Below are 57671 nucleotides of genomic sequence, written 5' to 3' on the forward strand. Positions count from 1 at the left end.
GCACACTTCCCTCAGATAGATGTGGTGTATGCCCAGAACGACCGGATGGCGGCAGGTGCCTACGCTGTTGCCCGGCAGAAAGGCAGGGCGGGGGAGATGCGTTTCATTGGTACGGATGCCCTGTCCGGCGAAGGATATGGTGTGGAACAGGTGTTGAAGGGCGAACTGGATGCCACATTTATTTATCCCACCGGTGGCGACCGGGTGATACAGATAGCAATGGACATTCTGAATAAACGTGACTTCCCGCGCGAAACGATATTAAATACCTCTGCTGTGGACAGTACCAATGCCCAGATTATGCAGATGCAGACCACACATATCGCCACCCTTGACGGAAAAATAGAGACGCTGAACGGAAAGATGAATCATTATCTTGACCGCTATGCTACGCAGCAGGTGGTGCTGTTCGGTAGTCTGTTAGTGCTCCTGTTGGTTGTCGGTCTGTTGGTTGCCGTTTACCTTTCGCTGCGCACCAAGAACCGCCTGAATCGGGAACTCTCCCGGCAGAAGGAGAAACTCGAAGAACAGAAGCAACAGTTGACGCAACAGAAGGAGCAACTTATCCAGCAAAAGGAGCAGTTGGAACAACTTTCCCATGAATTGGAAGCGGCCACTCACGCCAAGCTGGTGTTCTTTACCAATGTTTCTCATGATTTCCGTACTCCGCTGACGCTGATTGCCGACCCCATTAACCAGCTTCTTGCTGATAAATCCCTCGGGGAACATTCCCGTCAGTTATTGGAACTGATGAAGAAGAACGTTAATATCCTTCTTCGTCTCGTCAATCAAATCCTCGATTTCCGTAAAGTAGAGAACGGGCGTATGGAACTCCATCTGGAGCCTTTCGACCTGTTGAGCAATTTTCGTAGCTGGAACGATTCCTTCCGCATGGCCCTGCTGAAAAAACATATCTCTTTCTCCTTCGAAGCCATGCCCGATGCGGATTTCCGCATCATGGCGGACTGCGAGAAGATAGAGCGCATCTACTTCAACCTGTTGTCCAATGCCGTGAAGTATACCCCTGAGAATGGAAAGATAGTCGTGAGCCTGCAAGCCGATGTCGCGAGTCTTCGCTTCTCCGTCTTCAACTCCGGCAGCTACGTTTCTTCCCAGGAAGTGGATGCCATCTTTGAGCGTTTCTATCAGATAGATGGTCATCAGGCGGGTACAGGCATCGGACTGGCTCTTGTACGCGCCTTTGTGGAGATGCATGGCGGGCAAATCACAGCTCAGAGTGATGAAAAGGGAACGACATTTACCGTCCTTCTTCCGGCTCAGAGCATTTCCCAATATCATCCTACCGTGGTGACGCTGCCTGCCGGAGAGACGGAAGTTTCTGCTACGTTAGTGGAAAGCGAGTTATCGGCTGATGAAGAGGAGGCAGGAGCAACGGGACGTCCCACAGTATTGGTTATTGATGATAATGCCGATATCCGTCATTATGTAAAGACGCTGCTTGCCGAAGAATATCAGGTACTGGACGCACCGGAAGCAGCTACAGGCATACGCCTTGCCATGAAGTACGTCCCCGATGTGATTGTTTCCGATGTAATGATGCCCGGTATGGATGGCGTGGAGTGTTGCCGCCGCCTGAAAACGGAATTGCAGACTTGCCATATCCCTGTCATTCTTCTCACTGCCTGTTCGCTCGACGAGCAACGCATCCAGGGATACAATGGAGGTGCAGACTCTTATATCTCCAAGCCTTTCAATTCGCAGTTGCTCTTGTCCCGCATCCGTAATCTGATAGATTCCCGTCGTCAGCTTCGACAGTTTTTTGGTGATAACCAGACGTTGGCGAAAGAGAATATCAGCGATATGGATAAGGATTTCGTTTCCCGTTTCAAGGCTCTTGTGGAAGAGAAGATGGGAGACGCGGAACTGAATGTGGAAGACTTAGGCAAAGATATGGGGCTGAGCCGCGTGCAACTTTACCGTAAGTTGAAGTCACTCACCAACTATGCGCCCAATGAACTGCTGCGTCAGGCACGCCTCAAAAAGGCGGCTTCTCTGCTTGCTTCTTCGGAGATGACGATTGCGGAGATTGCATACGAGGTTGGTTTCTCTTCTCCCTCTTATTTCACGAAGTGTTACAAGGAGCAATTCGGTGAAAGTCCTACGGATTTCTTAAAGAGAAAGAAATTATAGCTTTACAAGGGTAGGAAATAATAATAATTACCTACTTTTGTAGTCTGAAACAGGAATAGACGTTTTATGAAATACAATCTTTGTTGCATTGGATATATTACTTTGGATAAAGTAGTTACTCCGAAAAAGACAGTGCACATGCCAGGGGGAACATCTTTCTATTTTGCACATGCCATCAAACATCTGAGTACGGAAGGATTCCAACTTGTCACTGCCCTGGCGGATAGTGAGATGTCGGTGGTGGATGATTTGAGGAAGCAAAACATCGAAGTGAAAGTGCTTTCCAGTGCCCGTTCTATCTGCTTTGAGAATATCTATGGTGAGGATACCAACGAACGGAAACAACGGGTGACAGCAAAAGCAGATCCTTTTACAGTTGAAAGTTTGCAGGATGTGAATGCCCGCATTTACCACTTGGGTAGTCTGTTGGCGGATGATTTCTCGTTGGAGGTCATTAAATCTCTTGCGGGCAAAGGTTTGCTCTCTCTTGATGTGCAAGGCTATTTACGTGAAGTGCAGGGGGAAGAAGTGCTGGCGGTGGATTGGACTGAAAAGGAGGAAGCTTTGAAGTATATTCATATCCTGAAGGCCAATGAACATGAGATGGAAATGCTTACGCAGTGCGCAGACCCTTATGATGCCGCACTCAAACTGGCTGCTTGGGGTGTGAAGGAAGTTTTATTGACTTTAGGAGATAAAGGCTCGCTTATTTACGTGGACAATCGTTTTTATGAAATACCTGCCTATCCGGTAGAGAACGTGGCGGATGCCACCGGTTGTGGGGATACGTATATGGCTGGTTATTTGTATATGCGTAATAAAGGCGCTTCTTATCAGGAGGCCGGTTGCTTTGCTGCCGCTATGTGTTCGGTAAAGTTGCAAAGCTATGGTCCGTTCAGTGGAACGGAAGAGGAAGTTCTGGAACTGATAGGAACAGTTATCAGTCAATAATATCAATCAAATAGTATCTCAAATTCTTCTCCCGGGGAGGAGAGAAATTTGAGATACTACAGTTTACAACAATATTTGCTTATTTCAACATCTGTGGTAGATTGTCTCTTCCCCAGAAGTAATAGACAGCCAGACCTATCCAGCTAGTCAGTAATACAAGGATGGCAACTAATAGTTTTTTCACTCCATCCACGTTCCATTTCATAATTTCCAATACGGCTTTGATTGCAAGTATCAAGCCAATAATCCAAATAATAAATCCGATCATAATGTTTGTTGTTTATTGATTTTAAAACAAATAAAGGCTACATCCAGTTCATGGTGCAGCCTTCATTTTTCAGAGTCAATTATTTCTATTTCAATAATTATCGAAATTATTCGGCGTCAGCACCCCAATTTCCCTTAGACAAACGCTTGTAGCTGTTGTAACGCCATTTAGCATTGTCTTCGGCAGCTTGGAACAGTTCGGCTGCTTCTGCAGGATATTGTTTCATTACAGAAGCGTAACGAACCTCACCCTTCAGGAAGTCTTGGAATCCGCTCCAATCCGGTTCTTTGCTATCCAGCGTGAAAGGATTCTTGCCTTCAGCTTCCAAAGCCGGGTTGTAACGCCACAAGTGCCAGTAACCGCACTTAACAGCTTTTTCTTCTTCTGCCTGGCTCTTACCCATACCTGCTTTCAGGCCGTGGTTGATACACGGAGCGTAGGCAATGATAAGTGACGGACCGGGATATGCTTCAGCTTCGCGGAGAGCTTTCAGAGTTTGAGCCTGATCAGCACCCATGGAAATCTGAGCAACATATACATAACCGTAAGTAGTAGCCATCAGACCCAGGTCTTTCTTGCGTACACGCTTACCGGAAGCAGCAAACTTAGCGATAGCGCCTACCGGAGTAGCCTTAGAAGACTGACCACCTGTGTTAGAGTAAACCTCAGTATCCAATACCAAGATGTTAACGTCCTTGCCGCTTGCGATTACATGGTCGAGACCGCCGTAACCTATGTCATAAGAAGCACCGTCACCACCGATGATCCACTGGCTGCGTTTTACCAGATATTGTGACAATTCTGCGATTTGTTTGCAGTGGTTACACTTGTCTTTACCGGCTTCAACGATAGGAATGATCTTTTCAGCCAGTTCCTTCGTCTTGTCTGCATCGTACATGTTTTCAATCCATTCGCCGAACAGGGCTTTGGCATCTGTCGGAGTGCAGTCGGCTGCAATGGCTTCCTGCATTACTTTCACGATGCGGGCACGCATCTTCTCGTTAGCGAGTTCCATACCCAGACCGAATTCGCAGAAGTCCTCGAACAGTGAGTTAGCCCATGCAGGACCGTGACCCTTTTCGTTCTTGGTATAAGGAGTAGAAGGAACAGAACCTGAGTAGATAGAAGAACATCCTGTAGCGTTAGCCACCATTTCGCGGTCGCCGAACAATTGGGAAATCAGTTTTACGTACGGAGTTTCACCACAACCTGAGCAAGCGCCTGAGAACTCGAACAGCGGAGTTGCGAACTGGGAATTCTTCACGTTGGCCTTGATGTCAACCAGATGTTGTTTGCTCTTCACGTTTTCGGTGCAGTAAGTCCAGTTGGCAGCTTCCGGCAATTGGCCTTCCAGATGCTTCATGGTCAGAGCCTTGCCACCCTTCTTCGGGTTGCCCGGACAGATGTCGGCACAGTTACCGCAACCCAGACAGTCGAGAACGTCGACCTGCATACGGAATGTCATGCCTTCGAATGCTTTACCTACTGCTTTCAGTTGAGTGAAGTTCGCACCTTTCTGCTCTTCGGCATCGAGTACGAACGGACGGATGGCAGCGTGAGGACAAACATAAGCACACTTGTTACACTGGATACAGTTTTCAGCATTCCATTCAGGTACGAAAGCAGCTACACCACGTTTTTCGTATTTAGCTGTACCTTGATACCAAGTACCGTCTTCGATACCTTTGAATGCAGATACTGGCAGCAAGTCACCGTCCTGTGCATTGATCGGACGAACTACTTCGTTGATGAATGCGGGATCGTTGTTTTCAGCCTTAGCGTCGTCACCAAGGTTAGCCCAAGCCGGATCAACAGCCAGTTGCTTGTATTCACCGCCACGGTCAACGGCAGCATAGTTCTTGTTTACGATGTCTTCACCCTTCTTGCCGTAAGACTTAACGATGAACTTCTTCATCTGCTCTACAGCTAGGTCGACAGGAATTACGCCTGTGATGCGGAAGAATGCTGATTGCAGGATAGTGTTGGTGCGGTTGCCCAGACCGATTTCCTGTGCAATCTGAGTAGCGTTGATATAGTAAACAGTGATATTGTTTTGTGCAAAATACTTCTTCACCTTGTTCGGCAGGTTCTTAGCCAGTTCTTCGCCTTCCCAGATTGTGTTCAGCAAGAAAGAACCGTTCTTACGCAAACCGCGGGTTACATCATACATGTGCAGGTAAGCCTGAACGTGGCAAGCCACAAAGTTCGGAGTATTTACCAAGTATGTAGAACGGATCGGGGTATCACCGAAACGCAAGTGAGAACAAGTGAAACCACCTGACTTCTTAGAGTCGTATGAGAAGTAAGCCTGGCAGTGTTTGTCGGTGTTGTCACCGATGATTTTTACAGAGTTCTTGTTAGCACCTACTGTACCGTCAGCGCCCAGTCCGTAGAATTTAGCTTCGAACATGCCTTCGCCGCCCAATGCGATTTCTTCTTCCTGAGGAAGTGAAGTGAAGGTTACGTCGTCCACGATACCGATAGTGAAGTGGTTCTTCGGCATCGGCATAGCCAGATTCTTGAATACGGCAATGATTTGAGCAGGAGTAGTGTCCTTAGAACCCAAACCGTAACGGCCGCCTACGATTACCGGAGCATCAGCTGCACCATAATAGCAGTCTTTTACATCGAGGTACAACGGTTCGCCGTTAGCACCCGGTTCCTTCGTACGGTCAAGAACTGCAATAGTCTTAGCAGTCTTAGGCACAGCAGCCAGGAAGTGCTTAGCAGAGAACGGACGATACAAGTGTACGGCAACCATACCTACCTTTTCGCCATTAGCCATCAAGTGGTCGATAGCTTCACGGGCAGCCTCGGTTACAGAACCCATAGCGATGATGACGCGTTCTGCGTCTTCAGCACCGTAGTAATCGAACAAGCCGTATTTACGTCCTGTGATTTTAGACAGTTCGTTCATGTATTCTTCTACAATAGCAGGAACTGTTTCATAGTAGTTGTTGCATGATTCACGGTGTTGGAAGAAGTGGTCGGGGTTTTCAGCCATACCACGTGCAACCGGATTCATCGGATTCAGTGCGCGGGCACGGAACTCAGCCAAAGCTTCCTGATCGATAAGCGGAGCAAGGTCTTCGTTTTCCAGCATTTCGATCTTCTGGATTTCGTGAGAAGTGCGGAAACCGTCGAAGAAGTTTACGAACGGTACGCGGCTCTTGATGGTAGCCAGATGAGCAACACCGGCCAGGTCCATAACTTCCTGTACAGAACCTTCTGCCAACATAGCAAAACCAGTCATACGGGTGGACATAACGTCTTGGTGGTCACCAAAGATACACAGAGCATGAGAAGCCAGTGTACGAGCTGATACGTGGAATACGCAAGGCAGGAATTCACCGGCAATCTTGTACATATTCGGGATCATCAACAACAGACCTTGAGATGCAGTGTAAGTAGTTGTCAGTGCACCAGCTTGCAATGAACCGTGAACGGCTCCGGCAGCACCGGCTTCTGATTGCATTTCCTGTACCAATACTGTTTCGCCGAAGATGTTTTTGCGTCCTGCGGCAGCCCATTCGTCTACGTACTCAGCCATCGTAGAAGAGGGAGTGATGGGATAGATAGCAGCTACTTCTGAGAACATATACGAGATATGCGCAGCAGCCTGGTTACCATCACAAGTAATGAATTTCTTCTGTTTAGTCATAACTAAATTGAATTATTATTAAGTGAATAAATCTCAATATAAAAAGCCGAACATCCAGAGTGGAATCTGATTTCCTCTTCCTATTTCCGCTTTGTGCAGGGCGTAGGTGACGCCGGGATTGTTCTTAATCTTCATTCCTTCCGGACAAATCTTGAAAGGCATCACATCGTCCACCAGGAACGACATATTCTTGTCACCTTTGTTCACTTTGTGATCCTTCCACAAGGTGTTTGCGAGGAAAGTGTCCAGTACATCCAGTTCTTCCACTTTCACGGGGTAGATGGAGTACATCAGGTTGGAGTTATGCATCATAATCTTCGATGGCTTCTTAGGGAATTCTTCTCCCTTCGGATATACCATATTGATGAGGCGTGCATCTGCCAGATATTTAATGTAGTTCATCACCGTGGCACGGGATGTCTGTATATCGTTTGCCAACTGGCTTACATTCGGTGCTTTCGGACCGTCTACTGCCAGCATATAAAGCAGTTTCTTTATTTTCGGAAGATATTTCAGTTCGATTTGCTTGACAAGCAGTATGTCTACTTCTACCATCATATTCATGGTCTTCAGCAGATTCTCCGAAAAATTGCGTTTTTCCAGAAAGAAAGGATAGAAACCGTGGTGCAGGTAATCCTGCAAGTAGTCTAACGGGCGCACTTTAGAAAGGATACCTTTGGCAATCTGTTCGTGGTTGCTCAGAATCTCTTCCAGGGTATAAGCACGAAACTTCATACCTGTTTGCAGGTTCAGATATTCACGAAAAGAGAAACCACGCAGGTTATAACTCTTCACTATATCACGTAGTTCCAGGTTTTCCTCTTTCAGTCGCATCACGGACGAACCGGTGAATACGATTTTGAGATTTGGGAAACGGTCGTAGCACATACGCAACTCCCGACTCCAGTCAGGGTGTTTAAACACTTGATCTATCAATAATACTTTTCCACCACGGCGTTGAAATTCGTAAGCGAAATCAACGATACTGAAGTTGGAAAAGTAGAAATTGTTCATATTGATAAAGAGGCAGGAACGGTCAGTGCCGAATTTCTCTTTAGCGTATTGCAACAGAAACGTGGTTTTTCCTACACCACGCGTTCCTTTAATACCGATGAGGCGGTCGTTCCAGTTGATCTCATCCATGAGGTCACGACGAACAGGGGCATTGGTATGCTCAACAAGATAGGCGTGTGTGCGGTAGAATGCTTCCATGCTGTTAAATTCGGTTTATCGGGCGACAAATATACGTCTTTTTTATAGAATTGCAAAGTAGAGATGGCAAAATATCTTTTTTGTTAGTGAAGTTTATAAATTTGTTTTGCCTTGTTTTTCTCTGTAATTTTGTGACCTTAAATAATAAAGAAACCCGTTGGCGGAATTAATGGCTTCTTCCCCGTGCCTGAATAGAGACCAGGACCGGGGTTGGGTAGCATCTGGTCCGTACCAACTCCGTAGCAAATTCGGTTAGAGGTACCTTTATCCGGGGATGGTATGGAGCAAATAGGGGGTTGAACCCTCTTTGATACGGCTCTGACAGGATGCTGACAGCCTCTAATTCCGTCTGGGTAAAAAACAGTAATTGTATGAAAATCTACGTATTTAACCCGGACACAGACATGGCGCTTGCTAATAATGAGGAAAATTATATAGCTCCCGCTTCTGTTCGCCGGATGGCTCAGGATCTTGCTTTATTACCTATATGGTATGCTCAACCTGGCAGTGCAGTACTTGCTCCATCGGCTTATAATGCAGATTATCTGCAAATGATGAAGCGTATGTTTACCCTTCCCGTGCAGTTGGTAACCGAACCTGAACTTCCTGATTATGCGGAATCTCAGATTATGCCATGGGGCTGGAATCTTGCTTTTCGCAGACGCATGTTAAAAGGGGGGATTGCAGAACATAAACTTTTTACGACCGAAGAACTGGGGATACTTCGTGTGTTTTCCTCTCGCGCGTGGGCTATGACGATGCTCGACTTCTTCTATGGCATTGAGGATTGTTGTGGTTCTGCCCGCTATCTGAACGATCTCTCTGCTTGCCGGGAATTTGTAGAGGAGTATAAACGTACAGTCTTGAAAGCACCCTGGTCAAGTAGCGGTAAAGGGTTGAACTGGTGTAGAGGTACATTTACCGACTCTATTGCAGGTTGGTGCCAGCATGTTTTGGATGAACAGGGGGGCGTTATCGGGCAGCCGGAATATAATAAGGTGGAAGATTTTGCTCTTGAATTCTATTCTGATGGATGCGGTAAAGTGCTCTTTACCGGCTATTCGCTTTTCCGGACTAATGAAAAAGGAGCCTATCTTGGCAATCGGCTGGTAACTGCTGAGTGGGTAGAAAAGTGGATAACTGATTATCTGCCTTTGGTTACTCTGATACAGGTGCGCGAAAGATTGCAGGAAGTATTAACCGTTATATTCGGAGAAGTTTATACGGGTTATTTGGGGGTAGACATGATGATTTGTCGTGATGAGGAAACACAAAGTTTCCGTATTCATCCTTGTGTGGAGATTAATATGCGTATGAATATGGGAGTGGTGGCACATCTGTTTCGCGAGAATTTTGTAGCTCCGGGTACAGACGGTAATTTTAATATTGATTACTATCCGACGAATGATGCCCTGCAGGAAGAGCATAAGCTGGCTATGGAACGATATCCTGCTGTTATAGAGAACGGACGCTTGGTTTCCGGCTACCTTCCATTAGTTCCGGTTACACCGAAGAGCCAGTATCGTGCCTATGTTCTATGTTATAAAAGTGGGGTGGACGATACAAATGATTAGTGTAAGGCTTGTTTGCATGCTTCACTCTCATTTCCACAACGATCCACAGCTGTGACGGCAAAGTATTTCTTTGCCGTCCACAGACGGATGGGGGCATATGTATATTCAGTTCCCTGTACACGCTGGGCTATGATATTTTCCGGGTTAGAGGTATCTACGGGATAAGTATCCGAACCATAGATGACATAAGTCGGCACATTGTGTTTATCATTGTCCGTGGCGGGAAGCCAGCTCAAATGTATGTAGCCATCGGCCTGCCGGGTAACGGTTAAATTGCCGGGAGTTGTAGGTGGCACGTTGTCTATCCATGGCATGGCAGGCTGCAAGGCTGGAGCGGTATAGAAATCTTCTTCCAATGCATCATACAATCCCTGAGTGTTATCCATCAGATATTTTACACGATAATGAGCCTGGCCTGCCAGTTTATGTTTGCGGATAAAGTACATTTGGCGTTCCACTGCGTCCAAGGTCCAGTTGCCTTCGCTGGGGTCAAGGAAATAAATGCCCAGTCCTGGAATAATCTGTCGTCCGTTACTTTGTTCCTGCCAGTCGAGGGCAAAAGGGTAGAAGTGATTACCACGGAAATAAATCATGGGATATATCTGATCTTGTATCCCTTCGCCCAGCCAACCTTGTGCATCCTGATAGACGGTATGGAAAGCATTCCAGCCGCGAGAAGGATAGCGGGAAGTGTCACGGTATTTACCTACGGGGCAGGTACTGACCTTTACCCAGGGTTTCAGGGCTTTTACACCTTTATAGAGATGACGGACGATTTCTGTGATATTATCCCTGCGCCATTGGGAAAGGTCGCGTCCTTTACCGTACTTCCGGAAATCGTAGGTGTCGGGAAAACGGGGAGCATTCTCCGGATAACGCAGATAATCGAAATGGACACCATCTACGTCATATTTTCCCACAACCTCACGTACAAGACTCATCAGGTATTCTTTGGTTTGCGGGTTTCCGGGATTGAGGAAATATTCCCGCTTATAAGGTACACAAATGGCGGATTTTTGTTTGGTGACAGAGGTCTTACCCAGATTGGCAACATGTTTGCGGTTGCCCAATGGAATGGCTACCATCCAGGCATGGCATTCCATACCGCGTTTATGACATTCCTCTACGGCAAAAGCCAGCGGGTCATATCCCGGGTCGCCACCTGTCTTCCCGGTTAGTATAGAATTGAAAGGCTCTATTTTTGAGCGATAGAGTACATCACCGCGTGTCCGTGTCTGGAAGAGTACGGTGTTGAAGTTGGCATCTTTCAGTCGGTCCAGTATTTCGACGAGTTCTGCTTTTTGTTTCCGGATACCTTCGGGCGTGGTGGCACGGGTACGCGGCCAGTCCAGACCATAGACAGCGGTAACCCAGGCGGCACGCACTTCGTATTTGGGAGGACGATTTGTCGTCTCACCGATGGATTGCGCAGCGAGGGGCAAAATCAATATGCTAAATAGTATGGTAAGCAGTAACTGTTTCATGATAGGGCTGGATTCTCTTTTACTTCTTTATTTCTGTCATTTTTCGCGGCGAAGATAAGTAAAACACTCGAGAAAGTTGTGCAGTTTCCAAAGAAACTGTTACATTTGCGTGCATTAAAAGTAATGAATAACAACGCACCATGATTACATTTACACTTTGCTTACTGGCATTGATAGCGGGCTATTTTCTTTACGGGCGTTTCATTGAACGCATTTTTGGCCCTGACGATCGTAAAACACCTGCCCTGACCAAGACCGACGGGGTGGACTATATTCCTTTGCCCACCTGGAAAATATTCATGATACAGTTTCTTAATATTGCCGGTTTAGGACCCATCTTCGGCGCTATTATGGGGGCTAAATTCGGGGTGTCATCTTATTTGTGGATTGTGTTTGGCAGTATCTTTGCCGGTGCTGTACACGATTATTTGGCGGGTATGCTTTCTTTGCGTAATGGCGGTGAAAGTTTGCCGGAAATCATCGGTCGATATCTGGGTACGACTACCAAGCAAGTGATGCGTGGTTTTACCGTACTTCTGATGATATTGGTGGGGGCTGTGTTTGTAGCCGGTCCTGCCGGACTGTTGGCAAAGCTTACGCCGGAGTCGCTGGATGTAACGTTCTGGATAGTGGTTGTATTTATCTATTATATTTTTGCGACTCTGTTGCCGGTCGATAAGATAATCGGTAAGATTTATCCACTGTTTGCTGTTGCACTGCTCTTTATGGCTGTGGGTATATTGGTGATGCTCTACGTGAAACACCCTGTTTTGCCGGAGTTCTGGGACGGATTGCAAAATACGAATCCGAATGCTACCGAATTACCTATTTTCCCAATTATGTTTGTAAGTATAGCCTGTGGCGCTATCAGTGGTTTCCATGCAACACAAAGCCCGTTGATGGCACGTTGTATGACGAGTGAACGTCATGGCCGGCCTGTGTTCTATGGTGCTATGATTACCGAAGGCATCGTTGCTTTGATATGGGCTGCTGCTGCCACTTACTTCTTCCATGAAAATGGAATGGGAGAAAATAATGCGGCTGTAGTAGTGGATGCCATTACTAAAGACTGGCTTGGCGTGGTGGGAGGTTTCCTTGCCATATTGGGGGTGATTGCTGCACCTATCACCAGTGGTGACACTGCTTTCCGTTCTGCCCGTCTCATTGTGGCTGACTTTCTTGGAATGGAACAAAAGACCATGCGACGCCGTTTATATATATGCATTCCGATGTTCCTCGTTGCTATTGGTTTGTTGCTTTACAGTCTGCGTGACAAAGAAGGTTTTGATATGATTTGGCGTTACTTCGCATGGACCAACCAGACGCTTTCTGTTTTCACTCTTTGGGCGATTACCGTTTATTTGGTGCGTGAGAAGAAGGGGCATTACTTTTATGTAACTTATTTCCCGGCTATATTCATGACGGCTGTTTGCACGACCTATATCTGCATAGCCCCCGAAGGTTTTGGATTAGGACCTCAGATGGCGCTTACTATTGCTATTCTTTCTGTTGTGGTAGCCGCATTCTGGTTCAATATCTGGTATTTCAAAACGACTAAAAAACTTTGGTAATGAAGAAATTCAAAAAATCTACAAGTATTACAATTGCCCTGCTTATTTATGTGAGTGCTACGGCAGCCTATTTCCTGCCACGTAACACTGTCATCAGTGATACGGAGAAATACGTCACGGTTGCAGCGTCCTATGTCATTGTGTTTATCCTTTGGCTGGTTCTGCGCAAAAAGGAAGAATTGCAGCGGAAACGTAAAGAAGAAGATGAAAAGTATAATAACACCAAAAACTATAAGTAACAATGAAAAAATTAGTATTATTCGTTTGTCTGCTTGTGGCCACAGTGGCTGCCCAGGCACAGTTTGAAAAAGGAAAGTGGATTGTAAATCCGTCAATTTCCGGGTTAGGTTTGTCGCATAATACGGATACGGATAAGACCTCTTTTGCTATTGAAGCCAAGGGTGGTGCATTCTTGCTGGATAATGTGGCGTTGCTGGTGCATGCAGGGGCTGCTTGGAACAATGGTGGTTCGGATACAGATGTCTATACCCTTGGTGTAGGTGGCCGTTATTATTTCAGTAATATTGGTATATATCTGGGCGCTGATGTCAATGTGGATCGTTGGGATTGGGGTACAAGCGATGATACTAAGTTTTCTTTTGGAGCGGAGGCTGGTTATGCTTTCTTTTTGACAAGGACGGTGACACTTGAGCCGGCTGTGTATTGGAATGTAAATAGTGACCGTTCGGTATTTGGCCTGAAAGTAGGTTTCGGTTTCTATTTCTAAGAGTTTTCTTCCGCTTTGCGGATTTTATAAATCGTCCCATGAGATAATGTTAATAATCTTACGGGACGATTTCTTTTATCTCATGGGACGAATATTTTCATCTTACGAGACAAAACAAATCGTCTCATGAGATAAATTCATTTCAATTATTTCATGTGTAATTTCTCTTGCAGGAATTGTCCTGTATAGCTTGTTGCACATTTTGCCACTTCCTCCGGTGTACCTGCAGCTACCAGATTTCCACCTTTATCACCGCCTTCCGGTCCAAGGTCTATTACGTAGTCGGCACATTTTATAACATCCATGTTGTGCTCAATGATTACAATGGAGTGTCCACGTAATATTAAAGCATCGAATGCTTCCAGCAATTTACGGATGTCATGGAAGTGCAATCCTGTGGTCGGTTCATCAAAGATAAACAGGGTGGGATCTGCTTTCTCCTGACTGAGGTAGTAAGCCAGTTTCACACGTTGATTTTCACCACCTGAAAGGGTGGAGGAAGATTGTCCCAGTTTGATGTATCCCAATCCCACATCTTGCAGTGGAGCAAGTTTCTTCACAATCTTCTTTTGTCCGTGTTTGTTGAAAAACTCCACGGCCTGGTTTACGGTCATTTCCAGTACATCATATATATTGGCATCATGGAACTTTACTTCCAATGTATCTGCTTTGAAGCGTTTGCCGTGGCAGGTTTCACATTCCAGAACCAAGTCGGCCATGAATTGCATTTCTACTGTGATGGTTCCGTCACCTTTACACTCTTCGCAACGTCCGCCTTCACTGTTGAATGAGAAGTAACCAGCGGTGTATCCCATTTGCTTGGCAAGCGGTTGTTCTGCCCATAATTTACGAATTTCATCGTAAGCTTTGATATATGTCACGGGATTCGAACGACTGGATTTACCAATGGGGTTCTGGTCTACAAATTCTACGTTCCGTAGATTTTGCAGGTCACCACCGATAGAAGCGAATTCACCCGGACGTTCACTGCATTCATCCAGTTCGCGCTTCAGAGCACGGAAGAAAATATCACGTACCAGAGTACTCTTACCGGAACCACTGACTCCAGTTACTACGGTCATCACGTTTAGCGGAAAACGTACATCTACTCCTTTCAGGTTATTCTCGCGGGCTCCGGTCAGTTCTATGTAATTATTCCATGGACGACGGTGTTCCGGAACAGGAATTTCTTCTTCTCCCAGCAGATAACGTACTGTGTAACTATCACTATTCGGTTGTAAATCTTTCATATCTCCCTGGTAGACAATTTGCCCGCCCAGACGTCCGGCTTTCGGTCCGATATCTATAATGTAATCTGCTGCACGGATGATTTCCTCGTCATGCTCCACGATGACAACCGTATTACCCAATTGTTGTAATTGACGTAATACATGGATCAGCTTATCTGTGTCGCGGCTATGTAATCCGATACTTGGTTCATCAAGAATGTAGAGTGAGCCAACCAGGCTACTGCCTAATGAAGTGGCGAGGTTGATACGCTGACTCTCACCACCGGAAAGCGAATTGCTGAGACGGTTTAGTGTCAGATATCCCAATCCTACATCGAGAAGGAAACGAATGCGATTGTTGATTTCTGTTAGGATACGGGTGGCAACATCTGTATCATGCTTATCCAGTTGAAGATTATCGAAGAAAGTTTTCAGTTCCGTAATCGGCAAGTCCACAAGTTCGGAGATATTTCGGCCGCCTACCCGTACATAGCTGGCTTCGGGCTTCAGACGGGTACCGTGGCACTTTGGACAAAGCGTTTTTCCACGATAGCGTGCCAACATCACACGGTATTGTATTTTGTACTGATTTTCCTGTACCATCTTGAAGAAAGCATTGATTCCTTGGAAGTAAGGGGTGCCTTCCCATAACATGCGGCGTTGTTCGTTTGTAAGTTCAAAGTAGGGGGTGAAGATCGGGAAACCGGCTTTTTCAGCACCGCGTATTACCATGTCTTTCCATTCGCCCATCACTTCGCCGCGCCAACATACCACGGCACCGTCGTATACGGATAATGAGCGGTTGGGTATTACCAAGTGTTCATCAATGCCGATTACTTTGCCGAAGCCCTCACACTCAGGACATGCACCAATAGGGGAATTGAAAGAAAACATCTGGTCGCTGGGCTCCTCAAAAGTAATGCCGTCTGCCTCGAATTTAGTGCTGAAGCGGTATAGGCTGGTTGTTCCGTCAGGTTGATAGAATCGCAGCAGGCAAGCACCGTCACCTTCGTACATGGCTGTCTCGGCAGAATCTGTTAATCGGCTGATTGCATCTTTCTCTTTAGATGCTACCATACGGTCTATCAATAAGAAAACAGTATCTTCTTTTTTAGGTTCGTATTCGTCGATACGAACCATTTCTCCGTTTACTTCCAGACGGTTGAAACCTTGTTTCATATCGATATCTAATTGTTGCTTCATCGTTCGGTCTTCGCGGAGTAATATCGGAGCCAGTACGGTGTATCTTGTTCCTTCCGGATATCCTAACATACAGTTTACGATATCTTCTGTGGAATGTTTTTTTACTTCCTCTCCGCTGATGGGACTGAATGTTCGTCCGATGCGTGCATACAGTAAACGTAGGTATTCGTAAATTTCGGTAGAGGTACCGACGGTAGAACGTGGGTTGCGACTACTCACCTTCTGTTCTATGGCAATAGCTGGCGGAATTCCCTTAATAAAGTCACATTCCGGCTTGCTCATACGTCCCAGGAACTGGCGGGCATAGCTGCTCAGACTTTCTACATAACGACGTTGTCCTTCTGCATATAGCGTGTCGAATGCCAGGGATGATTTACCGGAACCGGATAGCCCGGTGATGACGACAAGTTTGTTTCTGGGTATTTCTACGTCTATATTTTTCAGGTTGTTGACGCGTGCGCCTTTGATAAGTATGGAGTTGTTTTTTATCATAATCAGAGTCACTATAGTGAATATCAGTTTGCAAAGATAATCACTGCGGTTCAAATATGTATAATGATTGGCAGGTTAAGATTTGTTATACTTTTAAATAGTTGCTGATATACCAGGAGGAAAAGAGCTATTTTTATGCGCATTTTTAAACGAATCATCCCTATGCGATACCCTCGGATATGCTTGTGTGCCATTTTTGTATGCTTGTTGTCTTGTGTCGAGACAATTACAGGACAAGAGACTGTTGATCTGAAATCACTTGCCGATAGTGTGCGGAAAGCTAATGGCAAGCCGAATTTTCTACCTTTGGGCATGCACTTTCTGGAGCTGGCAAAAGAACGGAAAGATACGGCAAATATCAGTGATGCTTATGCCATCATTACAAATCATTATTATGAGTTGGGTGATACGGATAGCCTGCGTCTGATGACTTATGAATATATGGATTGGGCGGACCGTTGTCATCGCAATACGGATCGCTACCAGGCATGGAGGCAATATATTCAGCGGATGACTGAAAAGGGTATGCAGGAAGAGGCGATGAAAGAGACAGAATTGCTATGTAAAGATGCCGAACAGAGGAAAGATAAATATGGCATGGCATCCGGGGAGATGTGTATAGGCTATAACCACCGTGTGTTCGGGCAGAATATAAAGCTCTGTATTGAATATTATGATAATGCCTTAAAACATTTTGAGGAAGGAAAATACTACCGTGACGCCTACGTCGTTTCTCTTAATATCATTCAAACTTATTTGGCACGTCAGTCGTATAATGAGGCTTTGCCCTATTTGGATCGTTTGGAACAGTTTGGGAAAACAATAGAAGAGAAAAAAATATCTATAGGAGAAGCGCTATATATGCGTTTTTATCAGTTTCGTGTCATTGCTGTCTTAGGGGTGAAAGGAGCGAAGGCGGCGGAACCTTACGTTCGTGAGACGAATGCTTATTATGTCAAACATAAAGGAGACATTTCACAAGAAGGATGGTTCGGTTACAAAATAATGTGCAACCAGATCCTAGGAGATATAAGTAATGCTGTGGTTTATATGGATTCTTTAATTGATTACCAACGTTCGATCGGTAATTATTACCCTGGAAATTATAGGCAGAAAGCCATTATGCTGGAACAAGTAGGTCACTATAAGGAGGCATGCTGTGCTTTTGCAGAATACTCTCAATTGAATGATTCTGTACGTACGGCAGAAATGGATGAACAACTGAACAAATACACTGCCCAGTTTGAAGTTGACCGCCTGAAGATGGAAAAATTGGAATTGAGTGAAAGAATGAGTCGTGAACGGCTTATTACGGTATCTATTGCCGGTTGCCTGATATTTATATTACTTCTGCTGGTTACTTACCTCTACGTTCGCACTTTATCTATGAACCGGAAATTGGATGTTGCCCGCAAGGAATTGCAGAAGATGAGCCGCATCAAGAGTTCATTCATCCAACATGTTACGCATGAGTTGCGTACACCGCTTAATTCTGTAGTGGGCTTTTCTGCTTTGCTTGCCGAGGAAGGGCTGGATGTGGAAGATGCTCGTGAGTACTCCGGTCAGGTAGAGAAGAACAGTACTTATTTGCTGGGATTGATTGATAATATTATTGATATAGCTGACATGGACTCTCAGACGGCAGATATGCCTAAAGAAGTTGTAGATGTCAACGCTTGCTGTCTTGAATGTATAGATGAATTTGGAGGCAAACAAAATGACGGTGTGGAATTGCAGTGGATTCCATCTCCTGATGATCCTGTAATCCTGACTGTGCGTGCCTGGATGAAGCGTGTCCTGTCTTTGTTGCTGGACAATGCTGAGAAGTTTACCGAACAAGGAGTCATTCGTTTACTGTGTGAGGAAGATAAAGCGAATAGTATCATTCGTTTTATTATAGAGGATACAGGTATAGGTATCGATCCGCAATATCAGGATACTATTTTCGAGCGTTTTTTTAAAATAGATAGCTTTAGGCCTGGTACGGGATTGGGACTTTCCATAGCCCGCCAGGTAATGGACATTGTTGATGGCAAAATTTATCTGGATACATCTTACACAGGCGGTACCCGTATGGTGGTAGAATGGCCTGCATAATTAATAAACAACCCTTAATCAGATTTATAAAGAATGAAAGTAAAAACTCTTTTGTGCGTATGCGCTCTGCTCTTTTCTTTAGCTGCGGTGGCACAATCTCCGCAACCCGAAAGATATCCTAAACGTGAATTTCGCGCAGCTTGGATCCAGGCTGTTAACGGACAGTTTCGTGGAATTCCTACCGAGAAGTTAAAACAAACCTTGATTGACCAGTTGAATTCTTTACAAGAGGCAGGTATCAATGCAATCATTTTCCAAGTACGTCCTGAGGCTGATGCTCTTTATGCCTCCAAACTGGAACCGTGGAGCCGTTTTCTGACAGGTGTACAGGGAAAAGCTCCCAATCCTTACTGGGATCCTATGGAGTTTATGATTGAAGAATGCCATAAGCGAGGCATGGAATTTCATGCGTGGATCAATCCCTATCGCGTGAAGACCTCGCTAAAGAATGAATTGGCCCCGAATCATGTTTATAATATCCATCCCGAGTGGTTTGTGACCTATGGTGACCAATTGTATTTTGATCCGGCATTACCGGAAAGCCGTCGTCATATCTGTATGGTGGTAATGGATATTGTTTCCCGCTATGATGTGGATGCCATTCATATGGATGATTATTTCTATCCTTATCCTAAACCAGGAGTGGAATTTCCGGATGATGCTAACTTTGCCCGTTACGGTGGTGGTTTTTCTAATAAAGCAGACTGGCGGCGCAGCAATGTCAATGTGTTGATAAAGAAAATACATGAGACGGTACGCGAGGTGAAACCCTGGGTTAAATTTGGTGTATCTCCTTTCGGTATCTATCGTAATGAGAAGAGTGATCCGCTGGGTAGCAAGACCAATGGATTACAGAACTATGATGACCTTTATGCCGATGTGCTTCTTTGGGCTCGTGAAGGCTGGGTGGACTATAACATTCCGCAAATATATTGGCATATTGGCCATCCGGCAGCTGATTATGAAACATTGGTGAAATGGTGGGCAAAGCATACGGAGAACCGTCCTTTGTTTATCGGGCAGTCAGTGATGAATACAGTACAGAATGCTGATCCGCAAAATCCCTCTATGAACCAACTTCCCCGCAAGATGGCATTGCAGCGTGCTTATCAGACAATTGGCGGAAGCTGTCAGTGGCCTGCCAGCGCAGTGGTGGAAAATGCCGGGAAATATCGCGATGCTTTGATTGCTGAATATCATAAATATCCTGCTTTACCGCCGGTATTCGATTTCATGGATAATGAAGCACCTGATAAGGTGCGTAAGGTAAAACCTGTGTGGACAGCAGATGGGTATCTTTTGTTCTGGACAGCCCCGAAGTACAAAGATGAAATGAATCGTGCTGTTCAATATGTAATTTACCGCTTCGGTGCAAAAGAGAAAGTGGATATCAGTGATCCTTCCCATATCGTAGCTATTACGCGCGATAATTTTTATAAATTGCCGTATGAGAATGGGAAAACAAAATATCGTTATGTGGTGACGGCACTCGACCGACTGCATAATGAATCGAAAACAGTTGCAAAAAAGGTGAAGCTATAAGCTTCATCTTTTTTATTGATATAATATAAGCCCTGCTATTCCGCAAACTACAATCATTAGTATCGGATTGATTTTATATTTCCTGGTTCCTATAAAAGCTATCAGGAAAATGAGGCAGCTAATAATAAATGAGTACATATCTTCTTTGGGTGAACTGAAGTTTTCTGCGTTCATCAATACCAATGCTGCTGATGCCAGCAATCCGACCACTGCCGGACGCAATCCACTGAATACGGCTTCTACAACCGGATGCTTCTGATATTTCAGGAAGAATTTGCTGATGGCTAACATCAATATGAATGAGGGAAACACCACTGCAAGAGTAGCGATGATAGAGCCCCATACACTTCCAGTAGCAGTGAAACCTACATATGTTGCCGAATTGATTCCGATAGGTCCGGGTGTCATTTGACTGATAGCCACAATATCCGTAAATTCTTGTGATGTCAACCAGCCATAGCGGGTGACCACTTCACCCTGTATCATAGAAAGCATGGCATATCCGCCACCAAAGCCAAACAAACCGATCTTGAAGAATGTATAGAATAACTGTAAATAAAGCATGGAAGAATTATGATTTATAATTTATGATTTATGATGCGCAGCCAACTTTCAACTCTTAACTTTCGGACGGTGCAATCGTCCGTACAAGTATCCTCCCACACCGGCAATGATAATTACCCAAATAGGGGAGAAGTCCAGTAACCAGATGACCAATGCTGATACGACGGGTATCCAGATATTGTATCGGTTTACCTTGGCTGATTTTGCCATACTGAATGTAGGAGCGGCGATCAATGCAACCACTGCCGGACGAATACCTTTAAAGATACGTTCAACAATGACATTGTCTTTGAAGTTATGGAAGAATAACGCAATGGCAAGAATTATGAAGAATGACGGTAATATAGTACCTAAAGTGGTAACTATACTTCCGCGAATTCCCCTTAACTTATATCCGATGAAAATAGAAATGTTGACTGCAAGAATGCCGGGGGTTGATTGGGAAATAGCAAGTAAGTCAATGAAATCGTCTTTGGCAATCCATTTCCGTTTATCTACAATCTCTTCTTCTATCAATGGCACCATAGCATAGCCGCCTCCTATAGTAAAGAGTCCTATCTTAGAAAAGAGGCCGAATGCCTCGAAGTAAATATTCATGTTATTATATCATCTTACCATTATTATCTTCTTCTTTCTGTTTCGCATATTGGCTTGGGCTGACGTTGAAATGCTTTTTAAATACTTCACGGAAGTACTTCGCATCACTAAATCCCGTCATTTCGGCAACCTCAGTTATACTGTGCTGTTGCTCTTTCAGTAGCTGGGCGGCACGTTTCAGGCGTATCAGTCGGATATAATCTGCCGGGGCTTGGTCAGTCAGAGCCTTTATTTTATTATAAAAACTGGTGCGACTCATATTCAGTAAGTTACATAGCACATCAACTGTAAAGGAACTATTATCCATATTGTCTTCCACACTCTTCTTGACAGTAGAAATGAATTTCCAGTCAATGTCGGTGGAACAGTTGATGCAAGCTGTATCACTCTCTTCATCGTTCAGTTCCAGATTGGCATATTTATGGCGCAATAAAGAACGGTTAGTAAGGATATTAGCTATCGTAGCACGAAGAATACCAATATTAAATGGTTTCACAATGTATTCGTCTGCTCCTGTTTTCAATCCTTCAATGATATTTCTATCATTATTCAGTGCAGTTAGTAATATGATGGGAATATGTGATGTTTCAATATCATTCTTTAATTTGTGACACAATTCATCCCCACGCATTTCGGGCATCATGATATCCGAAATGATCATGTTAGGCATGTATTCTTTAACGATGTCGAGTGCCTGCTTACCATCGCTGCATACTTGTATGGTATAATCATCCGACAGTGTATTGCGCAGATACTCTCTCAGTTCGTCATTATCCTCTACAATTAAGATTTTCGGAAGATCGCCATTCTGCTGTTGTTTCTGTCTGGCTGTATCATAAACAGTACTTAAAGAAATATTCTTAGGCACCCCCGATTCTGTATAGACTACTTTTTCACTTCCCGGTTTCGGACTATGAACGGCTTTACGATAATATTTTTCTTTTTTCGGGAATATAACCTTAATGCAGGAACCTTTACCTTCCGTGCTGTTGAAGTTAATTTTACCTTTATGCAAACGGACGAGTTTCCATACCAGTAGCAGACCAATGCCACTACCTGTAACCTTTGAGTTTATAGCATTACTACCCCGGAAATGCATTCTGAAAAGTTTTTTTTGTTCGGAAGCCGGAATACCGATACCCGTATCCTTTACTTCAACGCTCCAGTTATCTTCAGTTTCAGCAGCAAAGATATGTACGCTACCACCTTCCGGTGTATATTTCAAAGCATTGGAAATCAAATTCTTCAGAATAGAGTCCATTTTATCTTTGTCGAGCCAGACATTCATATAACGGAAGTTGCTTTCGTATGTCAGGCTGACACGTTTGACATCTGCATAAGCTCGGAAAGCATTGATCATTTCTTCCATGTATGTACTCAATTCGTATTCTGATACATACAAAGCACTGGAATAAGTATCTGCGCGTTCAAAGTTGATTAGGTTAGTAGTAAGACGCAGCAGGGCATTCACATTTCGTATGGCAGTATTCATATTGCTACGCCCGCCTGGTGTCAGGTCTTCTTTTTCACTGAGTTCTTCCAAAGGAGCTTTGATCAATGTCAACGGAGTACGGATATCGTGCGCTGTATTGATAAAGAAGCGTATCTTTTCATCCGAAGTTTTTCGTTGTTTTCGTAAGATAATGACACGTAAGGTTATAGTAATAATTGCTGCAATAACAAGAGCATAAAGTAATAAAGCCCAGATGCTGAGCCATATTGGTTGTTCTATCATAATATCCATGTCACGTTCTTCAAGAACGATTCGCCTGTCTTCACTGGAAATGGCACGTACCCGTAGTGTGTACTTTCCGGGACTTAGGTTAGTGAATCGGATCAAACAGTCTTTTTCAGGACGGCTCCATCCGTCATAAAAGCCTTCCAATTTCCAGGAATACAAAATCAGAGACGGGTAATCATAGTTAATGGAAGATATTCGCAAAGAGAATATATTCTGATTATATTTTAGTTTCAATACTTTGGTTTCATCTATGTCAACCTCTAGCGGTGAGCCTTCGTCACCAGGGTAAACGGTCTGATAGAATACACGTAAATCGCTGAATATCATTTGAAATTTGTAATTTCGTGGAATCATCATGTCTTTATGAAATTCTATAGCTCCGTCCGTACTTCCGAGAATGAAGTTTCCATTCTTCCGCAATACACCTGATGCAGAATTGAAATGGTCACTTTTCAATCCTTGCTCCTTAGTCCAGTTATGGAATACTTTTTCACTTGGATAGTAACTTGTCAGACTGTTTTCAGTACTCAACAGAATACTTTGGTCTTCATCTGAAAGAATCGTATATATATTGTTGGAAATCAAAGGGCAATTATCTTTATGAAAGTGCTCGAACGATTTGTTCTCATAATCATAAATGAGTAGTCCGGAATTACTGGTTCCTATATATAGCAAACCGTTGTCCGATTGGTAAAGTGCATTGATATAAAAAGATTCTATCGGCATTGATATATATTGAAATTCACCGCTCTCTTTATCTAATAAATACAGACCTGTGGCAGTACCTATCCACATATGTTTCTCGTCCTTTTCTATAATGTCCGTAATGCCGTTCAGTCCCGGATATGTACGTATGTTTTTACGTGAAAAATCAATTTGTTTTAGATTGTAATAGCCGCCGGACCAGATGTTGCCGGCAGAATCTTTCATAATAGAACGTATATATTTGTCTGGGCGGATATCACTGTCACTAAATGTAGAGGGAGTGAAGAATTCCGCTTTCATTTGTTTTTTGTTGATTTGATAAATGCCTGAACTGTACCCGCCCGCCCAAATGATACCCGGTGATACCTCACATAAAGAAATGAAAACATGATTCTTTGTAACATTTCCGCTGTCGAATACACTGAGGAATGAGTGCCATTGCTTAGTTTGAGTGGAGTACAGGCTGATACCGTTGTTGGTGGCGAACCATAAGTCACCCTCGTGATCTTCGATGATCGCATTTACCTGGTCATTAACAAGTGATTGCTTGTTGCCAATGGAATGTTTAATCCATTGATAACTGGCGTATTGATTATTGCGTACCGTGATGCCGATAGGGTAATTGGCCATCCAGATACGGTCACCATCAACGTAGAAGTCGTAGATACTATTGCCGTTCATGGCATTATAGCTGTTATAATCTGCTACGATGTAAGGATCGCACTTGTAGGTATCCACATTCATTTTATATACGCCTGCACCATCAGTGGCTATTAAGATTTCCTTATCGTTGAAAGCTTTTATACGGGTAATACTGACATCTTCCAAACCAGCATTGAGCTTGATAGTTTGATGGATATTCATGTCGTACAAATAAAGACCTTTTTGGAAGGTACCGATAAATAGTTTACGACTTTCTTTATGAAAATATAGTTCGTTAACTTGCATTTTCAGGTTATCCAGCCAGTGACAAGGCGAAAGATTGAGGACGTTGTCTTTTAACTCGGCGTGATGTACACCAACATCTGTACCGATAAAATAATGTTCTGGATCGATTTGCTCAATATCTGTAATGCTTTCTCCTATATGGTTTTCAATGACAGTGTTTTTTTCACTGTTGGTATCATAGAGGTATAGCGCTTCTTCATTGCAGAGCCATACAATGTTATTACTGTCAATAAAACCATAGCTTACAGGAGTCGGATTTCCTTTTACCACTTCATCCGGTAGTTTGTATACTAACTGGAAGCGGTCATGTTTGGCGTCATAGCGGAATACTCTTCCTTTTTTGCCTATTTCCCAAAGTGTTCCATCCGTGCCGACATAGAGCCAACTCAGATTTAACATAGAATTGACCTCTATCTCGCTGTCTATAAGCCGATATTGCTTGAAGTTTTTTCCGTCATAACGGTCGATGCCATTATGCGTAAGAAACCACATATAACCTTTCGGCCCTTTCTGAATGGCATATACCCTACGGTTACTTAAGCCATCTTCTACGCCGAGATATTTATATGTTTGGGCGATGCATAGGGCAGAAAAATATGTGAATATAAAGAAAAGGACGAGTTTTCTCATAATAGTTACAGGCGTTTGTTGTTGGGGCCTTTTGTGAAATTAACGCAAAAATATGCATTTTGTTTGATAAAAGCAAAACGAATGTAGAAGAATAGTGTTCGATACCTCGTATTGTTTAGACGAAACAGGCGCAAGTTGTATATTATAACCTGCGCCTGTACATCACTTCTAAATTGTAGTCAGAACTACTTTGTCTTTTCTTCTACCCATTTACGTGCATTGACGAAGGCTTCCATCCATGGAGTAATCTGGTCACTGTGCAGACGATCAGCAGGATAACAACCGTTCTGCCATGGGAAGATGGAACGCTCCAAGTGAGGCATGATAGCGAGATGACGTCCGTCGGAACTTGCTATTGCGGCAACTGAGTAGTCCGAATTGTTCGGATTGGCAGGATATTCATCATAACTGTACTTAGCCACCACATTGTATTTATCTTCATCGTAAGGCAAAGAGAATTTTCCTTCTCCATGAGCTACCCAGATGCCGAGTTTGCTTCCGCTTAACGAACCGAACATTACACTACGGTTTGTAGGAATGGTAAGTCCCAGGAATCTGGATTCGAATTTATGCGATTCATTGTGAAGCATCTTGCCATTCTTCTTGTGTTCCGGGTTAATGAGGTTCAGTTCCATCATCAACTGGCAGCCATTACAAACACCCAGTGAAAGTGTATCTTCACGAGCGTAATATTTGTCGAGAGCTTCTTTGGCTTTCGGGTTGAAGAGGAAAGCACCTGCCCAACCTTTGGCAGAACCCAGTACGTCGGAATTAGAGAAACCACCGCAGTAAACAATCATGTTCACATCTTCCAATGTCTCGCGTCCGCTGATAAGGTCGGTCATTGTAACGTCTTTCACATCGAATCCTGCCAAGTACAGTGAGTAGGCCATTTCGCGTTCACCATTCGTACCTTTCTCGCGGATAATTGCTGCACGGATACCTGTCGGGGTACGACGATCCGGATCAATGCCGTATTGAGAGAATTTACCTTTGAAACCTGGCATGAAAGCGAATTCCAAGGGCTGCATCTTATAGTTTTCGAAGCGCTTTTTAGCACAGCCGTTCATAGATTGTTTGCGGTCGAGCAGGTAAGAGGTAGAATACCATACATCACGCATGTAATCGATACCGAATTGGTAAGTAGCATCGTCTTTGGATACGAGGATGTGACGTTCATCAGTCGGCTTACCGATTTTCACATAACCCACACCGGCATCTTCCAATATTTGTTTAACCTCTTCTTTGTGCTTGTCGCTTACCTGGATCACGATACCCGGGTTCTCGGCAAACAAAATTTTCACAAGGTCGTGTTCCTTCATTTTGTCGAGGTTGATCTCCATACCACCTTCTACATTAGCGAAACACATTTCAAGCAGAGTTGTAATCAAACCACCGGCAGAAATATCATGTCCGGCAAGAATCAATCCTTTGTTTACCAACTCCTGAACAGCAAGGAAAGCATCGCGGAAATATTCGGCATCTTGTACGGTAGGTACTTCGTCACCTACTTTGCCCAATGACTGTGCAAAAGCCGAACCGCCCAGCTTTAATGTATCAAAGCTGAAATCAATATGATAAATGGTTGTCTTTTCGTTGTTTACTAGTACGGGAGAAACTACTTTCTTCACGTCGGATACTTCACCGCCTGCCGACACAATAACGGTTCCCGGAGCAATCACCTTGCTACCGTCGGGATATTTCTGAGTCATGGAGAGAGAGTCTTTTCCGGTAGGCACGTTGATTTGCAGTGCACAGCAGAAATCACTTAATGCCTTTACGGCGGTGTAGAGGCGTGCATCTTCACCCTCTTGTGAGCGGCAAGGCCACATCCAGTTGGCAGAGAGGGAAATGCTGTCCATTCCTTCAGCCATAGGAGCCCATACAAGGTTGGTCAACGCTTCGCTTACAGAAAGTACCGAACCGGCTGCCGGATCTGCCAATGCAGCTTGTGGCGCATGTCCTAATGAGGTAGCGATACCTTTTTCGCCACGATAGTCGAGGGCTACCACACCGCAGTCACTCAGCGGTAACTGCAATTCGCCCTGGCATTGCTGGCGGGCGATCTTACCTGTTACGGAACGGTCTACTTTGTTAGTCAACCAGTCTTTGCAGGCAACAGCTTCCAATTGCAATACATTCGTCAGGTATTCGTGCAACTTGGATTGTTCGTATTTCGGCATTTCGTAGTGACGCTCTACGGTTTTGTCTATCATGTAAGTCTTGGGAGACGAACCGAACATCTGTTCCACGGCAAGGTCGAACGGACGTACACCGTCAGCTTGTTGGAAGGCAAAACGATGGTCGCCGGTAGTTTCACCTACCACATACATCGGAGCACGTTCGCGTTCAGCTACTTTACGTACATGCTCGATGGCTTCTTCTTCAATCAGCAATCCCATGCGCTCCTGGCTTTCGTTGGCGATGATTTCTTTAGCTGACAAAGTTTGGTCACCTACGGGTAACTTGCTCATATCGATCAAACCACCGCATTCTTCCACCAATTCGGAGAGACAGTTCACGTGTCCTGCTGAACCGTGGTCGTGGATGGACACCACTGGGTTAGTCTCTTCTTCGCAGAGGGCACGTACTACGTTGTAGGCACGTTTCTGCATTTCGGCATTGGCACGCTGTACAGCATTCAACTCAATACCGCTGCTGTAACGTCCGGTGTCTACTGAAGATACGGAGCCGCCACCTAAACCGATACGATAATTGTCACCACCGATCACAACGACTTTGTTTCCGGCTTCGGGAGCACCCTTCAAGCAGTCACGCTTTGTACCGTAACCTACACCACCGGCAAGCATGATTACTTTATCGTAACCATAAACTTCGTCGTTCTCTTTATGTTCAAAAGTAAGTACCGAACCGCAAATCAGTGGTTGGCCAAACTTATTACCGAAGTCGCTGGCACCATTGGATGCCTTGATCAGAATCTGTTCCGGAGTCTGGTACAGCCATTGGCGTACCGGCAATATTTCTTCCCAAGGACGTCCTTCGTCCGTGCGTGGATAAGAAGTCATATAGACAGCAGTTCCGGCAATCGGCCAGGAACCTTTACCACCGCCCATACGGTCACGGATTTCACCACCTGTACCGGTAGAAGCACCGTTGAACGGTTCCACTGTGGTAGGGAAGTTATGTGTTTCAGCTTTCAGTGAGATAACACTCTGTATATCTTTCACCTGGAAGAAATCAGGCTTGGAATGATCTGCCGGAGCAAACTGCTCAACTACAGGACCTTCTGCAAAAGCTACGTTGTCTTTATAGGCTGAAATAATCTTATTCGGATTTTCCTGAGTGGTCTTTTTAATCATCTGGAAGAGGGAAGACTCTTGTTCCACACCATCGATGATGAACGTTCCACCGAAGATTTTATGGCGGCAGTGCTCAGAATTGATTTGAGCGAAGCCAAACACTTCGGAGTCTGTCAACTTTCGTCCGAGGTCCTGTTCTACTTTTTTGAGATAGTCCATCTCTTCTTTTGAGAGTGCCAGACCTTCTTTCTCATTGTAAGCTTCCAGGTCTTCAATATGGACGATCGGTTCCGGCTTACGGTTAGTGGTGAATACATCCTGGTCCAAACCTTTGTACATGCGTTGCAGCATTGGGTCATGGTCAGCGTTTTCGTCTTTTACAGGGAAATACTCTTCAATACGGGTAATGCCATTCAGTCCCATGTTTTGGGTGATTTCTACGGCATTCGTACTCCAAGGAGTAATCATTTCGCGGCGTGGACCAACGAAATGTCCTTTCAGGTTGTCTTCACTTTCGGGGGTGGCTTCTCCAAAAAGCCAGCAGAGTTTGTCGATGTCTGCTTGGGAAAGTACGTGGTCGCATTCTACGGCTATCACGCTCTTGGATGGGGTCTTGAAAAAAAGAATCATACTGAATATTTATGATTTATGATTTATGATTTATGCTTGGGATACTCCGGGAAAGGCTGGGAAGCGCTTACGGAAGTACCGGCTTTTTTCCTTTGGCGCAAAGATACATAAAATCGTTGGGGGAGAGAAAGAAATGGAAATAAAAAACGCATGCAGATTTGCTTGCATGCGTTTTTATCGGGAATCCTTATTGTTTTACTTTGTCAGGGAAAGGGTGGTTGTACCAATCGTAATCCGGATTGGTAATCCATAGCTCGAAATTCTCAAAAGATTGGCGGAGATTGTTGCCCTCTAGTGGGAAGCTGAATTCACCGGGGATTATCATGACCCAGCAGAAATTGCCCTTTGCCCTGAATGGGGTATTGGGGGATGCAACCACTCCGCCAATGGCGGATGTGTCGAACAAGTCGGTTGCTTTTCCATTGATCTGGTGGATTTCCATACGTTTGCCTTGTGCTGCATTGCAAGTGATGAAGAAGTTCAATTTGTTTAAAGCCAATTTGGATTCTTCCACACTGTTCTCTTTGAAATGAATGGTTACGGTGAATTCTTTAGGATTAAATTCAGCGTCCTTATAGGTACCTACGATGGGAGTGCCGTTATAACCTGCAAAAGCATGCGCATGGTCGAACAGGGGTACAACTGCTAAAGTTTGTCCTTGTTCAGTGCCGTTGGCATTGGTTTTGAACATATTTTCTGTGAAGTTATTACTTGTATCATATTGAATACTGCTAATATCGCCGGCAGTGAGTTCGTCCAACTGTACTCCTGCGGAAATGCGTTTACTTGCTCCGATGGCGGCAAGTTTACACTTCAGTGTGGCTTGGGTTACGTAGTTACCTGTAACTTTTAGTGTAACTTTGGTAACCAGTACAATATCATTCATATCGTAATCGCCAAAGTTGGGCCACAGATCTTCAAAGGCGTAGGTATACTGCCCTAAAGTATATTCTTTATCATTACCGGGTTCTTCCGGGGTACCCCCTTCCTCCGGTTTGTAGGCGGGAGCACAATCGGAGCCTGTTGTTTTCACCCCTGCGTTGGCGGCAGCTTTCGTATTCCCCCATTGGGCACCGTCTTCCAAATAAATGTTTTTTGGCTTTTCCCCATTGTTATGGTCGCATACAACGAATACTTTATTTTTAATTTGTGTGGTTTTATCGTTGTATTCGTTTATTACTGTTGCATTCGTTAGTTTGACTACGGCCCATTTGCCATCATCATCTCCCTCTATTTCACTGTCATTTTTTAACTCTAAAGTTTCCTCAATTTCTAAAAGAGAGTTCTTTTCCATTTCTAAAGTGGCTTTTTGCATCCACATTGTTTTGGAGAAAACGTATCCTCTTTCTTTTATTTCAAGTAGTGAGTCATCCTTTCCGTTACCATCCAATTCTATTTTTTCGGCGTGAAGGCATCCATAGTTATCTATTTCACCGCCATTTTCAATGGCGAGTGTTCCGTTTACTGTCATTGTGCCGTAATTCTCTATTTCAAATTCATTTTTAACAGTGAAGTCGCCAAAGCATTGAAGAATCCCCGCTGCTTCTCCTTTGGACTGTTCCTTGCTTAAGATGATAAATTTGGCATCTTTATGGTTCTGAAATGCGTTCTTTGCTGAAATGTTCAATGTTCCTGCAATATAAATTTTACCGCCTTCCATAATGTTGATGTTATCATTCAAGTTAACCATGTTTCCGGTAGAAACTTTGTATTCTTCATTCTTATTTATCTTTGTGATGTCAGTTGTTAACTCTTTTGCTTCGTTCCAATCTTCCAGGTCATCATCACTACGTGTAGTTATGTTGGGAGAACGGGTAGACGAGACTGTGTTGCCGGACTCTCCCAGATGTAATGTTGCTTTCTTGTTGACTATAGGGACATTACATTCCAATGTCATTTGGCTACCATCTGTATAGTGTAATGTTTGGGTTACGGTCACTATCGTATCGCTGGCAGGTAGTGTGATTTCTTTGTTATATGGGTAGTTGAAACTGGCTGTGCCAATGGCTACAGGCAAACTCTCCTCGTCTGCTCCTTGTGAGTAGATGGAGATAGTATAAGTGTGGGGCGTATTATTGCCGATAGTTACGTGAACGGCAACTTGGGCAGTGGTAGACCATAGAAAATCTGAGGGAATAGTAAGATCGGTGACATTCCCATTGTCAGGTTCATTGTCTGGTTTGCTGTCAGGATTGTATACATCATTGTTCATACAACCGGCAAGTGCAAGTAGTGTAATGAATAAGAGATTCCTTAATTGATGAGCTGTTTTCATAAGCATGTCTTTTCTGTTTGTATTAATTAACAGTACAAAGATAATGTAAATCTTGATATAAAGCTATTAAAAGTTGTCTTTTTATTCTTTTAAGTTGGTTATTTAATAATATCTGTACTGAATTATCCTTTTGTTTGACTTCTAAAATAAAATTTATCTGAACTTTCCATATTGCTTTTATGTAAAATAATAGGATGCTAAGAGTTGCTTGTTTTCTACTTTATGTACGCTCTTTTAACCGGTGCTCAAGTAACTATTCTATAATCAGCTTTTATGTTTAAATAAATCTCCGTAATAAATGCATGTTTTTTACAATGTCAAACTAAAATGTCTCTATTTTCATTCTCTGTAAAACGACTTGCAAATTCATTTTCTTATGAAAGACTTTTCACCTCTAAACATGCACAACGTTTCTGTCTAAGAATAGCCTGTTATTTGTCACTTTTTCGCTTTAGTAGTGTAAAGTATTAGGTGTTTTATGCTAATCAGTCGAAAAAACGTTAACACAATTGGTTCGTCTCACAAAAAAGTACGATATTTGCAGCCATGATTGAAATAAGGACCATATTCGATATATTATGGAAGGGCTTTATTATCGGGGTAGTTGTGTCTGCACCGCTGGGGCCTGTTGGCGTACTGTGCATTCAGCGTACGCTGAACAAGGGGCGTTGGTATGGTTTTATAACGGGACTGGGAGCCTCGCTGAGTGACATTGCCTACGCCTTACTGACAGGATACGGAATGAGTTTCGTATTCGATTACGTCAATAAAAATATTTTTTATTTGCAGTTGTTCGGAAGCATCATGCTGTTGGCATTTGGCATTTATACGTTCCGCAGTAATCCCGTTTCGTCCATTCGCCCTGTTTCTACTAATAAAGGTTCTTATTTTCATAACTTCATAACGGCATTCGCCGTCACACTATCCAATCCACTTATTATTTTCCTGTTTATCGGACTCTTTGCACGCTTTGCCTTTGTCAGCGAAGGGGTGCTGGTGTTTGAGGCAGTCACCGGATACCTGGCTATTGCATTGGGAGCATTGGCGTGGTGGTTCGGTATTACTTTCTTTGTGAATAAAGTCCGTACACAGTTCAACCTGCGCGGCATCTGGATATTGAACCGTATCATCGGAGGCATTGTCATTGTTGTATCTGTGTTTGGATTGGTGTTTACGCTGATGGGCGAATCACTTTACTGACAAGAAACATAAAATCATGAAGATAGCACAACAACTGAAAGCGAAGAATATCGCAGAATACCTTATATATATGTGGCAGGTGGAAGATTTGATACGTGCCAACGGTTGCGATATAGATAAAATCCGCGAAAATATTATTTCCCGTTATCCCGAAGAAGAGCGCCCTGCATTGGAGGAATGGTATGGAAATCTGATTGATATGATGCGTATCGAAGGTGTGAAGGAGAAAGGGCATCTGCAAATCAACCGTAATGTAGTGATAAACCTGACGGAGTTGCATGGCGAATTGTTATCATCACCCAAGTACCCTTATTATAGTGCGGCTTATTTCAAAGCATTGCCTTTTATTGTAGAGTTGCGTCAAAAGAGCGGGAAGAAGGATGAACCGGAATTGGAAACATGTTTCGAAGCTTTGTATGGTGTTCTGCTGTTGCGTTTGCAGAAGAAGGAAATAACACCGGGAACGGCGAAGGCAATAGAGGTTATCAGCAGTTTCATATCTTTGCTTGCCAACTATAATGAGAAGGACAAGAAGGGGGAGTTAAAGCTGGAAGAGTGATAAAGTGACAGGGTGATGAGGGATCGTAGTTTTAATCGTGAATTGTAATTAATAGAATCTAAATATAGAGATGAGAATATTAGTAACCGGAGCCAACGGACAACTTGGCAACGAGATGCAAGTTCTTGCAAAAGAGAATCCGCAACACACCTATTTTTTTACTGACGTACAGGAATTGGATATCTGTGACGAACACGCTGTACGGGCATGCATTGCCGACAATCAGATTGATGTCGTAGTAAATTGTGCCGCTTTTACGGCGGTTGACAAGGCAGAGGATAACGAAGAACTATGCCGCAAACTGAATGAGGAGGCTCCGGGAATACTGGCACGTGCTGCACAAGCTTATGGTGCTGCAATGATACAAGTTTCTACGGACTATGTATTCGACGGTACGGCGCATATACCTTATAAAGAAGATTGCATGCCGTGTCCTAATTCAGTTTATGGCTTCACTAAACTGGGCGGAGAGAAGGAAGTCATGCAGAACTGCGAGAAGGCGATGGTGATTCGCACTGCCTGGTTATACTCTATTTATGGAAGCAATTTTGTGAAAACGATGATTCGTCTGGGACGTGAACGTGAATCTTTGGGAGTTGTTTTCGACCAGATCGGTACACCGACGTATGCAAAAGACCTGGCTGTTGCCATCTATGCAGCCATCAATCAGGGAATTGTACCGGGGATTTATCATTTCAGCGATGAGGGTGTATGTTCTTGGTATGACTTTACAGTTGCCATTCACCGCATTGCAGGCATTACGACTTGTAAGGTTAGTCCGTTGCATACGGATGAATATCCGGCAAAGGCTCCACGTCCGCATTATTCCGTATTGGATAAGACAAAGATAAAAAATACTTTCGGGATGCATATTCCACATTGGGAAGAAAGCCTGAAAGTATGTATTGATAAACTGAATGCCCAATAATAATATTATACCTATTTATATATGGCAAATAATAACGAAATAGAAAGAAGACGGACCTTTGCGATTATCGCGCATCCGGATGCCGGTAAGACGTCATTAACTGAAAAACTGTTGCTTTTCGGTGGACAGATTCAGGTAGCGGGTGCTGTAAAGAGCAATAAGATAAAGAAAACGGCTACATCCGACTGGATGGATATAGAGAAACAGCGTGGTATTTCTGTAACTACCTCTGTGATGGAGTTCGATTACAAAGATTATAAGATTAATATCCTCGACACTCCCGGTCACCAGGACTTTGCCGAAGATACTTACCGTACGCTGACTGCTGTAGATAGCGTTATCATCGTTGTGGATGGTGCCAAAGGTGTGGAAACGCAGACTCGTAAATTGATGGAGGTGTGCCGTATGCGTAACACACCGGTTATTATATTCATCAATAAGATGGACCGTGAGGCTAAAGATCCTTTCGATTTGCTGGATGAGCTGGAGGAAGAACTTGCCATTCATGTGCGTCCGTTGACGTGGCCTATCGAAAGTGGTGTGCGCTTTAAGGGAGTTTATAACATCTATGAGCAGAATCTGAACCTTTTTCAGCCTTCCAAGCAGGTAGTGACGGAAAAGGTGGAGGTAGATATCAATACCGAAGAACTGGATAAGCAAATCGGTGCGCAACTGGCTGATAAATTACGTGGTGAGTTGGAGTTGATAGATGGAGTATATTCTGAATTTGATAAGGAAGAATACCTGAAAGGGGAAGTGGCGCCTGTATTCTTTGGTTCGGCTCTGAATAATTTCGGTGTACAGGAGCTGCTGGATTGCTTTGTGGAAATAGCCCCAAGCCCTCGTCCGGTGCAGGCGGAAGAACGTGAAGTGGAACCGGAAGAACCGAAATTTACCGGTTTTGTGTTTAAGATTACGGCAAATATTGACCCGAATCACCGTTCTTGCATTGCATTCTGCAAGATATGTTCCGGTAAATTCACACGTAATACTCCTTATCTGCATGTACGTCATGGGAAGACGATGCGTTTTTCTTCGCCCACGCAGTTCATGGCACAGCGCAAGACAACCGTTGACGAGGCTTGGGCAGGCGATATTATCGGTTTGCCGGATAACGGTACTTTTAAGATTGGTGATACGCTGACGGAAGGGGAGATGCTTCATTTCCGTGGTTTACCGAGTTTCTCACCGGAGATGTTCAAGTATATCGAGAATGCTGACCCAATGAAGCAGAAACAGCTTGCCAAGGGTATCGACCAGTTGATGGACGAGGGTGTGGCGCAGTTGTTTGTCAATCAGTTTAATGGGCGTAAGATTATCGGTACGGTAGGACAGTTGCAGTTTGAGGTTATCCAGTATCGCTTGGAGAATGAATACAGTGCGAAGTGTCGTTGGGAACCGTTGAGCTTGTATAAGGCTTGCTGGATAGAGAGTGATAATCAGGAAGAGCTGGAAGCCTTTAAAAAGCGCAAGTATCAGTATATGGCAAAGGATCGTGAGGGTAGGGATGTATTCTTGGCTGATAGCGGTTATGTGTTGCAGATGGCGCAGATGGACTTTAAGAATATTAAGTTTCACTTTACAAGTGAGTTCTGATTTTTCTTGTTTTAAGATAGATAGAGGGCATAAAGTAACGAAAAACTTTGTGCCTTTTTTGTTTATTATGTAGAGAAAGCATTACCTTTGTGACGCTAAGATTGATATGTGTTGATTCTAAAAACAACGACAAAACATTGATTATGAAAAGCGGATATATGCTATTCTTTTTGTCCTTTCTTTTTCTTCTGGGGCTGACAGCTTGCACTGCCCCTGTCAGTAAAACCATGCTCGATTATGAACAATCCCTTGTCCGTGCCGACTCTTTAGTACAAGCCGGTGTCGCCGATAGTGCCCAAACCTCCCGTCTGCTTTCCGAATTGCATCGTGAATATAACAGGGTGAAAGAACTCTCCGATGGGAAGCGTGTCCGCCTGATGCCTGCCAATAAGCGGAAGCAATTCTTCTGGGGAGCATTTACTGCTCTGATGATAGGTCTGAACGTATGGCTCTCCATAAGCAATATCAAGTTTTCGACCGACCGTAAGCATCGCCGTTACCTCATTGATTTGAGCGAGAATGAGCAACGTCTGCGCAACAATGAACTGGAAAAAAATGAATTGCAGGAGTGCCTGCAGGAGATGTCACTGACGGATGAGGAACGGGAAGAAGTACACCGGTCATTGATGAACCTTATGGAGCATGGCAGTCACTTGTGTGATGAGAACGCATCCCTTCGTGCCCGCCTTAAGGATTATGAAAAGCGTCCCTTCCCCCGCGAACTGGAATTGTTGCGGAAGGAGGGGGAGCGTGCGCACGTGTTGGATGGCCAGGTACAGGCACTCACTTCTGCCTTGATAGACCGCGATGAGGTAGTGGGGCAACTGCGCAGTCATCCCAAGTTCCTCACGGACGAACAGTGGAGATACTTGCAAACACTCACGGATCGTGTGTACGAAGGGTTTACCACCCGCCTTGCCGGACGTTTCCCGAAACTTACGCCTGCCGATCTTCAGCTTTGCCTGCTCATCCGGTTGCGCTTTACCAACGCGCAGGTTGCTACGTTGACGGCCGTGTCGCCCGCTTCGGTATCTCAGCAAAAGTTCCGGTTGAAGAAGAGACTGTTGCAGATGGACGAGGCGTTGTTTGCCAACGGTGAAACGGTGGATGCGGTGGTGGAAGGGTGCTGAACTCCTTGTATGAGTCTGGTTTTGATATAGCCTCATTGGAAAAGATTCGCGGAGTATCTTTTTCGGTGCATTCACAAATGACTGTACTTACCGGACGGAGGCGCATTGGTAAAACCAGTCTTATTTTCAAAAGTTGTGAAGGTACGCCTACGGTGTATCTGTTTGTCAGTCGAAGTAATGAAACAGATATTTGTTTGCGGTTTACTTCTGAAATTCGGCAGTCACTCAATATTTACGTGCCGGAACTTACTAATTTTGCAGAGATGTTCCGCTTCTTGATGGATTTGGGTACACGGATGGAATACAATCTGATTATAGATGAGTTTCTTCAGGGACTCCAAGGAACCGTTGTACGGTCGTGCCGATAGTATAATGAAATTGGCTCCTTTTACTACTTCGGTGTTGAAAGAAATTATGTCGGATCATAAACCGGACTATACTAAAGATGATTTATTGGGACTTTATACTTTTACCGGTGGTGTCCCGAAGTATATCGAGCAGTTTATGGATAATGGATGTACGGATGTGGAAAGTATGGTGGACTTTATGCTACAACCTGATTCATCCTTTCTGACAGAAGGGCAAGCTTTGCTGGTGCAAGAATTCGGTAAAAAGTACGGCAATTACTTTTCTATTCTATCCGCAATTTCCAATGGCAGGAATACTTTGTCGGAGATGGATACGGTTATGGGAGGGATCAGTCTGGGCGGACAACTGAAAAGATTGGAAGAAGACTATGGGCTGGTAAAGAAGAAACGGCCGATATTTTCAAAAGAGAGTTCTCAAACAGTCCGTTATGAGGTATCGGATCTGTTTTTGCGTTTCTGGTTCCGGTATTTTATCAAGTATCAAAATTATATAGAGATACAGAATTTTGAACGCTTGGCTGACATTATTAAAAAGGATTATCCCATTTTCTCCGGTTTGGCATTGGAAATGTACTTCCGCCAACAGATGATGGAGAGTAAGGAATTTGCAGACATAGGCTCATGGTGGCAGGGCAAAAACAATAAAGATCAGGATGAAATTGATATTGTAGGACTATATGCGGAGGAGAAGAAAGCTTTGGTGGCAGAGGTGAAAAAGCAATCCAAGAATTTCAAGCCGGATTTGTTTGCATTCAAAGTAGAGGAATTGAGGAAGAAAGCTTTGTTTAAGTATGAGATAGAGAGCAGATTGTTCTCAATGGAAGATATGTAGATATACTTTATCTTGAATGGAAATAAGATTAAACCTTTGTGTGATTGTACGGATAAAGAATTGAGATTTGGGCACAATATTGAAAAGCTTTTTCAGGGTAATACTTTTATGATACTATTCAGGGAACCTTAATTAAGACATTAGATATATGAATCTGCAACAGTCTGCAAATAAAATCTACCTGTTTGGGTAAAATGTTTGTATAACGAAACAAATCAATAAAATGGAAGAATTAGAGCAATATTATCATCTATCAGAGTGCGGATGGACGAAGACACTGTATGGCTCATACTACAGCAAATTTGCGAATTGTTTGATAAGTCAAAATCTACCATTAGCGAACATATTAAAAACGTATTTGAAGAAGGAGAGTTACGGCGTGATTCAGTTGTTCGGAAAATCCGAACAACTGCCGCAGATGGGAAGTCATACGAAACATTATATTACAATCTGGACGTAATCATATCTGTTGGATATAGAGTGAAATCCATACAAGGCACCCATTTTAGAATATGGGTGAACGGGCATATGCAAGCCAACACATGATGGGCTTAACCTCATTCAAGGGAAAGCATCCTACATTGCGCGATGCAAAAATAGCGAAGAATTACCTGAGCGAAGAAGAATTGAAAGTTCTGAATAATTTAGTTTCCGGATATTTTGATTTTGCTGAAGTGCAAGCCATGAAACGTCGGCCTATGTATATGAAAGACTATATTCAACATCTTGATGCAATTCTCTCTTCTACGGGAGAACAACTCTTGAATGGTAGTGGAACTGTCAGTCATGAGCAAGCTATGGAAAAAGCAGAAAGGGAATATAGACAGTTTGATGTCCGTACACTCTCTCCCGTAGAGCAAGCCTATTTGGATAATATAAAGATTTTGAACAAAAAGGTTAAAGGAAAGAAATGGCAATGGAGAATAGTAGCATAAACAAAGACTGGATGTCTGTTCACTTTGAGCAGATAATAACATTGATTCGTCGTACGCATCAAACCGTTTTTCGTGTAGCGAACAAAGCCCTCATTGATTTATATTGATTGGACTATTTTGGGAATGTGTAACATCTTATTGTTGTTTGTTTTGGAAATATTTCGACAAAAAATGAACGGTGGAACCTTGTGTTTGAACTTTTTCCGGAAGTGATGTTATCTTGATCTTGTATCGAGGGTATCTAAGTATCATACTTAGGTAGTTTCAGTATGATACTTAGGGTACCTCAGTATGATACTGAGATACCCTCACTGTAGAAAGTGTTCTGAGAGGGGGATGGATTGTGACGGATTGATGGCTTGGACTGAGGTGTTTTGGTTTTGAAATGTTGTTACAAAATAAGATTCGGGATCGATTTGTAACTTTAAAAACATTGCTATTCATAGTTCTCTTTCTCTTTTGTATTTACATTTAATAGGAGAATATCAGATGATGATTTTGCAAGCCTTGCAAAACTTGCTGTTATTTGTTATATTATAGTACCTTTGCTACATTAAAATAAGTAAAGGATATGATTCTGCTTCATTGTACGGCTTGTAAGGTAGTACAATGAAAATGTGTAGCAGCCTTTATTAATAGTATGTAGAAATGAGTATGATGTTACTGATAATAGGTGCATGGACACTTCTTATGATAATAGCTTTGTGTTTTGAAGATTGTCGAGCGTATTTGAAGGATATGAGAGAATCCTTGATATGCGACCGGCACTCGCTGTATAAAGAAACAAAAGATGAAAAAGGAGTCGGCTTGACGTGTTTATTGATATTGTTTATAAATCTGCTCCTTTCATTTTGTTATTTATTATTTATTCTGTTGTTCCCTCTCCTTTCTATATGTTTTGTTCTCAGGATTTTTAAAAATAATGATACGGATGATACATGGTTAAGAGAGCAACAAGAAAAGAAGGAAAATTATCAGCGAAAATTGAATAAGTTCAAGAAGTTTCATTATCCTGGGACAGTTTCTTTTGATTTTGATGCGGACACTTACATTTATGTAGAAAATCGTTATGACGAGGGTTTGAACAGGTGTATCCAGGAGAATTTAGATGAAATAAAAGCCATTTTTCATCAAAACGGTTTTCGTTTTATTTATTTGCCTCAATGGAAACCTGATGCTTCTTTGAATAGTTTGGCTAATTTGACAGAAGATAGAAATAGGAGTGTTGAAAATTTTTTGAGCTCGATGAGTACGATGGAGTATACAAAATTGCTTTGTAAGGTACTGCATTTTGATTGGGCAGAGATGGAAAGTGGTATCTTTCATTTTGCTTGCTTCATATATGACTCCACACCTGACATGCGTAACATAGTGCGAGAGAGCCGTTTCACGCTTTATCCAATGCAAGGAGTGATAGAGGACGGTTGGGAAACTTTCTTTTTGGACTATTGCGCTTTCATAAAAGAGGGTCGGCAAAGGCCTCATGGAGGTGTTTGCATGTCTGTTGTGTCGAACTTGCAGGGAGGAGAATTTTATGAGAGTGAGGGAGCACCACAACAAGAATTTGCAGACCATGAATTTCCCATTGTTATGAAAAATATTGCAGAAAACATTAAGAAGGAGATTGAAATACTGAAAGGTGTAGGATATTATGAGTTATTGTTGCACACATTAGGAACTGAGACTTTAGATGAGTTGAAGAATGTAAAGGTGATTCCGGAGTTGAGCAGGCTTCAGATTACGGATGAGTTCAAAATTCGTTTGCTTGATTATGATAAGGAGGTGCGGATGACTCCTTTGCAAAAGACGCTGTATATATTTTATCTGCGCCATCCGGAGGGAGTAGAATTTAAAATGCTGTCGGCCTACTATGATGAACTGTTGGCTATCTATAAAGTGCTCTCCAATAGAGAGGATGCTGAAAAACAGAAAGAGTCCATCCGTCGCTTGGTAGATGTAACGGATAATGCGATAAATGAGAAATGTTCACGGATTAAGGAAGCTTTCTTGAAAGTAGCGGATGATTTCATTGCCAGGAATTACTATATCGTATTGGATAGACATGAATATAGAGGAGAAGGGGATAAGAAGAGCTATATATATGTGGAACTTCTGAAGAAAATAATGCTTCCACGCGATTTGGTTATTTATCCGAAGGAAATTTCTGATATTGAAGTCTTGGTACCGGAAGAGAGAAAGAAAGTTCTAAAAGAGGAATTGGAAGAAATGCGGGAGCAGTATTGTGCATTAAATAGGCTGTTCTTCGATAAATCCTATCCTAAAGGTGCATTGATAGAAAAATATACAGCGTTTATCAATCTCAATCCAAAATATTATGCCGCTTATCGTGACCGTGCCATTCTTTATACACATATCGGTAAGTACCGTGAGGCGGTTGCTGATAATCAGTTGTTGATAACGCATAATGAAAGAGTATGGTCGGATGCTATTATCAATAAGGCGGAAGCACTGTTTTTCCTGAAAGATTATGATGAGGCTTTGAAAGTTGCCAACCATTATTTTGCAATATGTGAAAAGCCGACAGCAGAATGTTATCGTATCAGAGCGGAGATATTCAGAATGCTGAAAATGAGGGATGAATATAAAGCGGATATGAGGGAGTCTAAGCGTTTGCGAAAAGAAGAGAAAAATAGAATTTGGTAAGATTGAATGCTGTGTAAGAATGTTTGTATTGGACGTTGCTGTATAGGTGGTTAGATGTAGTATATAAATTGCTATCAACATATAGATTGGACAGTGGCTGTGATTGTTGTCTCAAGAAAATATTTGTAGGAGCTAAAAACTTTCTCTAATTTTCTTTTTTGTGAAAGAAAATGTTTAAGTTTGCGGATGAAGTACATGGTGATGTCCTTCAATGTTTTTTTAGAGATAAAATTGTAAAAAACGTTGTGCTTGTTCTTGTGACTGAAAACCTAGGAAACTTTCAAAACACACAGAATGGCATAGTTGTTTTCTACGCTGATTTCAGCGTGGGGCTGCTGTCCATCTATTCGTGTGTTTGGGTTTTCCTAGGACCTTCAGTTACAGATAGTGGGCACGTAGTTCCACGTTTTTGTTTGTATAAATGTCTTCTTTGGAGCTGGGAAGACAATAGAATATAATATAATAATGAATGATTTTATAAGTTTCTTATCAGATTACATCACATTGCCAATCTGTGTTGGAATAATCTTATTAGCTTTAATTGTCTGTGTCGCATTGATCCTATTTTGGAATAAAAGAAAGAAAATGCAGGAACGAAAGCGAACTATAGATTTGTTTCCTACCTTTTTGTCAACTTTAGGAGTATTAGGAACTTTTTGGGGAATTACAGTTGGACTATCTGAATTTAATACTTTGAATTTAGATAAAAGCATTCCCACGTTATTGGAGGGATTGAAAACAGCCTTTTATACTTCTCTACTGGGTATGATTTCATCTATGGTTACGAACTTTATTGCCAATAAACTTTATGATAATTATGAAGCGGGATTACCGAGTAATCAGGATGAAGCAACTGCTCGTATATGTAATGCGGTTGAGCAGATGAATCGGCAGAATGTTGGTGTGATGCAAATGTTGCTTGAATCCGTGAACCGACAATCACAGAATCAAACTGCTTTTTATAATACAGTGTTAAATAAAGTAGATGTATTCACTGCTGTCAATGCTAATTTATCCGAACTCTTGCTTAAGATAGATGCAGTAACACTTATTGTTCGTTCACAAGAAACCCATCTGTCAGTCATTGTAAGTAATGAACAACGAACTCTTGACAAATTAGATTCGCTCAATGCTAGTATAGAACATATTGACAATTGCATAGGTGAACAATTGGATATTTCATCAGCTTCTGCCTCCATTTTGCAGGAAACGCAAAATGAAACTAGGAAACTTAGTGAAGTACTTCGTGGGGAAGTTGATGAAATTGAAATGAAAATGGAAGAAACCAATCAGTTGTTGACACAAAAGTTTGATGAATTTGCCGAATTGTTAAAGAAGAGCAATACGGAAGCATTGGTTGAGGCAATGAAACAGGCGACTTCGGAATTTCAAAAACAAATGAATGAAATAGTTAGCAAGTTAGTTAAAAAGAATTTTGAGCAATTAAATCAAAGTGTTGAAAAGCTGAATACTTGGCAACAGGAAAATAAACAAATGATTTCCGACTTGACACATCAATATACAAAGATGACTACAGAATTTGAAAAAACATCTACTATTTTTATCAATGTTGCAGAATATGCAAACCAATTAAGTGGAGCAAATGGTATGCTGGCAAAGCTGGTTACTGAATTGCAGAAAGTAATGATAGAGGATACTAAATTCTCAACGATAACAACAAAACTTTCTGAAACAGTAGATTTAACTAAGGACACTATGATTAAGTTCGATGACTCTACATCAAAACTGAATGAATGGGTAAGGAAACAAAGAAATTTTGTAGATGGTGTGCAGATTTTAATTAAGAAATTGGAAGAACTGAGTTCTATACGTGATTACAATAAAGAGTTTTGGCAGGAAACTAAGAAACAGCTGGAGGAAGGTGTCGGATTTATTAAAAGGGGAAGCGATAGTTTGAATACCCAATTGACAGATTTAGATAGACAATTCTACAGCAGATTAAGCGCAACATTGGCTGAATTGGATTCTTGCATACAGGCAATGATTAATAGAAAGTAAAATATGGCAAAGCATAATGTTTGGATGTCCGTGTCCGACTTGATGACAGGGTTAATGGTTATATTCTTATTTGTTGCTATTGCATATATTAGCAGGGTAAATAGAAATGCAGATGTGTTGGCGCAATATATAGAGGCTCGCCAAAATCTGCATGATAAATTGGTGGATAAGTTTAAAACAGATACGGCAAGATGGGAAATGACGATAGGAAGGGATTTATCTTTGCGATTTACTAATCCTACCGTTCTCTTTCAAACGGGTTCGTGGAATTTAACTCCTGCGTTCTGCAATATATTAGAAGAATTTCTTCCCAAGTACTTTGATGTTTTGTTGACAGATTCATTAAAGAATAATATTAGCGAAATTAGGATAGAGGGACATACTGATCCAACACCATTTCCTACATTGGCATCTGACCCATATATTGCAAATGTGATTCTGTCACAACGTCGTTCATTGAGCGTATTACAGTATTTTCGTTCTATGTCTGCATTTCAGAAATATACACCAGAGCAAAGACGTATGCTTGAATATTGGTTTACAGCCAATGGATTGTCTTATGGTAGGACACTGGATGGCCAAAACCATTTGACGTATGATTCTGGTAATCCTATTGATTATGAAAAATCTCGGAGAGTTGAATTCCGGATTATTACAACAAGTGAGAAGATGATAGAAGAGTTTGTGAAGAAAATCACTGAATAAAATGGATAAAGATAAGCCTATTTATACATTCCAAAAGTTGAAGACTACTTTAAAAGAGTTAGGATATCAAATAGAGAAAGCTGAAGCTTATCGCCCTATTAAACCTGTTGATGTCTCTATAGAAGATATCAAAAATGGGACTATTGAAATTACAGATGAAGGTATTTTTTTTAAAACTTCTGACGGACGGAAACATAAGGGTTTTATGTATAAAAGGGAATACTTTTTAGCACGATATGGGAAACCACGTTTTCACATTCGTAATTGCAAAATTATTCAAGAGTTTAAGGCACGAGGTTTGTTTACTGATAAATACCGTTGGGCTAATGATTATGAAGTGCCGGTTTGTGATATGGATGACAACTTTATAGATAAGAATGTTAATATACTTCCGCTATGTAAATATTGTGCGGAAATTCAAAGAAGCGAACAAAATGATATCTATAGGAATAACGAAGATTTTGTAAATGAATTAAAGAAAGCCGCTCCACAAGAAATAATGACAGATGTTGATGTCTTAGGTTACACAAAAGAGTGGCAGGATATTAGTAGACGTTATAGAGAAAAACATAAATATACTTGTGAACGATGCGGCATCCATATAACAGATGATTTTGGTTATGGTTATATTCATTGTCACCACCGTAATAACAATAAAACAGATAATCGTGAAGAAAATTTGGAATGTTTATGTATAGAGTGTCACTCAAAAGTGGATAAAAACCATGAGACTCGTTTTTCTAAAGGGGCGAATTATGTTTGTTTACAGAACTTTGTGAAGAAATATAAACCTCGAAAAACTAAATAATCGCTGGAATCAGTAAGCTATTGATTCAACTTTCGAACTGTGCTATAATTTGGTGAAGAAAAATAAGTAAGTATGCGGCAAATGAAAATTTGATTCTCGAAAATTTAAGGGTATTAATGAGGATGTATCTTGTGATTAACCATATGACATCGTCTTTTAATACCAATTGTTTTACAGAAATAGACTATATAGTGCAAATATCAATATGGATAGAAGTCTTATTATTATGATTTTAGTATTTGTCATCTTGCATGACATTTCTTTATATTGGGCTGCAACCACAGGTGATTGGGGCGTATTTTTGGGGGTTAATGCAACAGCTCTAATACTTAGTAAAGCAATGTATGATATGAGGTAATTGTATTTTATATAAAGTTTCATTAGCGGACACTAATGAAATGGATACTAATTTTTTTAAATAGGAGATATAACAATGGAAAAAAAGAAGTTAATTATGGATGATGAAATAGCAATGCATGAAATTATTGCTAATCAAGTTTCTATTAGTGAACAAGAAGATGCATACGCAGCACTTGAAGCAAAGTATAATAATGTAGAAGAAGCAGTTGAACAGGATTTGCTAAGAGTGCAATTTGATAGGGTGGATGAAGATTCTGAAGAACAAAATATGCTTGCTGCTCAATTAGATGGGGTAGAAGATATGGTAGAAAGTGGCTCTGGGTTTGTAGAAGAATTTGAAGATAATGTAATAGAGGAGAATTATATTGAGGAGGAGGATCCTGATGGTTGGGGGAGTATAGATGATAATCCTTATTATAATGATAATTTGGATATGGATCAGCAATCTCCGGAGTTCTGGGATAATCTTTGATTATAAGTAAAGGGATTGATGTGGATTGCTTATTTGAACCCCAAGTACCATTATCGGGAGAGGAGCTGAATATAGAATTACTTATTTTTGTAGGAGTTGTCGTTATTGATATATTAATCGTAAAATGGCACTATGGAAAGAAGGAGGAGGCAGTGCTTTTGTTATGTTTTGCAATTCTTTTAAGTATTTATTTTTGAGAATTAATAATGTTATATAGTAAAAAGTATGGATGAAATTGTAGAATTTGATATACCGCACGACAAATCAGTCAATATCATCAAAGTGATTGGTGTGGGTGGCGGTGGTAGCAATGCTGTGAAGAATATGTACAGGCAAGGGGTATACAACGTATCTTTTGCTATTTGCAATACCGATAGTCAAGCACTTGCGAGGGCTGATATACCTGTGCGGATTCAACTTGGGAAGGTTGGGCTTGGAGTTGGTGGCAATCCGTTAAAAGGAAAGGAAGCAGCGGAAGAAAGTATAGAAGAGGTGAAACACTTATTTGACGGAGACACGAAGATGGTGTTTGTTACTGCCGGAATGGGTGGAGGAACAGGTACAGGTGCCGGACCGGTCATTGCCGGAGTAGCTAAGGAAATGGGGTTGCTGACGGTAGGCGTCGTAACAATACCTTTTGCTTTTGAGAAGAAGGTGCGTATTCAGAAGGCATTGCAAGGTGTGGAAGAGATGAGGAAGAATGTGGATGCTTTGCTTGTAATTAACAATGAACGTTTAATGGATATTTATGCGGATGGGACAACTACGGTGAAACAAGCATTCTCCAAAGCCGATGATATATTGACGGTAGCCACTAAGAGCATTGCTGAAATCATTACGATAGAGGGGGAAGTCAACCGGGACTTCTGCGATGTGCAAACAGTGATGAAAGATGGCGGAGGTGCAATCATGTCCATAGGGCGTGCTAACGGTGAACATCGTATAGAAAAGGCTATTTTGGATGCTTTGAATTCTCCTTTGCTGAATAACGTGGATATTGAAAAGGCACGTAAGTTGCTTTACATTATCTACTCTTGCGAGAAAAGTCCGGTAGTGATTTCTGAACTTTCTGAAGTGGATGACTTCATGGATGGTCTGTCTCCGGATATAGAGGTTTTGTGGGGATTGTATCCGGACAATACTTTGGAAGATGATGTAAAGGTGGCTATTATTGCTACGGGCTTTGATGATGAATGCCTTGGTCAAGTTTCCTCCGAGGATAGGATAGATGTTGCAAAACAGGAGCGACTGGATGTATTGATGAAACAGTATTATGGCGAAAGAAAGACGAGGAAAAAGAATCTTGTGAAAGAACATGGAAATGATTCTTGTGGAGACATTGCGAATGTCGCGACTGAGAAAATGGCAAATATCAAGTCGGTAGATACTGAATCGGTAGGAAATGATGCTCAAGCAACATTAGAAAATGATACTGAACGGACAGTTCCTTTATTGGAACGTTTAAAAAAGAAATTAGAGACTTTTATGGACGAAACGATGTAGAGGGAATATCGAAGACGGACCTCAACCTGCGCTCGGTTTAATCTTATTGATTTGAGCGAGAATGAACAACGTCTGCGCAACCTTATTGCGGTGTCGCCTGCTTCGGTTTCGCAACAGAAGTTCCTATCTTACTGATTGATTTTTTATTTACGAATATTCTCTAAAATCCTTCGCTTTGAGGAGAGCTTTGGCTTCACTCGCTCAATGAATGTGATTCAGTCAAGGACTGAAAGCCTTTCACTCAGGGACTGAATGCCTTTCTGTTCCTGACTCATTGTTCCCCCTCTCAGAAGGTGTTCTGAAGGGGGTATGGGAAGGAGGGTAGACATGAGGAGGAAGTGGTAAAAAATGCGGAGATAAATCTTACACTTGTCTCTAGTTGTTGCTTATACAAATATTTTTTCATCTATTTGGGAGTTATATTTTCTAAATCGGCAATAAATATGGGAATAAATTGTTAATAAATTGTTAATTTTGTACGTATATAATTGATGATGAATTGTAGGAAATAAAAGATATTTAAGACATTAAATATATGAATAAGCAACAGCTTGCAAATAAAATATGGGCCTCGGCCAATAAGATGCGTTCTAAAATAGATGCCAATGAATATAAGGATTACATTCTTGGACTTGTGTTCTATAAATTCCTGTCAGACAATGAAGTGAACTGTCTTCGTAGTATCGGATGGAATGATGATGACATGACGGCTCTTGTAGAGGATTATGACTTAGAGACTCAACGACTTGATAAACTTAAGCAAATAAAGTCAGCCTGCTTGGATAAAATGTTTGTATAACGAAACAATTCAATAAAATAAAATGGAAGAAAAGGATAAGAGCAATATCATCATCTATCAGAGTGAGGACGGACAGACACACATGGAGGTGCGGATGGACGAAGCTACTGTATGGCTCACACAACAGCAAATTTGTGAGTTGTTCGACAAGTCGAAATCAACCATTAGCGAACATATTAAAAACGTATTTGAAGAAGGAGAACTACAGCGTGATTCAGTTGTTCGGAAGATCCGAACAACTGCCGCAGATGGGAAATCATACGAAACCTTGTATTACAATCTGGACGTAATCATATCTGTTGGATATAGAGTGAAATCAATACAAGGCACCCGTTTTAGAATTTGGGCGACGGCACGTCTTAAAGAATATATCATCAAGGGTTTCACTATGGATGATGAACGATTGAAGCAGACGGGAGGAGGAGGTTATTGGAAAGAGCTGCTCGACCGCATACGCGACATTCGTTCGTCGGAAAAAGTGATGTATCGACAGGTGCTCGATATTTATGCTACGGCGATTGACTATGACCCACGTTCTGATGTATCCATCGAATTCTTCAAAATAGTGCAAAATAAACTGCATTTTGCTGCTCATGGGCATACTGCCGCCGAAGTGATTTATGAACGGGCGGATGCAGACCAACACATGATGGGACTGACCTCTTTCAAGGGAGACCATCCTACATTGCGCGATGCCAAAATAGCGAAGAATTACTTGAGCGAAGAAGAATTGAAAGTTCTGAATAATTTAGTTTCCGGATATTTCGATTTTGCCGAAGTGCAAGCTATGAAGCATCGGACTATGTATATGAAAGACTATATTCAGCATCTCGTATGCCATGAACAGACTTATTAATGGCGGGAAGGTATGTATCAAACGTGATAATCCTGCGGACACGAATACTTGTGGTAAAGAGGTTATCTCAAAATATTCGATGCTCGTGAAATCAGTGCCGGACAAAGCCGTTATCAGATAGTACGCCAGCCTCGTTTCAGAGCTTCACACCCTTTAGGTGGAGATCGGCGAGGCGATGTGATGCTATTGATCAATGGTATGCCTGTTATCCACATTGAACTGAAACGTTCAAAAGTAGATGTGAGCCAGGCTACTTTCCAGATCAAACGCTACACCCACGAGGGGGTATTTGGCAGTGGCATTTTTAAGATGGTACAGATATTTGTTGCAATGGCTCCTGAAGAGACGCTTTACTTTTCCAGAATACAAAGACATCAAAAGCTGTGCCGATGCGTTCAGTAAAATAGTAGATGAAAATACTCAGCAAAAAGATAATCTTTAAAAATGTATGGCAGCGGTTGAAGTATATGATAAAGATTTGAAATACTCATTGACTGTATTGGTTATGCAATTATGAATGGCTATTTCCTTATTGTAGAGACTGCTTTGAATGCCACCATTCATTATCAGTGCTTTACACCTCTTGCTTGTAGAGATTGCCAGAATATTTTTGTTTCCCCTGTTTCTTTGTTCTTTCTCCCTTGTAGAGATATGCGTTCTGTAATGTGTTGTTTATTAATGTTTTGTGTAAAATGGTTGTAGATGCCATTTTCTTGTTTTCTCTTGCTATCCACCCTAACTTTGCAACATCGAATTTGAGAAAAGCAGATGGTTGAATCGTTGAGGCCTCACGGTGAAAACTTCTGCTTCTCGGGTGAGACAAGAGAAATCATATATACATTATTAATCATTTAAAACATTATTATTATTATGGCATTTTACAAGAAATTTCAATCGAAACTGAATGATTTGTGGTATCCGAAAGCAATTACTACCGGTACACCTATTACTACTGACAAGGTAGCGGATAAACTGTCTTTGCTTTCTACTGTCACCCGTGGTGACACATTTGCCGTGCTGAAAAACCTGGGAGGCGTAATGGCTGACTATATGGCTATGGGACGTACGGTGAAGATTGAGGGTGTAGGTACTTTCTACTATACAGCTGCTACGAACAAGAGGGGAGTTGCCACGTCTGATGGGGTGAACTCCGGACAGATTAATGGCATACGTGTACGTTTCATTCCCGAGGTGAAACGTAGCAGCGGCAAGCAGATTACCACCCGCTCTATGGTGGATATTGATGTTGACTGGACGGACATAGAGAAACTTGCCAACGGTGGTAGTGCCGATGGAGGCAATGGCGGTAACCAGGGCGGTTCCACCGGCGGTGACGGTGGTATCGAGGGTGATCCATTAGGTTAATCCTCCCGGCTCTGTTAGTTGGTATCTTTTGATATTCAGTGACTTGTGACAGGTGGTTCCCGTGCAATCTTTTTAACAGAAGAGAGCACGGGAACTTTCGTTTTAGCATATTTTATCGTTCTTTTTCTATTTTAATTCATCAAAAATCCGTAATTTCGGACGATTTTTTGCAAAACAGACCGAATAACTAATAATTTATAATATGGAAAATCTCAACACAGCGCTTCTGCTGATGGTGGTAGGTATGACGACAGTGTTCGCTATCCTGCTGATTGTAATCTACTTAGGTAAAGGACTTATTCTTCTGGTAAACAAGTATGCCCCCGAAGAGGTGGTGCCGGATAAGAAAGGTGCGCAAGGTCCCGCAGCGATTCCCGGAAATATTTTGGCTGCTATCAGTGCTGCTGTAACGGTGGTGACACAAGGCAAGGGTAAAGTAGCCAAGGTCGAGAAAGTAAAATGATAATCTTTAATAAAAAACACACATCTATTTATTTAGTATGAAAAAAGAAATTAAGTTCAGCTTGGTGTTCAGGGACATGTGGCAGAGTGCCGGAAAATATGTGCCCCGCGTAGACCAGTTGGTAAAGGTTGCTCCAGCTATTGTTGAAATGGGCTGTTTTGCCCGCGTAGAAACCAATGGCGGAGGTTTTGAACAGGTAAATTTATTGTTTGGTGAAAATCCTAATAAAGCTGTACGTGCATGGACGAAACCGTTCCACGAAGCCGGTATACAAACTCACATGTTGGACCGCGCATTGAATGGTCTGCGCATGAGCCCCGTGCCTGCGGATGTACGTAGGCTGTTTTACAAAGTGAAGAAAGTACAGGGGACAGACATCACACGTACGTTCTGTGGACTGAATGATACCCGTAACATTATTCCTTCCATCACTTACGCTAAGGAAGCCGGAATGATTTCACAGTGTTCGCTCTGTATCACCCATTCGCCCATCCATACAGTAGAATACTATACGGATATGGCGTTAACGCTCATCAAGGCAGGTGCCGATGAAATCTGTATCAAGGATATGGCAGGTATCGGACGCCCGGTATCATTGGGTAAGATCGTAGCAAATATCAAGGCTGCACACCCTGAAATCCCTATTCAGTATCATAGTCATGCAGGTCCCGGTTTTAATATGGCAAGCATCCTCGAAGTTTGTGAGGCTGGTTGCGATTATATCGACGTGGGCATGGAACCGTTGTCATGGGGTACGGGACATGCTGACTTGCTGAGCGTGCAGGCAATGCTGAAAGATGCAGGTTTCCAGGTTCCTGAGGTGAATATGGAAGCATACATGAAGGTACGTGCATTGATTCAGGAATTTATGGACGATTTTCTTGGTCTGTACATCAGTCCGAAGAACCGCTTGATGAACTCCCTGCTGATCGGTCCGGGACTTCCGGGTGGTATGATGGGTAGCCTTATGGCCGACCTGGAGTCCAATCTGGAATCCATCAATAAATATAAGGCAAAACGTAACTTGCCGTTTATGACGCAGGATCAGTTGCTTATCAAGCTGTTTAACGAAGTAGCTTATGTATGGCCGCGTGTAGGTTATCCTCCGTTGGTAACTCCGTTCAGCCAGTACGTTAAGAATCTGGCGATGATGAACGTGATTGCCATGGAAAAAGGCAAGGAACGTTGGGGTATGATTGCTGATGATATCTGGGATATGTTGTTGGGCAAGGCAGGTAAACTGCCGGGTACGCTGGCTCCTGAACTCGTGGAGAAAGCGGAACGTGAAGGCCGTAAGTTCTTCACCGGAAATCCACAGGATAATTATCCGGATGCGCTCGACAAGTATCGCAAGATGATGAAAGAAAATAAATGGGATCTGGGAGAAGATGATGAAGAACTCTTCGAATATGCCATGCATCCGGCACAATACGAAGCATACAAGAGTGGCAAGGCGAAAGAAGACTTCCTGGCAGACGTGGAAAAACGGAAGGCGGAACTTAATAAGTCCCCGTTGGATGACGCTAAACCGAAGACGCTAACCGTACAGGTGGATGGACAGGCTTATCGCGTAACGGTGGCTTATGGTGATATTGACCTACCGGCAAATGCTACTGCGAAAGTGGAAGCCCCCGTAGGCGAAGGTCAGGATGTGATCGCTCCGTTGGAAGGTAAGTTCTTCCTGACGAAGAATGCACAGGAAACTCCGGTGAAAGTGGGCGACAAGGTGAAGAAAGGTGACTTGCTTTGCTACATTGAAGCCATGAAGACATACAATGCCATCCGTGCCGACTTTGACGGAACAATTACGGCTATTTGTGCCACTCCGGGGGACACTGTTTCAGAAGATGATGTATTAATGAAGATAGGATAAACAGCGATGGAAGAAATATTTGCAAAACTCTATGATATGACGGCGTTCAGCAATATCATTGCCGACCCGTCGTTTCTGGTGATGTATGCCATTGCTTTCATTCTGCTGTACTTGGGTATCAAGAAGCACTACGAACCGTTGTTGCTGGTGCCCATCGCTTTTGGTGTACTTATCGCCAACTTTCCCGGTGGTGATATGGGGGTCATTCAGGCAGATGAAAACGGAATGGTAATGGTAAATGGGGTATTGAAGAACATCTGGGAAATGCCGCTCCATGAAATAGCGCACGACCTGGGATTGATGAACTTCATCTACTATATGTTGATTAAGACGGGCTTCTTGCCGCCTATCATTTTTATGGGTGTGGGTGCTTTGACGGACTTCGGACCGATGCTTCGCAACCTGCGTCTCTCTATCTTTGGTGCTGCTGCACAGTTGGGTATCTTCACTGTGCTGCTATGTGCTGTTATGATAGGTTTCACTCCACAGGAGGCAGGTGCACTGGGCATTATCGGTGGTGCTGATGGTCCGACGGCTATCTTCACGACTATTAAGCTGGCTCCGCATCTGTTGGGTCCGATTGCTATTGCAGCCTATTCTTACATGGCGTTGGTGCCGGTGATTATTCCGTTGGTAGTGAAGCTGTTCTGCTCTAAGAAGGAACTGATGATCAATATGAAGGAACAGGAAAAGCTCTATCCTTCGAAGACGGAAATCAAGAATCTGCGTGTACTGAAAATCATTTTCCCGATAGCAGTAACTACAATTGTCGCTCTCTTTGTACCGACGGCAGTGCCTTTGATCGGTATGTTGATGTTCGGTAACCTGATTAAGGAAATCGGTGCGGACACCAGCCGTTTGTTTGATGCGGCTGCCAACAGCATTATGAATGCGGCAACTATTTTCTTAGGACTGAGTGTAGGCGCAACTATGACAAGCGAAGCATTTCTGAACTGGACAACCATTGGTATTGTTATTGGTGGTTTCCTTGCATTTGCGCTTTCTATTACGGGTGGTATCTTCTTTGTGAAGCTGTTCAACCTGTTCAGCAAGAAGAAGATAAATCCGTTGATCGGTGCAACGGGATTGAGTGCTGTGCCTATGGCAAGCCGTGTGTGCAATGAGATTGCTACGAAGTATGACCCGAAGAACCATGTGCTGAATTACTGTATGTCCAGTAATATCTCCGGTGTAATCGGTTCGGCTGTAGCGGCGGGTGTGCTGATTTCGTTCCTGGGATAAGGGGAATAGATACGAAGACGGCGCGGATTACGCGAATTACACGGATTCTTTTGTTGCAATTTGTTGCAATAAAGCTGATCTGCGTAATCCGTGTAATCCGCGCCTGATTTTTTATTCACTAATCACTTTTCTGTATTCTGCCACTGCCATTTTTTCTGCCAGATATGCATTAATCAGGTTCGTATGCGCCTGTGTCCACGACAATTGTGCGGACAAGACATCTGCCATACTGGATTTTCCTTCATTATAAGAGAAAGTCACAAGGTCCAGATTCTCTTCGGCAAGAGCCATATTTTCCTTTGCAGTCTTTACTTGCTGCTCCGTTTCCGTCAGTTTCGTAGTGGCGGCGGAGAGCTCTTCAAGAATAGTATCAGTAATATAACTTTGTTGTAGCTTCTGGATGCCAATGAATGCTTTCTGTTGTCGGTTTGTCTTGAAACGGGCTCCCCAACGGAAGATGGGGATACTGACGTTTACTCCGGCTACAGGAGTATGGGGGATTTCCTGTCCCATATATGTGATACCGGTATCCCAACCTGTAGCAAGGAACATGCTTACCTGAGGATTGTACTTGCTGAGGGCGGCATGGCGTTGTGCTTCACTTCGGGCTATGTTTACCATTGTGCTGGCATAATCAGCACGGCGTGGAAGTACATCGTCAAGTCCGAGAATGTCGACGGGCTCACTGGCTATACTGATTTCACTTAGGCTATCTACAGGGGTATTGGGTGCTACTCCCATCAGAATGTTCAGTTGTTGCAGAGCAAGGGTATAGTTTTGGCGGGCCTTGATATACTGCAATTCAGCTTCTTTCTGGCGGGTGGAAATCATCAGCAGGTCTGTACGACTGATAGCGCCATCGTTGAAACGATCCTGAATAATATCGTGCTGCTTCTTTATGATATCCTGAAATGTAGCGGCAGCCTCAAGACTGGCATAAGCGGCTGAAGCATTCCAGTAAACGGCATCACTTTGATAATGAATTTGGTCGAGAGTAAGTTCGGTGGTGAGTTGGCTTAATTCTTCGTCAGCCTGAGCCATACGTTTCTGGGCTATCAGAGAACCACCGGTATAGAGGGGTTGTGCCAAAGTTGCGAGTGCCTGATAGGTGTAGGGGCGATACTCACCCTTCGGACTGTTCCACTTATCCAGGTGGTTGAGGTTGGCGGTACCTTCGGCAGTGATGTCTATTTGTGGTAGGAAGCCGGTATTTGCTATTTTTCGCGCTTCGGTGCTTGCCATGGTTTTCAGGCGCTGCTGTTTCAACACCTGGCTGTAGGCTTCTACTTTGTCACGATATGCTTCACGGCTGAGATACTGTTGGGCTCCGGCTTTCAGGCCGAAGCAACAGAGTAGTGTGACTATGATTATCTTCTTTTTCATGATTACTTGTATTTCTTCTTTTCACTTTTTAATCTTATGTATCGCACAATATGCTACGGGCAGCACGAACAGCGTTAATGCTGAAGCCACCAGCAAACCACCCATGATTGTTGCCGCCATACCACCGAACATAGCGTCGAATAGCAACGGTAACATACCCAGAATCGTGGTTCCGGATGCCATGGCTACAGGTATGATACGACTGGTTGTTGCACTGATTACCGCATTCAGTGGCGTTTTTCCGGAAGCAGTTTCTATATCGATCTGGTCTACCAATACAATTGCATTCTTGATATTCATACCAATCAATCCCAGTAGGCCAAGGACAGAGAAGAAGTCGAATGATTTACCAAGCAAGATTAATCCCAGTACGATGCCAATAAAGATAAGCGGCAACATCAATAGGATGACAATTGGCTTGCGGTAGGTTCTGAACAGGAATAACAGGGTAATGAACATCAGGAAAAAAGTTAATGGCATGTTAGCTGCCAATGCTGCATTACTTTCTGCCTGACTTTCCTGTTCACCAAAATACTTCATGGTGTATCCTTCCGGTACCTGAATTTCTTCTCGCACTTCTTTCCATATCTTATTGAATGCTGCTATGGCATTTACTCCCCGGCGTGGATCGGCTTGCGCCATCATTACCATCTGGCGGTTATAATCTTTCACATTCGAGAACTTATATTGGAAATCAAATTCACTGACTACTTGTTCCAGTGTAGTGGTCTCCTGTGTTGTACCGAATACGGGTAGCGTACGCAGATCGTTGATACGGAAAGAATCGACCGTGTTATCTTTTAGCAGGATAGGCAACACTTGGTCGCCTTCACGATATTCACCTAATGTCATACCGCTTGTGCCAATCTGAATACTCTGTGCCATGCTCTGTCGGGAGACACCTAACGGTTGGGCACGTTCCGGACTGTAAACGGGTTTCCATACAGGAATCTTATTCCCCCATGAATTTCGTACGTTAATGAGATCGTCATCCCGATGCATGATTTCCAGGACCTTATTGGTCAGCATCACCAGTGAATCGACATTATTACCGATGAAACCGATTTCAATGGCAGCATCTACCGCAGGTGATAGTTTAAACAAAGTGGTACGGGTAATGGCATTCGGATAGTTCGCCTTCATATACTGGTCGAAATTCTCTTCGTATTCCTTTGTATATTTACTGTCGGTTAGTTCAATGAGTATATTGGCAAAGTTGGGCTTGGGACCCACGGAAGTAGATGCTAGATAGTAACGTAATGGCGTACTGCCGAAAGTAGTGGATATCCGTTTCACTTCCGGTTGTTGCAGGAGGTGCGCTTCCACCTGTTTCATTTCCTTTTCCACGTCACGGATGCTGTAACCGTCCGGATAGAATATATCGGCACGGAAATAGGGCTTATCCAATGAGGGGAAGAAGTTTTGCGGCATCATTCCCATGATGATCAGTGAGATGATAAACAGGACTACCATACTACCTAGTGTGAGCGTTTTCTTTTTGATAAGTACTCCGAGGATAGATGCGAACTTGTGATAGAAAGGTTTATCATACGGATCTTTATTAGTATCGCCGGATTTGGTTTTCAAGATAAAATTGCCGAAAGTGGTGGTTTGCGTGAGTGCCAGTACCCAGCTTAATCCCAAAGAAATGGCAAGTACGACAAACAGAGGTTTTACGATTTCCGCTACGGCAGAAGGGGCGAGGTACAGCGGGAGGAATGAACAAATGGCGATGAACGTGGCGCCAAGTAAGCCCCATTGTGGTCCGGTAGCTCCATCTATCAGTGCTTTTCTACGGTCTATTCCTCGGGCAATGGCTATTTGTGCATTGTCCGTCACTACAATGGCATTATCCACCAGCATACCCATGGCAATGATGAAACCTGCCAGGGAAGTACGGTTCAGTCCTACCCCCATGAAGGACATGATGAGCAACGTGCCGCCAATGGTAAATAGCAGTGAACTTCCTATAAGTATACCAGCACGTAGCCCCATCACCAGCATGATGATAACGATTACAATGAGGAGGGATTCTATCAGGTTAATGATGAAACCATTATTTGCTTCCTGAGCTATGACATTTTCCGGATACAGACTTT

37 protein-coding genes and 3 pseudogenes (2 of these 40 cut by a window edge) are annotated in these 57671 nt (G+C 42.9%); 28 read left to right on the top strand and 12 right to left on the bottom strand.

Annotated elements, in window-relative coordinates; translation table 11 throughout:
* Positions 1-2151 carry the 3' portion of a substrate-binding domain-containing protein gene (locus tag DW182_RS00225; protein WP_118294521.1) on the top strand. The gene continues 615 nt to the left of window position 1, outside the view, so the window shows 2151 of its 2766 coding nt (coding positions 616-2766); the start codon falls outside the window, past its left edge; its stop codon occupies positions 2149-2151.
* Positions 2152-2217: 66 nt separating this feature from the next.
* Positions 2218-3102, top strand: a complete 885-nt coding sequence (locus DW182_RS00230; RefSeq protein ID WP_118294282.1) for a PfkB family carbohydrate kinase — start codon at positions 2218-2220, stop codon at positions 3100-3102.
* Positions 3103-3181: 79 nt separating this feature from the next.
* Here the strand turns inward: DW182_RS00230 and DW182_RS00235 are convergent, their stop codons facing one another.
* From DW182_RS00235 to DW182_RS00245, 3 genes are all read right to left on the bottom strand, one after another.
* Positions 3182-3370, bottom strand: coding sequence for a hypothetical protein (locus DW182_RS00235; protein WP_118294283.1), 189 nt, complete (start codon positions 3368-3370; stop codon positions 3182-3184).
* A gap of 106 nt (positions 3371-3476) precedes the next feature.
* On the bottom strand, positions 3477-7031 hold the full coding sequence (nifJ, locus tag DW182_RS00240) for a pyruvate:ferredoxin (flavodoxin) oxidoreductase (RefSeq protein ID WP_118294284.1): 3555 nt from the start codon (positions 7029-7031) through the stop codon (positions 3477-3479).
* 33 nt (positions 7032-7064) lie between these two features.
* Positions 7065-8243 carry an ATP-binding protein gene (locus tag DW182_RS00245; RefSeq protein WP_118294285.1) on the bottom strand — a complete coding sequence of 393 codons (1179 nt, stop codon included), beginning with the start codon at positions 8241-8243 and terminating at the stop codon, positions 7065-7067.
* 371 nt (positions 8244-8614) lie between these two features.
* Here DW182_RS00245 and DW182_RS00250 point away from each other — a divergent pair, with 371 nt between their 5' ends.
* A complete protein-coding gene (locus DW182_RS00250) occupies positions 8615-9817 on the top strand; it encodes a hypothetical protein (RefSeq protein WP_118294286.1) in 1203 nt (400 codons plus the stop codon).
* Here DW182_RS00250 and DW182_RS00255 read toward each other — a convergent pair.
* On the bottom strand, positions 9814-11301 hold the full coding sequence (locus DW182_RS00255) for a glycoside hydrolase family 10 protein (RefSeq protein ID WP_118294287.1): 1488 nt from the start codon (positions 11299-11301) through the stop codon (positions 9814-9816). The two genes, DW182_RS00250 and DW182_RS00255, sit on opposite strands and share 4 nt — an antisense overlap.
* A gap of 140 nt (positions 11302-11441) precedes the next feature.
* Here DW182_RS00255 and DW182_RS00260 point away from each other — a divergent pair, with 140 nt between their 5' ends.
* From DW182_RS00260 to DW182_RS00270, 3 genes are read left to right on the top strand one after another with little or no spacing between them, the layout of a single operon-like run.
* The gene (locus DW182_RS00260; RefSeq protein WP_117707831.1) at positions 11442-12872 is read left to right on the top strand and encodes a carbon starvation protein A; all 1431 of its coding nucleotides are present in this window, start codon (positions 11442-11444) and stop codon (positions 12870-12872) included.
* On the top strand, positions 12872-13111 hold the full coding sequence (locus DW182_RS00265; RefSeq protein ID WP_007664445.1) for a hypothetical protein: 240 nt from the start codon (positions 12872-12874) through the stop codon (positions 13109-13111). The genes DW182_RS00260 and DW182_RS00265 overlap by 1 nt, the downstream gene beginning before the upstream one ends.
* A gap of 2 nt (positions 13112-13113) precedes the next feature.
* On the top strand, positions 13114-13599 hold the full coding sequence (locus DW182_RS00270) for an outer membrane beta-barrel protein (RefSeq protein WP_021968241.1): 486 nt from the start codon (positions 13114-13116) through the stop codon (positions 13597-13599).
* 146 nt (positions 13600-13745) lie between these two features.
* Here DW182_RS00270 and uvrA read toward each other — a convergent pair whose 3' ends face one another.
* Positions 13746-16523, bottom strand: coding sequence for an excinuclease ABC subunit UvrA (gene uvrA, locus DW182_RS00275; RefSeq protein ID WP_118294288.1), 2778 nt, complete (start codon positions 16521-16523; stop codon positions 13746-13748).
* Positions 16524-16685: 162 nt separating this feature from the next.
* On the opposite strand from uvrA, the gene DW182_RS00280 reads away from it, so the two are divergent.
* Together DW182_RS00280 and DW182_RS00285 are read left to right on the top strand one after the other, a co-directional pair.
* Positions 16686-18620, top strand: a complete 1935-nt coding sequence (locus tag DW182_RS00280) for a sensor histidine kinase KdpD (RefSeq protein WP_118294522.1) — start codon at positions 16686-16688, stop codon at positions 18618-18620.
* A 33-nt stretch (positions 18621-18653) separates the two neighbouring features.
* On the top strand, positions 18654-20162 hold the full coding sequence (locus tag DW182_RS00285; RefSeq protein ID WP_118294289.1) for a glycoside hydrolase family 10 protein: 1509 nt from the start codon (positions 18654-18656) through the stop codon (positions 20160-20162).
* Between the two features lie 12 nt (positions 20163-20174).
* On the opposite strand, the gene DW182_RS00290 is transcribed toward DW182_RS00285, so the two are convergent.
* The 5 genes from DW182_RS00290 to DW182_RS00315 form a co-directional block, all read right to left on the bottom strand.
* Positions 20175-20726: a chromate transporter gene (locus tag DW182_RS00290; RefSeq protein WP_118294290.1), complete on the bottom strand. Its 552-nt coding sequence runs from the start codon at positions 20724-20726 to the stop codon at positions 20175-20177.
* Between the two features lie 48 nt (positions 20727-20774).
* The gene (locus DW182_RS00295) at positions 20775-21323 is read right to left on the bottom strand and encodes a chromate transporter (protein WP_117691450.1); all 549 of its coding nucleotides are present in this window, start codon (positions 21321-21323) and stop codon (positions 20775-20777) included.
* A gap of 4 nt (positions 21324-21327) precedes the next feature.
* On the bottom strand, positions 21328-25347 hold the full coding sequence (locus DW182_RS00300) for a response regulator (RefSeq protein WP_118294291.1): 4020 nt from the start codon (positions 25345-25347) through the stop codon (positions 21328-21330).
* A 185-nt stretch (positions 25348-25532) separates the two neighbouring features.
* Positions 25533-29237: a phosphoribosylformylglycinamidine synthase gene (gene purL, locus DW182_RS00305; RefSeq protein ID WP_118294292.1), complete on the bottom strand. Its 3705-nt coding sequence runs from the start codon at positions 29235-29237 to the stop codon at positions 25533-25535.
* 187 nt (positions 29238-29424) lie between these two features.
* Positions 29425-31512, bottom strand: coding sequence for an LruC domain-containing protein (locus DW182_RS00315; protein WP_233564047.1), 2088 nt, complete (start codon positions 31510-31512; stop codon positions 29425-29427).
* Between the two features lie 546 nt (positions 31513-32058).
* Between DW182_RS00315 and DW182_RS00320 the strand changes: the two genes are divergently transcribed.
* The 20 genes and pseudogenes from DW182_RS00320 to DW182_RS00425 all read left to right on the top strand — a co-directional run bounded on the left by DW182_RS00320 (position 32059) and on the right by DW182_RS00425 (position 54189).
* The gene (locus tag DW182_RS00320; protein ID WP_007664434.1) at positions 32059-32712 is read left to right on the top strand and encodes a LysE family translocator; all 654 of its coding nucleotides are present in this window, start codon (positions 32059-32061) and stop codon (positions 32710-32712) included.
* Positions 32713-32728: 16 nt separating this feature from the next.
* The gene (locus tag DW182_RS00325; RefSeq protein ID WP_007664433.1) at positions 32729-33271 is read left to right on the top strand and encodes a DUF4924 family protein; all 543 of its coding nucleotides are present in this window, start codon (positions 32729-32731) and stop codon (positions 33269-33271) included.
* 70 nt (positions 33272-33341) lie between these two features.
* Positions 33342-34199, top strand: a complete 858-nt coding sequence (gene rfbD, locus DW182_RS00330; RefSeq protein ID WP_118294294.1) for a dTDP-4-dehydrorhamnose reductase — start codon at positions 33342-33344, stop codon at positions 34197-34199.
* 21 nt (positions 34200-34220) lie between these two features.
* A complete protein-coding gene (locus DW182_RS00335; protein ID WP_118294295.1) occupies positions 34221-35795 on the top strand; it encodes a peptide chain release factor 3 in 1575 nt (524 codons plus the stop codon).
* A 143-nt stretch (positions 35796-35938) separates the two neighbouring features.
* Positions 35939-36925, top strand: a complete 987-nt coding sequence (locus DW182_RS00340; protein ID WP_118294296.1) for a hypothetical protein — start codon at positions 35939-35941, stop codon at positions 36923-36925.
* A gap of 77 nt (positions 36926-37002) precedes the next feature.
* Positions 37003-38125: pseudogene (locus tag DW182_RS00345) on the top strand (ATP-binding protein).
* A gap of 231 nt (positions 38126-38356) precedes the next feature.
* Positions 38357-39060, top strand: a pseudogene (gene rhuM, locus DW182_RS00350) (RhuM family protein).
* A gap of 1254 nt (positions 39061-40314) precedes the next feature.
* Positions 40315-41724 carry a tetratricopeptide repeat protein gene (locus DW182_RS00355; protein WP_147400090.1) on the top strand — a complete coding sequence of 470 codons (1410 nt, stop codon included), beginning with the start codon at positions 40315-40317 and terminating at the stop codon, positions 41722-41724.
* Between the two features lie 465 nt (positions 41725-42189).
* A complete protein-coding gene (locus DW182_RS00360; protein WP_233564048.1) occupies positions 42190-43743 on the top strand; it encodes a MotA/TolQ/ExbB proton channel family protein in 1554 nt (517 codons plus the stop codon).
* A gap of 3 nt (positions 43744-43746) precedes the next feature.
* Positions 43747-44448, top strand: a complete 702-nt coding sequence (locus DW182_RS00365; protein WP_118294299.1) for an OmpA family protein — start codon at positions 43747-43749, stop codon at positions 44446-44448.
* A gap of 1 nt (position 44449) precedes the next feature.
* Positions 44450-45256 carry an HNH endonuclease gene (locus DW182_RS00370; RefSeq protein ID WP_118294300.1) on the top strand — a complete coding sequence of 269 codons (807 nt, stop codon included), beginning with the start codon at positions 44450-44452 and terminating at the stop codon, positions 45254-45256.
* A 433-nt stretch (positions 45257-45689) separates the two neighbouring features.
* Positions 45690-46088 carry a hypothetical protein gene (locus DW182_RS00375; RefSeq protein ID WP_147400092.1) on the top strand — a complete coding sequence of 133 codons (399 nt, stop codon included), beginning with the start codon at positions 45690-45692 and terminating at the stop codon, positions 46086-46088.
* A 225-nt stretch (positions 46089-46313) separates the two neighbouring features.
* Positions 46314-47591 (top strand): cell division protein FtsZ, encoded by a 1278-nt coding sequence (gene ftsZ, locus DW182_RS00385; RefSeq protein ID WP_118294303.1) that lies wholly within the window; start codon positions 46314-46316, stop codon positions 47589-47591.
* Positions 47592-48126: 535 nt separating this feature from the next.
* On the top strand, positions 48127-48390 hold the full coding sequence (locus DW182_RS00390; RefSeq protein ID WP_199678527.1) for a type I restriction-modification system subunit M N-terminal domain-containing protein: 264 nt from the start codon (positions 48127-48129) through the stop codon (positions 48388-48390).
* A gap of 22 nt (positions 48391-48412) precedes the next feature.
* Positions 48413-49222: pseudogene (rhuM, locus tag DW182_RS00395) on the top strand (RhuM family protein); the annotation flags it as partial.
* A gap of 141 nt (positions 49223-49363) precedes the next feature.
* Positions 49364-49648, top strand: a complete 285-nt coding sequence (locus DW182_RS22370) for a type I restriction endonuclease (protein WP_233564061.1) — start codon at positions 49364-49366, stop codon at positions 49646-49648.
* Between the two features lie 468 nt (positions 49649-50116).
* On the top strand, positions 50117-50611 hold the full coding sequence (locus tag DW182_RS00410) for an HU family DNA-binding protein (RefSeq protein WP_118294306.1): 495 nt from the start codon (positions 50117-50119) through the stop codon (positions 50609-50611).
* A 202-nt stretch (positions 50612-50813) separates the two neighbouring features.
* Positions 50814-51074, top strand: coding sequence for an OadG family protein (locus tag DW182_RS00415; protein WP_007664426.1), 261 nt, complete (start codon positions 50814-50816; stop codon positions 51072-51074).
* A 37-nt stretch (positions 51075-51111) separates the two neighbouring features.
* Complete coding sequence (locus tag DW182_RS00420) at positions 51112-52947, top strand: biotin/lipoyl-containing protein (RefSeq protein ID WP_007664425.1); 1836 nt, start codon at positions 51112-51114, stop codon at positions 52945-52947.
* A 6-nt stretch (positions 52948-52953) separates the two neighbouring features.
* Complete coding sequence (locus DW182_RS00425) at positions 52954-54189, top strand: sodium ion-translocating decarboxylase subunit beta (protein WP_007664424.1); 1236 nt, start codon at positions 52954-52956, stop codon at positions 54187-54189.
* A 111-nt stretch (positions 54190-54300) separates the two neighbouring features.
* Here the strand turns inward: DW182_RS00425 and DW182_RS00430 are convergent, their stop codons facing one another.
* Complete coding sequence (locus tag DW182_RS00430; protein WP_118294307.1) at positions 54301-55572, bottom strand: TolC family protein; 1272 nt, start codon at positions 55570-55572, stop codon at positions 54301-54303.
* Positions 55573-55593: 21 nt separating this feature from the next.
* Positions 55594-57671, bottom strand: the 3' portion of a protein-coding gene (locus DW182_RS00435; protein WP_007664422.1) for an efflux RND transporter permease subunit. Its footprint extends 955 nt past the window's final position; 2078 of the gene's 3033 nt are visible here — the last part of the coding sequence; its start codon lies beyond the right edge, outside the window; its stop codon occupies positions 55594-55596.

It is taken from the genome of Bacteroides sp. AM16-24, assembly GCF_003471885.1.
Taxonomy (GTDB): Bacteria; Bacteroidota; Bacteroidia; order Bacteroidales; family Bacteroidaceae; genus Bacteroides.

Coding starts and splice junctions, on each gene's coding strand:
- uvrA (WP_118294288.1), bottom strand. CDS start 16,523: ATGATAAAAAACAACTCCATACTTATCAAAGGCGCACGCGTCAACAAC.
- DW182_RS00365 (WP_118294299.1), top strand. CDS start 43,747: ATGGCAAAGCATAATGTTTGGATGTCCGTGTCCGACTTGATGACAGGG.
- DW182_RS00420 (WP_007664425.1), top strand. CDS start 51,112: ATGAAAAAAGAAATTAAGTTCAGCTTGGTGTTCAGGGACATGTGGCAG.
- rfbD (WP_118294294.1), top strand. CDS start 33,342: ATGAGAATATTAGTAACCGGAGCCAACGGACAACTTGGCAACGAGATG.
- DW182_RS00245 (WP_118294285.1), bottom strand. CDS start 8,243: ATGGAAGCATTCTACCGCACACACGCCTATCTTGTTGAGCATACCAAT.
- DW182_RS00320 (WP_007664434.1), top strand. CDS start 32,059: ATGATTGAAATAAGGACCATATTCGATATATTATGGAAGGGCTTTATT.
- nifJ (WP_118294284.1), bottom strand. CDS start 7,031: ATGACTAAACAGAAGAAATTCATTACTTGTGATGGTAACCAGGCTGCT.
- DW182_RS00270 (WP_021968241.1), top strand. CDS start 13,114: ATGAAAAAATTAGTATTATTCGTTTGTCTGCTTGTGGCCACAGTGGCT.
- DW182_RS00280 (WP_118294522.1), top strand. CDS start 16,686: ATGCGATACCCTCGGATATGCTTGTGTGCCATTTTTGTATGCTTGTTG.
- DW182_RS00355 (WP_147400090.1), top strand. CDS start 40,315: ATGGAGTATACAAAATTGCTTTGTAAGGTACTGCATTTTGATTGGGCA.
- DW182_RS00340 (WP_118294296.1), top strand. CDS start 35,939: ATGAAAAGCGGATATATGCTATTCTTTTTGTCCTTTCTTTTTCTTCTG.
- DW182_RS00370 (WP_118294300.1), top strand. CDS start 44,450: ATGGATAAAGATAAGCCTATTTATACATTCCAAAAGTTGAAGACTACT.
- DW182_RS00255 (WP_118294287.1), bottom strand. CDS start 11,301: ATGAAACAGTTACTGCTTACCATACTATTTAGCATATTGATTTTGCCC.
- DW182_RS00410 (WP_118294306.1), top strand. CDS start 50,117: ATGGCATTTTACAAGAAATTTCAATCGAAACTGAATGATTTGTGGTAT.
- DW182_RS00375 (WP_147400092.1), top strand. CDS start 45,690: ATGGAAAAAAAGAAGTTAATTATGGATGATGAAATAGCAATGCATGAA.
- DW182_RS00290 (WP_118294290.1), bottom strand. CDS start 20,726: ATGCTTTATTTACAGTTATTCTATACATTCTTCAAGATCGGTTTGTTT.
- purL (WP_118294292.1), bottom strand. CDS start 29,237: ATGATTCTTTTTTTCAAGACCCCATCCAAGAGCGTGATAGCCGTAGAA.
- DW182_RS00230 (WP_118294282.1), top strand. CDS start 2,218: ATGAAATACAATCTTTGTTGCATTGGATATATTACTTTGGATAAAGTA.
- DW182_RS00250 (WP_118294286.1), top strand. CDS start 8,615: ATGAAAATCTACGTATTTAACCCGGACACAGACATGGCGCTTGCTAAT.
- DW182_RS00415 (WP_007664426.1), top strand. CDS start 50,814: ATGGAAAATCTCAACACAGCGCTTCTGCTGATGGTGGTAGGTATGACG.
- DW182_RS00425 (WP_007664424.1), top strand. CDS start 52,954: ATGGAAGAAATATTTGCAAAACTCTATGATATGACGGCGTTCAGCAAT.
- DW182_RS00315 (WP_233564047.1), bottom strand. CDS start 31,512: ATGAAAACAGCTCATCAATTAAGGAATCTCTTATTCATTACACTACTT.
- DW182_RS00325 (WP_007664433.1), top strand. CDS start 32,729: ATGAAGATAGCACAACAACTGAAAGCGAAGAATATCGCAGAATACCTT.
- DW182_RS00360 (WP_233564048.1), top strand. CDS start 42,190: ATGAATGATTTTATAAGTTTCTTATCAGATTACATCACATTGCCAATC.
- DW182_RS00260 (WP_117707831.1), top strand. CDS start 11,442: ATGATTACATTTACACTTTGCTTACTGGCATTGATAGCGGGCTATTTT.
- ftsZ (WP_118294303.1), top strand. CDS start 46,314: ATGGATGAAATTGTAGAATTTGATATACCGCACGACAAATCAGTCAAT.
- DW182_RS00390 (WP_199678527.1), top strand. CDS start 48,127: ATGAATAAGCAACAGCTTGCAAATAAAATATGGGCCTCGGCCAATAAG.
- DW182_RS00300 (WP_118294291.1), bottom strand. CDS start 25,347: ATGAGAAAACTCGTCCTTTTCTTTATATTCACATATTTTTCTGCCCTA.
- DW182_RS00235 (WP_118294283.1), bottom strand. CDS start 3,370: ATGATCGGATTTATTATTTGGATTATTGGCTTGATACTTGCAATCAAA.
- DW182_RS00285 (WP_118294289.1), top strand. CDS start 18,654: ATGAAAGTAAAAACTCTTTTGTGCGTATGCGCTCTGCTCTTTTCTTTA.
- DW182_RS00265 (WP_007664445.1), top strand. CDS start 12,872: ATGAAGAAATTCAAAAAATCTACAAGTATTACAATTGCCCTGCTTATT.
- DW182_RS00295 (WP_117691450.1), bottom strand. CDS start 21,323: ATGAATATTTACTTCGAGGCATTCGGCCTCTTTTCTAAGATAGGACTC.
- DW182_RS00430 (WP_118294307.1), bottom strand. CDS start 55,572: ATGAAAAAGAAGATAATCATAGTCACACTACTCTGTTGCTTCGGCCTG.
- DW182_RS00335 (WP_118294295.1), top strand. CDS start 34,221: ATGGCAAATAATAACGAAATAGAAAGAAGACGGACCTTTGCGATTATC.